Genomic DNA, 57,054 nt, shown 5'->3' on the forward strand with positions numbered 1-57,054 from the left:
CCCAGCTAGACGACTGGGTTGATAGGCCGGAGATGGAAGCACCGTGAGGTGTGGAGTTGACCGGTACTAATAGGCCGAGTGGCTTGACACACACTCTTATTGTTCGCGTTCACTATGCGGTTCCCGGGACACGGCCGGGAACACTGACCCCGAGACCGGTCTCATTTGATCGTTTCGGTGGTTATGGCGAAGGGGAAACACCCGGTCCCATTCCGAACCCGGTAGTTAAGCCCTTCAGCGCCGATGGTACTGCACTGGAGACGGTGTGGGAGAGTAGGACGCCGCCGGACACTTACATAGATCAGGAAAGCCCGCCAGGTTTCTGGCGGGCTTTCCTGCGTTTAGCGGCCGGTCGGGCCGTCCCGATCGCTCGGAAGAAGCACGGCCTTCAGCAGGCCGCGCAGCGCCGTGTGGTCCGGCTGGTGGCGAAGCGGGAAGTACTGGGCGGACACCAGGTCGAATGCGCCGGCTGGAGGGGGCGTGACGGTCACGTCGGCTCAAGCCGATGCCACACGGCCGGTGACGTCCGTGGCCGCGGTGGCGGCGCGTTCCAGACTGGTCCGGAATACGCCTCGTCCTCGGTGACCACGACCTGGTCCTCACGGCCGGCGAGGTCGCCGAGTCCGACACCCACCTCCCGCACCGGTTCGGCAACGCCGACGCGCGGCCGGTGGAGTTCCTGAGCATCCTCGGTCCCCGGGGGGAACGGGTCCACATCAGAGCCCGCTACCGGCCCGCCAGACCCCCTGGGACGCCTGCGCCGTGAAGATGCGCCGTCTCGGACGGGGAGATCCCGCCCAGGACGGCTCCGACCGGCTCAGGGGTGGGGACGGAGGGTGTCGATCGCCGTGCGCAGCTCCTCGACGCGCTGTTCGAGCGCGGCGACCGCCTTGGCGGCCTCCTCGTCCTGCGCCGCCCACTGGGTGAGCGCGCCGACCTGCTCCTCGACCGCGGCGACGCGCCGGCCGAGCTCGGCCGTGAACTCTTCCGAGGGCGCCGCCGCGAACTGCGTGCGCAGCAGCTCCGACTGCTCACGGAGCTGCTGGTTCTTCCGGTACAGCTCGACGAAGACCGAGACCTTCGTGCGCAGCACCCAGGGGTCGAACGGCTTGGAGATGTAGTCCACGGCGCCGGCGGCGTATCCCCGGAAGGCGTAGTCCGGATCGGCGTCCGCGGCGGTCAGGAAGATGATCGGCACTTCGCGGGTCTTCCGGCGCCGTTTGATCGCGCGGGCGATCTCGAAGCCGTCCATCCCGGGCATGACGATATCGAGAAGGATCACCGCGAAGTCGTTCGTCAGCAAGGCTCGCAGAGCCTCTTCCCCCGAACGCGCGCGGATCATGTTCTGGTCCAGTGAACTGAGGATCGCCTCCAGTGCTACGAGGTTCTCCTCACGGTCATCGACCAGAAGAATGTTCGCCTTCTCGGCCACAGTCAGCCCTCCATCACGTGCGTGGCCGGTTGAGCCACGCCCTCATGATGTCAAGAAGGTGGTCGGCGTCGACAGGCTTGGGTACGTAGTCCGACGCACCGGACTCGATGCTCTTCTCCCGGTCGCCCTTCATGGCCTTGGCCGTCAGGGCGATGATCGGCAGGTCGGCGAACTGCGGCATCCGCCGGATGGCCTCCGTCGTGGCGTAGCCGTCCAGCTCCGGCATCATCACGTCCATGAGGACGAGATCGACGTCCTCGTTGCGGTCGAGCGTGTCGATGCCCTCCCGGCCGTTCTCGGCGTACAGGACCTCGATGCCGTACTGCTCCAGCACGCAGGTCAACGCGAAGATGTTGCGGACGTCGTCGTCGACGATGAGGATCTTGCGGCCGGTCAGCACCTCGTCGTCGATGGGCGAGGACTCGTACTCCTCGTCCTGCTCGAGGACCTCGAACGACGGCGCCTCGACGGGCGGGGGCGGCAGCGGCCGCCGCCGTTCCTTGCGTACGGGCGCGGCCGTGTCGGCGGCGTTCTCGAGGTAGCGGGCCGGCAGGTAGAAGGTGAACGTACTGCCCTCACCCGGGCGGCTGGCGACGTGGATCTCCCCGCCGAGCAGCTGGGCGATGTCGCGGCTGATGGACAGGCCCAGGCCGGTCCCGCCGTACCGGCGGCTCGTCGTGCCGTCGGCCTGCTGGAACGCCTCGAAGATGGCCCGCAGGTTGTGCTCGTCGATGCCGATGCCCGTGTCGCTGACGGCGAACCCGATGACCTCGGGGGCGCGGGCGAGGACCGGGTCGATGAACTCCACCCCGTTCGCCCGCCGGATGGTCAGCCGCACCTCGCCGGTGGCGGTGAACTTCACCGCGTTCGACAACAGGTTCCGCAGCACCTGCTGGATCCGCTGCTCGTCGGTGTAGAGGTGCTCGGGCAGGCCGGGCTCGGCGTACACGTCGAAGCTGAGGCCCTTGTCGGCGGCCAGCGGCCGGAAGTTCGCGTCGACGAAGTCGACGAGCTCGCCGAGCGACACCCGCTGCGGGACCAGCTCCATCTTGCCCGCCTCGACCTTCGACAGGTCGAGGATGTCGTTGATGAGGCGCAGCAGGTCGCTGCCCGACTCGTGAATCGTCTTGATCAGCTCGACCTGCTTGGGCGTCAGGTTCTTGTCCGGGTTGCCGGCCAGGAGCTTGGCGAGCACGAGCAGGCTGTTGAGCGGAGTGCGCAGCTCGTGCGACATGTTCGTCAGGAACTCGGACTTGTACCGCGAGGACTGGGCGAGCTGTTCGGCGCGCTCCTCGAGCGTGCGGCGGGCCTGCTCGATCTGGAAGTTCTGCATCTCGATCGCGCGGTTCTGCTTCGCCAGCAGCGCCGCCTTCTCTTCCAGCTCGGCGTTGGAGCGCTGCAGCTCCTCCTGCTGGCGCTGCAGCTCGCTGGAACGGTCCTGTAGCTCCGCCGTGAGCCGCTGGGACTCGCCCAGCAGCGCCTCCGTACGGGAGTTTGCCGTGATCGTGTTGATCGTGACGCCGATCGTCTCCACGAACTGGTCGAAGAACGCCAGGTGCACCTCGCTGAACGGGCTGAACGAGGCCAGCTCGATCGCACCGAGGACGCGGCTCTCGAACAGGATCGGCAGCACGATCAGGTTGACCGGCGACGCCTGCCCCAGGCCCGTGCCGACGGTGACGTAACCGGCCGGCAGGTCGTGCACGAAGATCGCCTTGTGCTCCATGGCGGCCTGGCCGACGAGGCCGTCGCCCAGGCGGAACCGCACCTTCTCGATCTTGTCCTGGCTGAGGCCGTACCCCGTCTTCAGCACGAGCTCGGGCGCGCCGTCTTCGGCCTCCTCGGCGAGGTAGAACGCACCGTACTGGGCGGAGGACAGCGGCGTGACCTCGCTCATGATCAGCCGGGCGACCTCCATCAGGTCGCGGTGGCCCTGCATCAGTCCGGCGATCCGGGCGAGGTTGGTCTTCAGCCAGTCCTGCTGCTGGTTGGCGCGGGTGGTCTCGCGGAGGTTCGCCACCATGAGGTTGACGTTGTCCTTGAGCTCGGCGACCTCGCCGCGGGCCTCGACCGAGACGGACCCGGTGAGGTCGCCGCGGGCGACCGCGCTCGCCACGGACGCGATCGCGCGCACCTGGCGGGTCAGGTTGCTCGCCAGCTCGTTCACGCTCTCGGTCAGGCGCTTCCACGTGCCCGAGACGCCCTCGACCTCGGCCTGCCCGCCGAGCCGCCCCTCGCTGCCGACCTCGCGCGCCACCCGGGTCACCTCGCCGGCGAACGACGAGAGCTGGTCGACCATCGTGTTGATCGTCGTCTTCAGCTCCAGGATCTCGCCCTGGGCGTCGACGTCGATCTTCTTGGACAGGTCGCCGTTGGCGACCGCCGTGGTGACCTGGGCGATGTTGCGGACCTGGCTGGTCAGGTTGTCCGCCATGGAGTTGACGTTGTCGGTGAGGTCCTTCCAGACGCCGCTCACGCCGCCGACCTTGGCGCGCCCGCCGAGGCGGCCCTCCGTACCGACCTCGCGGGCCACCCGCGTGACCTCGTCGGCGAACGAGGACAGCTGGCCGACCATCGTGTTGAGGGTGTCCTTGAGCTGGAGGATCTCGCCCTGCGCGTCGACCGTGATCTTCTTGGTCAGGTCCCCGCCGGCGACGGAGGTGGCGACCTGGGCGATGTTGCGGACCTGGCTGGTCAGGTTGCCGGCCATGGAGTTGACGTTGTCGGTGAGGTCCTTCCAGACGCCGCTGACGCCGCTGACGCGGGCCTGGCCGCCGAGGCGGCCCTCCGTACCGACCTCGCGGGCCACGCGGGTCACCTCGTTCGCGAAGGCCGACAGCTGGTCGACCATCGTGTTGAGGGTGTCCTTGAGCTGGAGGATCTCGCCCTGCGCGTCGACCGTGATCTTCTTGGACAGGTCACCGTTGGCGACGGAGGTGGCGACCTGGGCGATGTTGCGGACCTGGGCGGTGAGGTTCCCCGCCATGGAGTTGACGTTGTCGGTGAGGTCCTTCCAGACGCCGCTGACGCCGCTGACGCGGGCCTGGCCGCCCAGCCGGCCCTCCGTGCCCACCTCGCGGGCCACGCGCGTGACCTCGTCGGCGAACGAGGAGAGCTGGTCGACCATCGTGTTGACGGTCTCCTTCAGCTCCAGCAACTCACCGGTCGCCTCGACCGTCACCTTCCGGGTCAGGTCGCCCCGCGCGACCGCCGTCGTCACGAGGGCGATGTCGCGGACCTGACCGGTCAGCCGGCTCGCCATCGCGTTGACCGCGCCGGTGACGTCCCGCCAGCGGCCGGACATCTCGCGCGGCGTCGCCTGCCCGCCGAGCCGGCCCTCCGCGCCGACCTCCCGGGCGAGCTGCGTCACCTCCGCGGCGAACTCGTCGAGGTGCTCGACCATGCGGTTGACGCCCGAACCCATCCGCAGCAGCTCGCCGCGCCAGGGCCGCGTGCCCGTGTCGAGCTCGATGCGCTGGCTCAGATCGCCGTCGGCCACCGCGTCGACGACGCGCGCCATCGCGGTCGTGGACTGCACGAGCGTGTCGATCAGCGCGTTGGCCGCGGCGTTGCCCGTTGCCCAGGTGCCCTCGCCGCCCGCTCTCAGCCGCTCGTCGATCCGTCCTTCGTGGCGAACCTCACGTTGAACCCGTACGAGCTCGCCGGTGAGATGAGAAGCGCGCTCCTGAGCCTCGTTGAAGGCTCCGGCGATCTCGCCGAGTATGCCGTCACGCGAAGGATCGAGCCGCACGTCGAAGTCGCCGTCGCGCAGCGCGCACAACGCGTCGAGCATCGACCGTAGATCGGTCTCCGCGTACCTGGCGCGGGTCGGCGAATGGGACGTGCTCCGAGGCATTGATTCCTCCTAGCCTTCCACGCGTCGTGGCCGGGGGTCTGTACAGTCCACCCAGTGCATCTGCCACGATGGCAGCGTCCTGCATCCCCGAGACGAATCCAAGTGGCCGTGGAGAGCAACCAAAAGACGTACACGACCTTTCCGCCGGAGGTCGCTTCTGTCGCGGCCGCACGGCGCTTCGTGGGGGAGACTCTTAGGGGCTGGGGCGTCGATGACGTGGACGACGCCATGCTACTCACCAGCGAACTCGTTACGAACGCAATCGTCCACGCCGGTACCGAGGTCGTGGTGGTCTGCGAGCTCATCGGCGGCCAGGTCAGAGTGGAGGTCCACGACCGGCACCAGGCCCGGCGCGTGCCCGTGCCCGGCGATCAGGTGAGCGGCCGTGGCCTGCTGTTCCCCGAGACGCTCGCGACCTCCTGGGGCGTGACGTACGGCTCCGGCGGCAAGCACGTCTGGTTCACCGTCCCCGGCACCGGCGCCGCGGAGCAGACGCCGCACCCCATGCCCCCCGAGGAGCTCGTCACCGCGCCGCAGGCCGCCCGCCCTACCGTCGACCAGCTCGCCCAGCGCGCGGCACAGGCCGCGCAGGACGCCATGGGCGCCGACTGCGTGTACGTCCTGCTCGCCGACGACGACGCCGAGCTGAGCCTGCGGGCGACGGCCGGCGTACGCCCCGAGGGCGCGGCGCTGGAGATCGGCCTGGAGGGCGCGCCGGTCGGCGGCCGGGGCGTGTACGCGGACCTGGGCGGCAGCCCGTACAACCTGCCGGCGCTCCAGGCCGCCGGGATACGCTCGCTCGTCACCGCGCCGTTCACCGTCGACGGGCGGGCGATCGGGCTGCTGATCGCCGCCTCGCGCGACGCCGGGCACTTCACCGAGGAGGACGTCGAACGCCTCCAGCGGATCGCCGACCGCCAGGCGCCCCCGCTCGAGCGCGCCCGCCTCATGGAGCTCGAACGCGCCCGCCGGGGCTGGCTGGGCTTCCTCGCCGAGGCGAGCAGCATGCTCGCCGGCACGCTCGACCAGCAGATGACGATGGCGCTGGTCGCCCAGCTCATCGTCCCCCGCCTGGCCACCTGGGCCGCGGTGTTCACCGTCCGCGACACGGGTCTGGCGCTGCCCGCGTACGCCTGGCACGCCGACGAGACGATGGTCGCCGACCTGCGTACGCTGCTCGACCTGCTGCCGCCCGCGCCGCCGCCCGCCGAGCCCGGCCCCTGGGAGGGCTTCACGCCGGCGCCGTCCGGCGACCTGCCCCCGACCGCGCACCGGGTGACCGGCGACGTCGCCCACGTCTTCCCGCTGCTGGCGCGGGGCCGCAGCATCGGAACGCTCGTCGTCGGCGGCCCGAAGGGCGCGCGCTTCACCCGCGACGCGCTCGAACTCACCGAGGACCTCGCGGGCCGGGCCGCCCTCGCCATCGACAACGCCCGCCTGTACGAGGAGCAGGCGGCCATGAGCCGCACCCTCCAGCGCAGCCTCCTGCCACCCGGCATCCCCACGATCCCCAACCTGGACGTCGCGGTCGTGTACGACCCGGCCGGCGAGCACAGCGAGGTCGGCGGCGACTTCTACGACGTGTTCAACGTCGGCACGCGCTGGCGGTTCGCCATCGGCGACGTGTGCGGCACCGGCCCCGAGGCCGCCGCGGTCACCGGGCTCGCCCGGCAGGGCCTGCGGATCCTCGGCCGGGAGGGGCACTCGATCCCCGAGGTGCTCGAACGCCTCAACGCGCTGATCCTGGAGGAGGCGACCCGCGCCCCGTTCCTCACCCTCCTGCACGGCGAGCTGGAGCCGCTCGGCGACGGCCGGTTCCGTGTGACGTACGCCACGGCCGGCCACCCGCCGCCGCTGTTCCTGAACCCGAGCGGCATCGTCAAGGGCGAGGACCACTCCGACCTGATGCTCGGCGTCTTCCCCGAGGCGACGTTCGAGGTGAAGACCACGATCCTTAAACCCGGGCACGTCCTGCTCGGCTTCACCGACGGCGTGACCGAGCGACGCAACGGCGACCGGTTGCTGGGCGACGACGGCGGCCTCGAACGCATCCTCGCGGGCTGCGTCGACCTGAACGCCGGCGCGGTCGCGGCCAAGGTCATGCGCGCCGTCCGGGGCTTCTCCCCGGAGCCCTCCCACGACGACACCGCCCTGATCGTCCTCCGCGTCGAGGAGTGACCTGCGCCGACCGGCAGAACACGCCGACCACGGACGGCCCGTACGGCCGCGGAGCGAAGCCACCAGCCGTCCCGCAGGCACCGGCCGGTTCAACGGCTGTCCGCAGGCACCAGCCGGTTCAGCGGCGCTTCCCGTCGGCACCCACCGTCCCGTCGGCACCCACCGTCCCGTCTGCGATCGCCGGCGCGCTGCCCGCCCTGAGCAGGCGACCGTGTCGTCCGGGGTCAGCCCGAGCAGCGGACGGCCGAAGGTGTGGTCGATGGACAGCAGATCCGACTCGGCAACGGATCATCACGCCCGGTCCCGGCTCCGCTTCAGGCCCCAGCGGTCCCGTCGGCATCGGCCTCCACCGCACCGGCCTCGTCAGCACCGGCGGTCTCGTCTGTCCCGTGAGCACCGGCAGCGCTCGCCGGGCGGGCGGACGGCCGGCGTCGGTGGGGGGCGGCGGCCTCGTACCCGCCGAGGTGCGCGTCGAGGTCGAGGCGGTCGCGCATCGCCTCAACACGACCCGCGGTGGCAGCGCCGATCCGGGGCGTTCAGGCGCACGACCTCCCAGCGGCCGGGGCCGTTCGCGGGTCAGTGCCGGCGCAGACCTTCGCGGATGGCGGTCTCGACGGGGGAGTACGCGCCGTCGGCGCGCTCCAGCTCATTGGGTACGGCCGGGTGCAGCGGCGGCTGCGCCATGAAGCGGGGCCGTTTCCCGTGATGCGGCTGGGCGGCGTGGACGAGGAACGGGTGGCACAGGTAGACGTCGCCGGGCCGCCCCGTCGCGTACGCGAGGGGCCGGTGCGCGGACGCCGCCTCGACCTCGGCCGCGACCGCGAACATGGACACGCCCTCCTCGCCGTACGGCTCAAGGATCGGCGGGACGTCCAGGTGCGAGCCGACGCGGACGCGGGTGGGCGCATCCTGCTCCCCGACCTCGCTGAACAGGAACAGCATGAGCAGCGCGCGGTCCTTCGACCGCACGTTCACGTGATTCCAGGTGACCCCGTCCAGCGAGTAGCTCGACTCGATGTGCCACCCGGCGTCGTCCGGCTCGTCCTCGTGCGGGAACCGCAGCGGGAACGTCCCCAGCGACCGGCGCGGCACCCAGCGTCCCGGCCCGACGAGCCGGTCGAACGCGTCGCGCAGGACGGGGGTGTTCGCCGCCTCGACGAACGGCTCGGCGGCCATGCCCCCGACCCGGTACACCGGCTCGGCCCAGGTCGCGGGGTCATCCGGGGCATAGCCCGTCTCCGCCCAGAGCAGCTCCGCACACGCCCGCGCCGTACCCTCCGGAACCGCCTGCTCGATCTTCACGAGCCCGTCCCGCAGGAACGTTTCGACCATCGCATCACTCACGACCCGCCATTTTCCGCAACGAAGATCCGGAAAGCACCCGGTTTTCCTGGTGGCGCCCGGACACACGTAGATCCCTGGCGATCGCAGCGCTCTAGCGTCACCGGACGCCAGGGATCAGCGACGTGCCGGGCACGCCGGCATCCCGATCTCGGGTCATGCGATCTCTGCGATGTGGCGGAGGAGACAGCCGGGGCGAGGGCAGGGGCGGGGCCAGCCGGCCCAGCCGTTCCTGCGCAGGACGAGGGCGACCTGGGCGGCGACGTGGCACGGGCGCTCGGTGACGTCGCGCCATCCGTAGCGCAGCGGATCACGACCCTCGACGACGGCCGCGTTGTCCCGGCTCATGTCCCGGAACCTCGTCTCGTGCCGGTGAATCCGGCCGTCCAGGTGGACGACCGTCGCGTGCCCGCCGTAGTCGACGTCGTCGTAGATCGTTCCTTCCCCGAGGCTCCGCCTGATCTGTCGGCTGCCCGCGGGCAGTCCATGCGCGCGCTCGACCTCTCGGTAGTACCGAAGCTCGAACAGGTTGTGCGCGCCGTCGTCGGCGTCCTCCAGGGCGTACTGGAGCTCGCGCCGGTGCCGGACCTTCCTCCGCGCCCGTAACGCCGCCGCCAGCCGCTCTGGCGTGGTGAGCCGGCTGCCGCAGGCCCGGCTCAGCCAGTCGATGGCCGTATCGAGGTCCGGAGCGGTCTGAGTGAGGTCCAGAACGGTGTCCTCGACGCGCGTGCGCGGCGGCGATTGGGCGGGATGCCGCCGGTCGGCGAGATGCGCCGAGAAGTGCACGCGAATCCCCGGCGCCGCCACCGGACGACGCCGCCCGTCCGGAACCGTCACATGGATGACCGCGGAGGGCCGATCGGCCAGACCGTACAGCTCGGCGGCGGTCTCATGGCTGAGGACGGCATCGGGGGAGTGCCGCACCCCGGGTTTGAGACGCGGCCTGCGGCTGCACGCCAGGACCGCCGCCCACAGCTCGGCCGCCCGCGCGAGGTCGCCGTTGACCGTCGCGCACACCCCTGGATACCGGACCGCCCACCGGCGGGCCTGGATGAGGGTGCGCACCGCGCTATCCGGCGTCCCGTGCTCGCGGAGCTGCCACCGCGCCACCACCCCGGCCTGCGCCCGGATGAGCAGGACGAGGTCGGGATCCATAGGCGGACGACGTTTCGGCATGCCCACTACGTTGGCGGCCTCGCGAGCCGTCCACGAGCCCCGAAGGTGGTTCTGTGGACGACGGCCTGCCCGCAGGCACGACCCTCTGGCGATCGCTGCGTTCTATCGGCTGCGATCGCCAGGGATCAGACTTCGTCGCCCGCTGCTACGCGTCGATCGTGGGATCGCAGTGAAGATCCGCTACTTCTACGCAGTTGCCGTTCTGGTAGGTGTGAGAGCTCGTGCGCCACTCCGCGCGAGACAGGTCGGGGGTCATCTCGCGCCTCCCTCCACCGTCAGGTCAGGTTCTTAAGTGCTGATTCGATCATAATCCGGCTGCGATCGGTGTTCTCGGCCTCGGCCATGAGGTGATCGAAGGAGTTGGCGTACGGGAGGACCTCCATGGGATCGGCGACGTAGAGGTTCCCGCCGATCGTCTCCACGTTCACCACATCCAAGTCCGTGTGCTGGTGGAAGCCCAGGATGCTGAACGACCCGACCATCCCGGGATGGGCGCCCCGGCGGTAGGGGATCACTTGGACCGAGGTCTTCGGGTGTTCGGAGACGTCCAGTAGGTGGTGCAGTTGGGCACGCATGACCTCGGATCCGCCTACGGACCGTTGGATGACGGACTCGTCGATCACCACCCAGAGTTGGGGTCGATCCGCCTTGTCCAGGATCTTCTGTCGGATCATTCGTACTTCGACGCGACGAGAGGTCTCCTCATCGTCGAGATCTTGAGGTCCGCCCTGGATCAGGGCGTGGGCATAGTCGGCCGTTTGCAGCAGCCCTGGCACGGACGCGAGGTCGAAGTTGCGTACGGACGTGGCCTCTGATTCGAGGCCAATGTAGATCTCGTACTGGTGAGGGACGACGTCTCGGTAGGCGTACCACCATCCCCGCTTGCGGGCGTCCTTGGCGAGTTGCACGAGGCCGTCCCGTCGGCCGGGTTCGGTGACGCCGTACAGCTCGACCATCAGGCGGACGTCGTTCGGGTGCGGGGTCGTGCGCCCGGTCTCGATGCGGAAGACCTTCGTCTGATGCCAGTCCAGGCGTTCGGCCACCTGCTCCTGAGTGAGCTGTGCGGCTTCGCGGAGGCGCTTCAATTCGGCGATGAGTTGGCGGCCCCGAATGCTCGGGCTGTGACCTGCGGGCATGAATTGTTCCTCCGGTCATGATCCTTTGACGGTCTCCGTTGTGCAGGGCTGCACGGTGGTGCTATCCATTGGAGTGCTCTGTAACAGTGTGTCATTAGTCGATCTCTCTACGTGATGGAACGAAGGGACCGGGGGATGCGCGATGACGGCTGACGCGACGCGTTATCGGCCGCTGACCGCACTTGCCTGGCACCTCGCCGCGCTGAGACGCACGTCGCTGATCGTCGTACCGAGCCATGGAGAGCCGGTCCTGTACCTGCCGAGACGGGATGGAACCAAGCTCGGCATCGCGGCGGGGCAGCGGGACGACGGCGCGTGGGACTTCCTCTGGGGCCGCACGGGCAGGGCAGGAGCCGAGCCCGTCATCGCGGCCGCCCACCTGATCGCCAAGGCGGCCGCGTGATGGCCCCCGGCATGCTGGGGAGCGATCACCATTCAGGGCCGTCCCGAAGAGGTCGCCACGGCGCGCTGGTTCGTCGCCCGCGTCCTGCGGGAGCATCCGCACGCTGACACGGCGGTCCTGCTGACCAGCGAGGCGGTGACCAACGCCGTCGTCCACACCGCCTCCGGCGATGGCGGAACCGTCTCGGTCAGGCTGACCGAGGGCTCAGGCGGCCTGCGTGTCGAAATCGCCGACGACGGCGGGCCGACGATTCCAACCCCACGCTTGGCCGACCAGTTCTCCGAGGGCAGCCGGGGCCTGTTCCTGATCGCGGAACTCGCCGTCCGAAGCGGCTACACGCCGACCGGTCGTGGCGGCATGTACTGGTTCGAGCTCTGAGTGATTCCAGCCTGATCCCTGGCGATCGCTGCGTTCTATCGGCTGCGATCGCCAGGGATCAGGCTCGTCGCCCGCTGGTCGGGAGTTACGCCTCTCCTGTCGTCTGATCCCCCCTGGCGATCGCTGTGCTCTGGGCGCACCGTTGGCCAGGAGTCTGTGGTCAGGCCTCGAAGAGGTGCTCCGTCTCGGCGTTCAGGAGGTCGAGCAGGCGGGCGGTGAAGTAGACCGTTCCCAGGCCGACGATCCGCTCGCCCAGAGAGGCGAGGCGCTCTCGGGTCAGCTGCGTGTCGTCCATGACCGTCCAATGGGCCGGCAGCGGGTGGGTGAATCGCAGGTGCCGGTACTCCGGCAGCCGTACGTAGGTCACGGGGAGGTCGGCCAGCTCGGCGATGACGCCGGCGACGTCCTTGTGGTCGGGCAGGCAGACGAGGACGTGGTCGACGTCGCCCCAGCGCGCGTACGCCTCGGCCAGCGCCGTGGCCGCGCCCGGCCGGTCGATCGCCGAGTCGATCAGGATCATCGTGCCGGGCAGTCGGTGCCAGGACAGGCGGCCGGGGAGCCGTACGGAGGACAGCACCCGGCGCAGCCGGTCGGGCGACGGCTGCGGGCGTCCCACCGCGTCGAGCAGGCGCTCAGCGGCGGCGCAGCCGAGTTCCGCGTTCCGCCGCCCGTACGCGGCCGGCAGGATCGCCTGAGGCAGATCGCTCGGGCCGATCACCTCCGGTTTCACCCGGTCGTGGGTGCGGGCGGCGACGGTCGCGGCGATCGCCTCGGTGACGGGCGGGCTCTGGGGGAGGGAGACGACGGCGGAGGTGGTCGCGGCCGTGACACCCGCCTTGTTCGCCGCGATCTCGGCGGGAGAGTCGCCGAGGACGCCGACGTGCTCGGCGAAGACCTCGGTCATGGCGACGACGTCCGGGGCGAACAGGCTTACCTCGTCGGAGACGCCGCCCATGCCGGCCTCGAGGACGATGACGTCGGCGCTGACGGCTCGCGCGTGCAGCACACCCGCGATCGTGAACAGGCCGCTCGGCGACAGGTAGCCCGCGCCGCTCCGCCGTTCGGGCAGGCGCCGGGCCGCGTCGCGGAGGCGCTCGCCGAGCCGGGCCAGGTCGGCGTCGGAGATCGCGGCGCCGTCGACGCGGATGCGTTCGCGCTCCCGGCGCAGGGCCGGGCTGGTGACCGTGACGACGCGGCACCCGGCCGCGGCGAGGGCGGCGGAAGCGTAGGTGGCGGCCGTGCCCTTGCCCTTCGAGCCGACCACGGTCAGTACCGGCGTCCCGGCGGTGCCGGCGTCCAGCGCCTGCACGAGGAGGCCCGCGCGCTCGACGCTCCGTCCGGCACCGGGGCCGCGCCGGTCCCACTCCGCGAAGAACGCGTCGCTCCCATCGGTCACCCTCCGACCATAGCGACGAGCGGAGGCTTGATCATTTGGCGGCTCGGAAGGCCGATGAGGCCACCGCGCCGGCCGGCGGGCACAACGCTCGGTGGAAGCCCGCTCTGCCGGGTGAATCGTCCCGACAGCGGGCCCGCTTCCAGCGGCTTCACCGAGCGCTACGCCCGCCTCGTCGCCGGCCACACCATCGGTGACAAGACGCCGGCTCGGGACCAGGGGGCGGGGCGCCGCATGCCGGGATCAAGGCGGCCGCCTGTCGGCGCGCTCGCGCGGACGGGGCTGGGGATCATGCCGGTCTGACTCAAGGGCGGCGCGTTAGTAGGCTGCTGGGGTGAGTGCGACCAGGTATGAGGAGGCCGTCAAGGGCATCAGGGCCCGGGGGGTCGAATGGGACATCGATCCCACGTTGGACCGGATGCGTGATCTGGCGGACGTTCTCGGGTCGCCGCAGCGGGCGTACCCCGTCATCCACGTCACCGGGACGAACGGCAAGTCCAGCACGGCCCGGATGATCGAGACGCTGTTGCGGGAGCGGGGGCTGCGGGTCGGCCTGTACACCAGTCCCGAGCTGCACTCGATGCGCGAGCGGATCGCGATCGACGGGGCGCCGGTGAGCGAGGAGCGGTTCGCCGACCTGTACGCGGACGTCCTGCCGTTCATCGAGCTGACCGACGCCAAGCACGACGTGAAGGTGTCGTTCTTCGAGACGCTGACCGCGATGGCGTTCGCCGCGTTCGCCGACGCGCCGGTCGACGTCGCCGTCGTCGAGGTGGGCATGGGCGGCACCTGGGACGCGACCAACATCGCCGATGGGGCGGTGGCGGTGATCACACCGATCGGTCTCGATCACACCCGCTGGCTCGGGTCCACGGTGGAGGAGATCGCGACGGAGAAGGCCGGGATCATCAAGCCCGACGCGATCGCCGTGCTCGCCCAGCAGCCGGTCGAGGCGGCGCAGGTGCTGGTGCGGCGCGCCACCGAGGTCGGGGCGACCGTCGCCCGCGAGGGGCTGGAGTTCGGCGTCCTGGGCCGCGAGATGGCGGTGGGCGGGCAGCTCGTGCGGCTGCAGGGGCTGCACGGCGTGTACGACGAGGTGTTCCTGCCGTTCTTCGGCGCGCACCAGGCGGGCAACGCGGCGTGCGCGCTGGCCGCGGTGGAGGCGTTCGCGCGGGGCCGCGCGACCGGTGAGTCGGAGACCGACAGCGACCAGCTCGACCCCGAGCTCGTGCGCCAGGCGTTCGTCAACGCGACGTCGCCGGGACGGCTGGAGGTCGTACGGACGGGACCGACCGTGCTGGTCGACGCCGCGCACAACCCGGCCGGCATGGCGGCCACCGTCGAGGCTCTGACGGAGGAGTTCGGGTTCACCCGGTTGGTCGGCGTGCTGGCGGTGATGGCCGACAAGGACGTGACCGGGCTGCTCGAGGAGCTCGAGCCGGTGCTGGAGGAGGTCATCGTCGCCCGCAACTCCTCCGCCCGGTCGATGCCGGCCCAGGAGCTGGCGGACCTGGCGCAGGACGTCTTCGGCGAGGATCGGGTGCGCCTGGTGTCCCGGCTGGACGACGCGATCGACCAGGCCATCGCGCTGGCCGACGAGTCCGGGGAGTTCGCGGGCGCCGGTGTGCTGATCACCGGGTCGGTCACGACGGCGGGCGACGCCCGCGTACTGCTGCGGGTGGGCGAGTGACCCGCCGTACGGGTGCGGGGAAGAGGGAGGCCGGCCGGTGAGGAGACTGTGCGCCGTCATGCTCACGCTGCAGGCGGTGGTGACCTTGCTGGCGATCCCCGTGGCGATCTCGGTCGCGCACACGGACGCGACGAGAGCCGGGATCGTGGGAGGCGCCCTGGCCCTCGCGGGACTGCTGATCGCCGGGCTGCTGCGGTACCGCTGGGCCTACGTCGCGGGCAGTGTGCTGCAGATTCTGGTCATTGCGACGGGATTCGTAGTTCCGGTGATGTTTTTCCTCGGTGTCATATTCGGCGCTCTCTGGGCGGCGTCGATTTGGGTCGGTCGCCGGGTGGAAGGCGCACAACCGCGCTAATCTCGCGGGTGGCCTTTCCAATCGTCCCGTATCGCTAATCTTTACAAATGCCAAAAAGTCGACATTTGGCGTAAAGTGCTCCTTTGGCGGGCGGGACCGATGATCTCCTGAGGAGATTCCGGATGTCCACGCCCCCCGGAAAGATGTCCACGTCCCCCGGAAGACGGGACGCCGCCGGATTCGCCGTGCTGCTGACCGTCGTCGCCACGGCGGTCCCCGCGGCGGTCGTCGCGCTGCCCGACACGGCGTCGTACGTGATGCCGCAGGCGCTCCGCGACCTCGGCCTGTCCGACGGCCAGGCGGCCGGGCTGGTCCGTGCCTGCGGCCTGGCGCTGCCCGCCCTCCTTCTCGCGACCCCGCCCGCGGCCGCGCTGGTCCGCCGCGTGCCCGCCTGGCTCGTGCTGTTCGCGGGGCTCGCCGTCCTGCTCGGCGCCCAGGCGCTCTCGGTGCACGCGACGTCCGTCCCGGAGGTCGCCGCCGTACGGCTGGCCGAGGGCGCCGGTGGCGGAGTCGTCTTACCGGCCACCCTGGCGCTGGCCCGGGAGCAGCGGCGGCGCCGCACGGCGTCCTCCGTCTGGGCCGGCGTCCTCGTCGCGGCGCTCCTGCTGGCCACGCCGCTCGCGCTCGCCGCGACGGCCGGCTCGGACCCCGACGGGGTGGAGTGGCGGGCGATCCTGCGCCCGTACTGGTGGCTGAGCGCGATCGCCCTGGTCGGCACCGCCCTGCTCGGGCTGCTGAGGAAGGGTTCGGACGCCCGCGCCGTCCCGCCGCCCGCCTCGCGCGCGGAGCGTGTGCAACTGCTGCTGCCGGTCGTTCCCGCGGCCGGGTTCGCGTTCCTGGCGGTGGTCACGACGTACGACTGGTCGCCGGGGGCGCAGTTGCTGCTGGCGGCCTGCGGGATCGCCGGGCTGCTCGGGCTCGCCGTGGTCGGCTCTCGCGACGCGACCACCGGCAGCCCGCTCGGGTACGCCGTCGTCATGCTGGCCGCGGGCCTGCTGACCATGCCGGTGACCGGGCCGCTCGCCGGGCTGGTCGGCGGCCGGGCCGTGCCGCTGACGGCCTTCCTGGCGGGCGCGGCGGGGGCGCTGGCCGCCGCCCTCCTGGCGGGTTCGCTCGGCCGGGGCGCGGGCCGCGGCGCGGTGTTGTGCGGGTACGGCCTGGGCATCGTCGCGATCTTTCTCCTGCTGACCATGGGGGCGGCGGCGAGCCTGTGGACGCTGCTGACCGCGCTGTGCGCGCTCGGCGCGGGAACGGGCCTGGCGGTCGGGGCCGCGCTGCGCCACACCGAGGCGGGCCCGGCCCTGTTCGGCCTGTCGCTGTGCTTCCCGGCGGTGCTCGGTGGCCACCTCGTCGTCGGGCCGCTGCAGATCGCGAAGGTCGGCGCCGTCACCCGGGCGGGCGGCGGTCCGATGGCGGCGCTGTACGCCCTGACCGCGGCGTACCGGCTGTGGCTCGTGGCGGCGGGCGTCATCGTGGTGGTCCTCGCGGCCGTGACCGCGTGGGTGAGCCGGACCCGCGCGGGACGCTCCCCGGTCGGCCCCGCGGACTCGGACGGAGCGGCGCTGCCGGCCGGGTAAGATCGCACCGATATGCGGCAGCCCGGCCGTGGCGACCTGCGCGGATACGGCCAGGGCCCCGGCCGGCCGGTGGCCTCCCGCCGCGACGGGCGGGCCGTGGCCCACGCTGAAGATCGCACCCGGTAGACCAAGGAGAATCACCCGTGTCCGAACGCACTCTTGTCCTCGTCAAGCCCGACGGCGTGCGCCGCGGCCTCGTCGGGGACGTCATCGCGCGCATCGAGCGCAAGGGCCTCAAGCTCGCCGCCCTGGAGCTCCGTACGCTGGAGCGCGAGGTCGCCGAGACGCACTACGAGGAGCACCGGGAGAAGCCGTTCTTCGGCTCGCTGGTGGAGTTCATCACGGGCGGTCCGCTCGTCGCGATCGTGGTCGAGGGGCCGCGCGCGATCGAGGCGTTCCGCGCCCTGGCCGGCGCCACCGACCCGGTCGTCGCCGCGCCCGGAACGATCCGTGGGGACCACGCGTTGGAGATCCAGGAGAACGTCGTGCACGGCTCCGACTCGCCCGCGTCCGCCGAGCGCGAGATCAAGCTGTTCTTCCCCGACCTTTTCTGAACATTGGTCGCATAACCGCGCGGGCCGGGTACCTACGGCCCGCGCGTTTGTTTTCCCAGGCCCGACACCCGGTACGGACCTGACCCGGAGCACGACGCGCGGGATCGGGTCTGCGTCAACCGGGATCTCTCGCGTTACCATGAGAATGCGTTCCGCACGCCCGCCAATCCGGAAGGGCTCCCTTTCTTCATGGGTAACAAGCTGTCGTTCCTGGGCCGTGACATGGCAGTCGATCTGGGCACGGCGAACACCTTGGTCTATGTGCGCGGTCGGGGCATCGTTCTGAACGAGCCGTCGGTCGTCGCGATCAACACCAACACGGGCAAGATCGTGGCGGTGGGCATCGAGGCCAAGCGGATGATCGGCCGTACCCCGGGCAACATCGTCGCGGTCCGTCCGCTCAAGGACGGCGTGATCGCCGACTTCGACGTCACTGAACGCATGCTGCGGTACTTCATCCAGAAGGTCCATAAACGCCGACATTTCGCCAAGCCGCGGATCGTCGTGGCCGTGCCCAGCGGGATCACGGGCGTCGAGCAGCGCGCCGTGAAGGAGGCCGGCTACCAGGCCGGCGCCCGGCGGGTGTACATCATCGAGGAGCCCATGGCCGCCGCGATCGGCGCCGGCCTGCCCGTGCACGAGCCGACGGGCAACATGGTCGTCGACATCGGGGGCGGCACCACCGAGGTCGCGATCATCTCGCTCGGCGGGATCGTGACGAGCCAGTCGATCCGGGTGGGCGGCGACGAGCTCGACCAGGCGATCATCTCCTACGCGAAGAAGGAGTACTCCCTGATGCTCGGGGAGCGCACCGCGGAGGAGATCAAGATGGCGATCGGGTCGGCGTACCCGTTCGACGACGAGCCGCACGCCGAGATCCGCGGCCGCGACCTCGTCAGCGGCCTGCCGAAGACGATCGTCATCTCCGCCGAGGAGATCCGCCGCGCCATCGAGGAGCCGGTCAACTCGGTCGTGGACGCGGTGAAGACCACACTCGACAAGTGCCCGCCCGAGCTGTCCGGCGACATCATGGACCGCGGCATCGCGCTCACCGGCGGCGGCGCCCTGCTGAAGAACATCGACGAACGGCTCCGGGAAGAGACCGGCATGCCGATCCACATGGTCGACAACCCGCTCGACTCGGTCGTCCTCGGCTCCGGTAAGTGTGTCGAGGACTTCGAGGCGCTGCGCCAGGTCCTCGTGCCCGAACCACGACGTTAGGGAACCGGCCGGTGAACGACACCCGGCGAACGCGCGCCGTCCTCGGGATCCTGCTGCTGATCTCCCTGGCCATGATCACCGTCGACTACCGCGGGGGCGAAGACTCACCGCTGCGCGGGCTGCGTTCCTTCGGCGAGGCGATCTTCGGGCCGATCGAGGACGGGTCGGCGGCCGTCATCACGCCGGTCGGGCACGCGCTGGACACGATCATCGGCAGCCCGGACGCCCACCGGCGCATCAACCGGCTCGAACGCGAGAACCAGCGGCTGCGCCAGCAACTGCGCGCCACGCAGATCGACAAGAACCGTGCGGAGCAGCTCCACCAGTTGCTCGGCACCGCCGGTCTCGGCGGCTACCGGATCGTCGCCGCGCAGGTCATCTCGGCCGGAGAGGGCGTCGAGGAGACCGTCACCATCGACGCCGGCAGCGGCGACGGCGTCCGTGCCGACATGACGGTGATCACCGGAGACGGCCTCGTCGGACGGATCACCCGTGTCGGACCGACCACCTCGACGGTGCTGCTGGCCACCGACGCTGCCTCCTCGGTCGGCGGGCGGCTCGAGGGCTCGGGGGAGATCGGCGTCGTGCGCGGGACCGGCCGGCGCAGCGGCTCCCCGCTCACCTTCGAGCTCCTGGACTCCACCGTGGAGATCAAACCGGGCCAGCGCATCGTCTCGTTCGGCTCGCAGGGCAACCGGCCGTACGTCCCGGGGGTCCCGATCGGCACCGTCATCCGCATCGAGCGGACACCGGGATCGCTGACCCGGACCGCCGTCGTCCGCCCGTTCACGCACTTCACCGGCCTCGACGTCGTGGGCGTGGTCGTGGCGCCGCCGAAGAAGAACCCGCGCGACGCCGTCCTGCCCCCGGCCCCGCCCAAGCCGCCGCCCAGTCCGTCCCCGTCCCCGTCCAACCCGGGACCGGCCGCCTCGGCCGCGCCGCGACGCGAGTCCTCGCCCCCGCAGGCGATGCCGAGCGCGGAGGAGTCCGCGTCCGCCGGGCCGTCCAGAGCGCGCAGGTCGGCCACGTCGACCGAGGCACCGAGATCGCGCAGCACGCTGACGTCCACCGAAGAACCGAGGCAGCGCAGGCCGCGCAGGCCGCGCACGCCGCACGCGTCGGGAGACTGAACCATGTCACGCAACGTCCTGGCCGCGATCGCCGTCACCGCCGCGCTCCTGCTGCAGGTGACGGTCGTCAACCGGCTGCCGCTGCCCGGCTCGGTCAGCCCCAACCTCGTGCTCCTGGCCGTGGTGGCGCTGGCACTGGTCAACGGCTCGATGACCGGCCTGGTCACCGGGTTCTTCGCCGGGCTGGCCAGCGACATCGTGCCGCCCGCCGACCACACCATCGGACGCTACGCCTTCGTGTACTGCCTGATCGGTTACGTCTGCGGGCTGGCCGCCGACGAGCTCGAGCGCTCGCCCGTGCTGCCGTTCGTCGCGGTGGCCGCCGGCGCGCTCGCCGGGTCGGTGCTGTACGCGATGGTCGGCATGCTGCTCGGCGACCCCCGCACGCGCTGGCCGGTGGTGTCCCACCAACTGCCGATCCAGGTGCTCTACGACGTGATCGCCAGCCCGTTCGTGGTCTGGGCCGTGCTGCGGCTGACCCGGCGGGCCGAACGCCAGCACGACCCGGGGGGACTCGACGCGGTTCCCGGGTTCTATCGGGCGCGCTAGACGGAGGAGGGGATCGTGGGTCCGCGCTCGCACGTGCGGCTCGTCGTCCTGCACGTGCTCGTCATGTCGCTGCTGCTGTCGCTCGGCGGGCGGCTGTGGTACCTGCAGGTCATGAACGGCGCGCACTACAAGAAGGTCGCCGCCGACAACCGAATCCGCGACATCGTGGTGCCCGCCGTCCGGGGCCAGATCCTCGACGACGTCGGGCGGCCGCTCGTACGGAACCGGACCGCCCTGGTCGTCTCGGTCGACCGGACGGCGCTGATGCGCCAGCGCGACGGCGGCAAGGCGGTGCTGCAGCGCCTGGCGGCCCTGCTCGGCACCCCGTACGACCAGGTCGCCCTGAAGATCCGGCTGTGCGGCCCGGGGATCAAGCGGCCCTGCTGGCCGGGCTCGCCGTACCAGCCGATCCCCATCGACGACCGCGTCGACTCCCGCAAGGCCCTGCAGATCATGGAGCGCCAGGAGGACTTCCCCGGCGTGACCGCCCAGCTCGAACCGGTGCGCGACTACCCGCGCACCGAGGGGGCCACCGCCGCGCAGGCGCTCGGTTACCTCCAGCCGATCACCCAGGAGGAGCTGAACAGCCGCAAGGGCCTGAAGGTCACCGGGTTCAGCGGGGTCGACCTGATCGGCCGCGACGGGCTCGAGGCCATCTACGACAGCGACCTGCGCGGCGTCCCGGGTGACCGGCGGCTCCTCGTCGACAACCGCGGCCGCGTGACCGGGACCGCCTCCGAACAGCCGCCGGTCGGCGGCGGCACCCTCGTCACCAGCATCGACGCCAGGGTGCAGGGGATCGTCGAGAAGGCGCTCGGCCAGGCCATGAAGGACGCCCGCCACCGCGGCACCCCGGCCGACTCGGCGGCGAGCGTGGTCATGGACGTCCGCACCGGGCGGATCATCGCGCTCGCCAGCTTCCCGACCTACGACCCGTCCGTGTGGACCGGCGGCATCTCCCAGGACGAGTACGACGCGCTGCTCAGCAAGCAGCACGGCGAGCCGCTGATCTCCCGGGCGACGGACGGTCAGTTCGCCCCCGGATCGACGTTCAAGATCTCCTCGCTGCCGGCGGCCGTCAAGGACGGGTACTCCCTGCACGGCATCTACCCCTGCCCGTCGTCGTACATGGTCGGGGCCCGGGCGTTCAGCAACTTCGAGGGCGAGTCGGGCGGCGACATCGACCTGCACCGGGCCCTGGTCATGTCCTGCGACACGATCTTCTACAAGTTCGCGTACGAGGAATGGCTGCGCGACGGCGGCATGCATCCGGTGAAGAACCCCAAGGACCCGATGGAGAAGATGGCCAGGGCGTACGGCTTCGGCAAGCGCACCGGCATCGACCTGCCCGGGGAGGCGCCCGGCCGGATCCCGGACCGCGGCTGGAAGCTCTCCTACTGGAACGACACCAAGAAGACGGACTGCAAACGGGCCAAGACCGGCTACCCGGAGATCGCCAAGTCCGACCCGGCCCGCGCGGCGTACCTCAAGGCGATCTCCTCGGAGAACTGCGTCGACGGATACGTCTTCCGCGCCGGTGACGCCGCCAACTTCTCGGTCGGCCAGGGCGACGTGCTCGTCACTCCGCTGCAACTGGCCCGCGCGTACGCCGCGCTCGCCAACGGCGGCACGCTGTGGAGCCCGCGGGTCGGCAAGGCGGTCATCGCCCCGGACGGGTCGGTGGCCCGCCGCATCGACCCGGTGAAGACGGGACATCTGCCCGTGCCGTCCAAGGTGCTCTCCTTCATCAGGAGCGCGCTCGCGGACGTGCCGAAGCAGGGGACGGCCGCCGGCGCCTTCGGCGGCTTCCCCTTCGACAGGCTGGCCGTCGCCGGCAAGACCGGCACCGCCGAGGTGTACGGCAAGAAGGACACGTCGTGGTTCGCGTCCTTCGCCCCGGCGAACAAGCCGCGCTACGTCGTCGTCGCCATGGTCACCCAGGCGGGCACCGGCGCCACCACGGCGGCGCCGGCGGTCCGCCAGATCTGGGAGGGCATGTACGGCCTCACCGGGAAGCCCGCGGCGCTGCCCGACGGCAACGTCCCGGACCGGCTGCCGACCCTCGCGCCCGACGGCACGGTGAACGCCCCGCCCGGATTCGCCGTGACCTCGGCGGACAAGCAGCCCGCGACCGAGACACGCCGGCGGAGGCCACGATGACCGGGCGGCGACATGATCAGTGAGTACGGCGGGGCGCTCGGCCGGCGGCGCTCCCTCCCCGCCCGGCTGCTGGCCTCGCCCGCGCGGCGACTCGACTGGATCCTCCTCCTCGCCGTGCTCGCGCTGTCCGTCATCGGCGCGCTCCTCGTGTACTCCGCGACCCGCGCCGACGGCTCCGAGGCCTTCCTGAAGAAGCACCTCCTCAACCTGGCGATCGGGCTGGTCCTCGGCGGGGTGACGACGGCCCTGGACTACCGGCTGCTGCGCGCGTACGCGCCGATCGTCTACGGCGCGGCCTGCCTCGGCCTGGCCGTCGTCCTCACGCCGATCGGCGCCACCGTGAACGGCTCGCACTCGTGGATCGTGGTCGGCGGCGGGTTCCAGATCCAGCCGTCGGAGTTCGCCAAGGTCGGCATGGTCGTGCTGCTGGCGATGATCCTGGGCGAGCCGCGCGACGGAGAGATCGGACCGGGCCGGCGCGACATCCTGCTCGCTCTGACGCTGGCCGCGCTGCCCGCCGGGCTGGTGATGCTCCAGCCGGACCTCGGCACCACCCTGGTGTTCGCCACCGTGATCATCGGTGTGCTGGCGATGTCCGGGGCGCCGAAACGGTGGGTCGGCGGGCTGGTCGGGGCCGCGATGTCTCTCGCGCTGACGGTCTGGTCGCTGCATCTGCTCAAGCCCTACCAGGTCCACCGGTTCACCGCCTTCGCCGACCCGTCGGCCGACCCGCAGGGCGCCGGGTACAACGCCCAGCAGGCCCGCATCGCCGTCGGCTCCGGCGGCGTCTTCGGCAACGGCCTGTTCCACGGCGAGCAGACCAACGGCCACTTCGTCCCCGAGCAGCACACCGACTTCATCTTCACCGTCGCGGGGGAGGAGCTCGGGTTCGTCGGCGCGGCGCTGATCATCGCGCTGCTGGGCGTGGTGCTGTGGCGCGGACTGCGCATCGCCCGTGAGGCCGCCGACCTGTTCGGCGGGCTGGTGGCGACCGGCGTCGTGTGCTGGCTGGCGTTCCAGACGTTCGAGAACATCGGCATGACCGTCGGCATCATGCCGATCACCGGCCTGCCCCTGCCCTTCGTGTCGTACGGCGGCTCGGCCTCCTTCGCCAACTTCGTCGGCGTCGGCCTCCTCCAGACCGTCCACCTCCGCCACAACCCGTACGACTGAGCGGCGGGCGAGCGGTCTGCCGGAGGGGCTCGCGCCGGTAGGGTGGGGGGAATCCCATATTCGTTTTCGGAGGCTTCCGTCATGGCCGTCGAGTCGCTGTTCACCCGGTTGGAGCCGCTGCTCCCTAAGGTGCAAAAGCCGATTCAGTACGTCGGCGGGGAGCTGAACTCCTCCGTCAAGGACTGGGACTCCTGCGACGTGCGCTGGGCGCTGATGTACCCGGACGCGTACGAGGTGGGCCAGCCCAACCAGGGCGTGCAGATTCTTTACGAGGTGCTGAACGAGCGCGACGGGGTGCTGGCCGAGCGCACCTACAGCGTGTGGCCGGATCTCGAGGCGCTGATGCGCGAGCACGGCGTCCCGCAGTTCACGGTGGACGCGCACCGGCCGGTCGGCGCGTTCGACGTGCTGGGAGTGAGCTTCTCCACCGAGCTCGGGTACACCAACATGCTCACCGCCCTGGACCTGGCCGGGATCCCGCTGCGCGCGACGGAGCGGTCCGACGAGCACCCGATCGTGCTGGCCGGCGGGCACGCGGCGTTCAACCCGGAGCCGATCGCCGACTTCCTCGACGCCGCCGTGCTGGGCGACGGCGAGGAGATCGTTCTGGCGGTCACCGAGGTGATCCGCGAGTGGAAGGCCGAGGGGCGGCCCGGTGGCCGGGACGAGCTGCTGATGCGGCTCGCGAAGTCCGGCGGCGTCTACGTCCCGAAGTTCTACGACGTCGGCTACCTGCCGGACGGCCGGATCCAGCGCGTCGCGCCCAATCGTCCCGGCGTGCCGTGGCGGGTCGCCAAGCACACGGTCATGGACCTCGACCAGTGGCCGTACCCGAAGAAGCCCCTCGTTCCGCTGGCCGAGACCGTGCACGAGCGGTACAGCGTCGAGATCTTCCGTGGCTGCACGCGCGGCTGCCGGTTCTGCCAGGCGGGCATGATCACCCGGCCGGTGCGCGAGCGGTCCATCACGACGATCGGCGCGATGGTCGACACCGGGCTGAAGGAGTCCGGCTTCCAGGAGGTCGGCCTGCTGAGCCTGTCCAGCGCCGACCACTCCGAGATCGCCGACATCGCCAAGGGCCTCGGCGACCGGTACGAGGGCACCAACACGTCGCTGTCGCTGCCGTCGACCCGCGTCGACGCCTTCAACATCACCCTCGCCAACGAGTTCTCCCGCAACGGGCGCCGGTCCGGGCTGACGTTCGCCCCGGAGGGCGGGTCGGAGCGGATGCGCAAGGTCATCAACAAGATGGTCAGCGAGGACGACCTGATCCGCACCGTCACGACGGCGTACGAGAACGGCTGGCGGCAGGTGAAGCTCTACTTCATGTGCGGGCTGCCCACCGAGGAGGACGAGGACGTCCTCGCGATCGCCGACATGGCCAAGCGCGTCATCCAGGCGGGCCGGCAGGCCACCGGCCGCCGCGACATCCGCTGCACCGTCTCCATCGGCGGGTTCGTGCCCAAGCCGCACACGCCGTTCCAGTGGGCGGCCCAGTGCGACCACGAGACCGTCGACCGGCGCCTGCGGGCGCTGAAGGACGCGCTGCGGCGCGACAAGGAGTACGGCCGCGCCATCGGCCTGCGCTACCACGACGGCCAGCCATCGATCATCGAGGGGCTGCTGTCCCGCGGTGACCGCCGCGTAGGCAAGATCATCCAGGCGGTCTGGGAGGACGGCGGCCGGTTCGACGGGTGGAGTGAGCACTTCTCGTACGAGCGCTGGACGGCCTGCGCGGACAAGGCGCTCGCCGACGACGCGGTCGACCTCGACTGGTACACCGTCCGGGAGCGCGACGAGGTCGAGGTGCTGCCCTGGGACCACCTCGACGCCGGTCTCGACCGCGAGTGGCTGTGGCAGGACTGGCAGGACGCGCTCGACGAGACCGAGGTCGAGGACTGCCGCTGGACGCCGTGCTACGACTGCGGCGTCTGCCCGACCATGGACACCGAGATCCAGATCGGCCCGACCGGCAAGAAGCTCCTTCCCCTGACGGTCGTCTGAGACCGCGAGCGCGTCCGGGCGTCGTTCAGGATTCGGCGGCCCGGGGTCTGGTGGTCTGCTCGATCCGGCGGATGCGCCCGTCGGGTGCCAGCCTGCCGAACATGAAGATCTCCGCCTCGAAGGTCTTTCCCCGGCGCAGTGTCGTCCGCAGGGTGTACCGGGCGGCGATCCGGTCGCCGGAGACGAGGGCGTCGTGGACGTCGACCTCGAGCGACGGCGTCTCGGCTCCGCCGACGTTCCTGCGCGCCGGGCGCGCGTGGTCGATCATCCGCTGCCGGTCGAGCACCGAATCCTCGGCGACGTACTCGAACTCGGGCACGAAGTAACGGTCGAGGATCTCACCGGGGTCCCGGTCGGACAGGCCCAGGTCGGTGATGTAGTCGGTCAGGAACTCGATGACGTCGCCGTCGGTGGTGAAGCCCATGACATCCCCTCGCGTAGGAGTACATCGTACGCTTACGGGCGTCACCCTACTCTCGTCGTCGCGGAGGCGCGGGAGCTCGTCGGGTCCGGGCGGCGACAAGCGTGCCGCGACCATAAAAAGATCCGGCGGGCCCGAGGGGGCCCGCCGGATCGCGCGGGGTCGGCGTCCGCCGTGGCCGGCGGAACGCGCTCGATGGTCACCGTCATCCCACCGACGGCTCCAGGCGGGGATCGACGCGGTCGGCCGTGCGGCGGAGCAGGCCGGCGAGGGCGGTGCGGACGACCGGCGTGCGGGGCTCGTCGGGCACGTAGGGGATCTTGGGGGCGTCGGGCAGCGCCGAGCGCGCCTCGGCGCGCATCGTGTCGTGCGCCGCGATGAACGTGACGACCTGCAGCGGAGTCATGCTGTCTCCTTCCGAGACATCTTTATCGATTCAGTTACCTCCTCAAGAGTACGTCGTGTCCTCTTCTTAATCAATTCAGAACTAAGGTGACGTCTCGTGCAACGCGTCACACTGCAGACGATCGCCGATCGGGTCGGCGTCTCACGTACGACCGTGTCCAACGCCTTCTCCCGGCCCGACCAGCTCAACGAGGAGCTGCGCCGGCGGATCCTCGAGGTGGCGGGAGAGCTCGGCTATCCCGGCCCGCACCCGGCGGCCCGTACGCTCCGGCGGGGCCGGGCCGGCGTGATCGGGGTGATCTTCACCGAGGAGCTGTCGTACGCCTTCGCCGACTCCTACGCGGTCGGCTTCCTGCGCGGCCTGGCCACGGTGGCCGAGCAGTCCGGCACCGGCCTCCACCTCATCGGCTGGCCGTCCCCGGCCGTCGCCGAGGAGGTGATCGCGGACGCCGTGGTGGACGGCTTCTGCCTGTTCTCCCCCGAGGGACACCCGCTCGTCGAGACGGTGCTGCGCCGCCGCCTGCCCGTCGTCACCGTCGACTATCCGTACGTCGAGGGCGTGCCGTTCGTGGGGATCGAGGACCGGGCCGCCGCGCGCGCCGCCGCCGAGCACGTCCTCGGCCTCGGGCACCGGCGCGTCGCCGTGCTGGGCGTGCAGCCCGCTCCGGGCCGGACCGACCGCGACTGGCTGGACCTGGACCGTCCGGGGGACCTGCGGTTCGGGGCGGGGCGTGCCCGGCTCGCCGGCTACCACGACGCCTGCGTGGGGGCGGGGCTGGAGTGGAAGGACGTCGTCCTCGACCGGACGGCGAACGACCGGGAGCTCGCCCGGCAGGCCGCCGTCCGGATCCTCGACCGGAGCCCACGGCCGACCGCGATCCTGGCGCCGACGGACGAGGTGGCGTTCGCGGTCCTGGACGTCGCGACGCATTTGGGGATCGAGGTTCCCGGGGAGCTGTCGGTCGTCGGCTTCGACGACGTGCCCGCCGCCGCCCCGGCCGGGCTGACCACCGTGCGCCAGCCGATCACCGAGAAGGGCACCACGGCGGGGCGGCTGCTCCTCGAGCCCGCCCGTGAGCCCGCCCCCTGCGTGCTCATGCCGACCGAGCTCGTCGTCCGCCGTACGACCGCGCCACCGGCCGACGTCGGCGTGTGACGGAACGAAAACTGTGTAACGGAACGAACGGCGTGTGACAGAACGAAACGAGAACGAACGCTCGTGCGTCGTACAGACGTGAACGAAGCGCCAGGCTGCATCACCGTCCCCATCATGATCATCGTGGTGCCGATCCGGCTGCTCTGGGAGCTGGTCGCCCTGATCGGGCGGCTCGTCGGCAGGTACGTCCTCCGGCCGATCGGCTGGCTCGTGTACCAGGTCGTGATCCGGCCCGTCGCGTGGCTGATCCGCGTGCTGGTCGTTCTCCCGCTGCGCTGGGTGGCCGAGACGATCCTGGTGCCGCTCGGCCGGTTGGTGTACCGCTGTCTCCTGCGGCCGGTCGGACGGGCCCTGGTCTGGTGTCTGGCGATGCTCCTCGTGCCCTTCGCGTACGCGGCGCACTGGATCGGCCGTGGCCTCGCCGCGCTGTGGCGCGCCGTCTGGCCGCTGTTGGCCGCCTTGGGGCGCGCCATCGCGTACTTCTGGCGGCTCGCCGGGATCGTGCTCTTCCACCTCCTCGTACGGCCCGTACGGTGGATCTGGCGGACGTTCGTGCTGCCGGTCCTCCGCGTCGTCGCCTGGGTATGGCGCGTCACCGTGCTGACAACTGCCAGATGGGTGCGCGTCAACGTCCTGAAACCCGCCGGAGCGGCCGTTCGTTCGGTCTTCCGGGCACTGGGGCTGGATACGCGGCGCCCGTGACCCCGTACTCTTAGAGGACAGAGACTTTTGGATTGGCACGAGTAGGAAGGACCGAAACCCTGGCACCCATGCCGGAGGGCCCGGCGCCGGCCCCCGTGACCCAACGCCTGCGCGTGCGGTACGCCAAGCGCGGCAGGATGCGGTTCACCAGCCACCGTGACATCTCCCGGGCCGTGGAACGCGCCGTACGGCGTGCCGGGATCCCGGTGGCCTTCAGCGCCGGATTTTCTCCGCACCCGAAGATCTCCTACACGGGTGCGGCGGCAACCGGGGTGGCCAGTGAGGCGGAGTATCTCGAGATCGGGCTCACCACCCATCGCGATCCAGACCAGGTGCGGGCCGCCCTCGACACAGTTCTGCCCGACGGACTCGACGTCGTCGAGGTCGTCGAGGCGGGAGCCGGGGCTCTGGCGGACCGCCTGGAGGCATCGCGGTGGCTCGTGCGCCTGGACGGCGTCGCCCCCGACGTCGCCGACGCGGCCGTCCGTGCGTTCATGGCGGCCGGTGAGATCGAGGTCGAGCGCCTCACGAAGAAGGGACGCCGGCGTTTCGACGCTCGCGCCGCGGTAATCGCGTGCGAGGTCGACCGGCGCGCCACCCAGGACACGGATGTCGAATGTGCCATACTTCGAATGGTTGTTCGGCACACGACGCCCGCTGTTCGACCGGACGACGTCCTCACCGGCCTTCGTCAGGTGGCCGACCTCGCGCCGCCGTCACCGCCCATGGTGACGCGGCTGGCGCAGGGACCACTCGACGATTCCACCGGTGAGCTCACCGACCCGCTGGCCTCCGACCGGCAGACCGCACCGGCAGGCGATGACGCCGCCGCGAGCGCGGACGCCGTACGAGCCACGGCGCCGGACGCCGTCGGCGCCCAGTCGTAAACGGATCCGTGCGGCGCATGGATTCTCGGGGACGGCAGGGCGCACCCCTGATGACTTTGTCGGCACGACCCGCCAGGGCCATGCCGGCGACAACGACAAACGGAGAGCTCCTGTGCGGCGCACCCTTCGCGGGTCGCGCCCGGGAGCCTGACGGGAGACAGCCCGCATGCTTGACAAGGATTACGGTGACGCCACCGGCGGCACCGGGGACAACAACATCGAAACCAACGAACAGCCCAAGAAGACCACCCGCCCGCGGCGCGCGAGCCGCCCGGCGGGCCCTCCGCCCGAGTTCGACGAGGAGACCAGCCCGCGGCCGGTGACCAGGCCCGCGTCGGCGGTGTCCGCGGAGCCGGCCACGGCCGCCGCTTCGCCGCCGGCGGAGAAGAGCGACGCGGCGACCGGCGCGCGGAGCGAGGGCGGCCCCAGCGCCAAGGACGAGGGCGCCGCGAGCGCGAAGGGCGAGGAGGCCCCGAGCGCCGCCGGCACGGCCAAGCCCGCGCGTACCCGCCGGACCCGCAAGACCTCCACCGCGCCCGAGCCGGAGCCCGCATCCGAGTCGCAGTCCGCGCCGGAGCCGTTCGCGGCCGCCGCGTCGGAGCCGGCCGGGGCGGCGACCAGGCCCGCCGGGCCGCCGCCGGCCGTTCCCGAGGCCGCGTTCCAGCCGCCGATGGTCGTCTTCCAGCCGCCGCAGCTGCCCGAGGAGGAGGCGGCGCCGCGGTCGCGGGCCCGCGCCGAGGCGCAGCCGAAGGCCGAGGCGAAGGCCAAGCCCAAGACAGACGTCAAGGAGAAGGTCGAGACCCCGCCGGCCCCCGAGGAGCCGGAGGACGAGCAGGGCGAGGACGAGGACGGTTCGGACCGTTCCGGGCGTCGGCGCCGCCGTCGTGGCGGCCGGGGCCGGGGCAAGGCGCGTGACGGCCAGGAGGCCGAGGAGACCGACCGGACCGAGGACGAGGCCGAGCAGGGGCAGGCCGAGGAGGAGCCGGAGCAGGACGCGGCCGACGACGAGCAGGCCGACGGCGGCTCCACCCGCCGCCGGCGCCGTCGGCGTCGCCGCAGCCTCGGGGCCGACGGCGAGGAGATCTCGCCGGACGACCCGCCGAACACGGTCGTCCACGTCCGTGAGCCGCGTGTCGTCGAGGACGAGGTGCAGGCCGTCAAGGGCTCGACCCGGCTGGAGGCCAAGAAGCAGCGCCGCCGCGAGGGCCGCGAGCAGGGCCGCCGTCGCCCGCCGATCGTGACCGAGTCGGAGTTCCTGGCCCGGCGCGAGTCGGTCGAGCGCGTCATGGTGATCCGCTCGGAGGGCGACCGCACCCAGATCGGCGTGCTGGAGGACAAGGTCCTGGTCGAGCACTACGTCGACCGGTCCAGCCACCAGTCCTACATCGGCAACGTCTACCTCGGGAAGGTGCAGAACGTCCTGCCGTCGATGGAGGCGGCGTTCGTCGACGTCGGCAAGGGGCGCAACGCCGTCCTGTACGCCGGCGAGGTCAACTGGGACATCGCGGGCCTGGAGGGCCAGCCGCGCCGCATCGAGTCGGCGCTGAAGTCCGGCCAGTCGGTGCTGGTGCAGGTCACGAAGGACCCCGTCGGCCACAAGGGCGCCCGGCTGACCAGCCAGATCTCGCTGCCCGGCCGCTACCTGGTGTACGTCCCGGACGGCTCGATGACCGGCATCAGCCGCAAGCTGCCCGACAAGGAGCGCTCGCGGCTCAAGCAGATCCTCAAGAAGGTCATGCCCGAGAACGCCGGTGTGATCGTGCGCACCGCCGCGGAGGGCGCCACCGAGGATGAGCTGTCCCGCGACGTCTCCCGCCTGTCCGCCCAGTGGGAGAACATCAAGCGCCAGTCCAAGACCGCGTCCGCGCCGGCGATGCTGTACGGCGAGCCGGACCTGACCATCCGCGTGGTCCGCGACATCTTCAACGAGGACTTCACCAGGCTCGTCGTGCAGGGCGACGACGCGTGGGACATGGTCCAGGAGTACGTCGGCTACGTCGCCCCGCACCTGGCCGACCGGCTGCAGAAGTGGACCGACGACGAGGACGTCTTCACCTCGTACCGGATCGACGAGCAGATGGCCAAGGCGCTCGACCGCAAGGTCTGGCTGCCCAGCGGCGGCTCGCTGGTGATCGACCGGACCGAGGCGATGACCGTCGTCGACGTCAACACCGGCAAGTTCACCGGGCAGGGCGGCAACCTCGAGGAGACGGTCACCCGCAACAACCTCGAGGCCGCCGAGGAGATCGTGCACCAGCTGCGGCTGCGCGACATCGGCGGGATCATCGTCGTCGACTTCATCGACATGGTGCTCGAGAGCAACCGCGAGCTGGTGCTGCGCCGGATGCTCGAGTGCCTGTCGCGGGACCGTACCAAGCACCAGGTCGCCGAGGTGACCTCGCTCGGCCTCGTCCAGATGACCCGCAAGCGGGTCGGCGGGGGGCTCCTGGAGTCGTTCTCCGAGCCGTGCGACTGCTGCAACGGCCGGGGCATCCACGTCACCCTCTCGCCGGTCGAGCCGAAGGCGGAGAAGGCGGCGACGCCCAGTCGCCGCAAGAAGCGCAAGGGCGAGGTCGAGAAGGCCGTCGAGGACAAGCTGGCGCGCGCCGAGCGTCGCGCCGCCCGTGCGGACGCCGCCAAGGCCGCGGCCGAGGCCGAGACGAAGGCGGGCGAGGAGCCCGAGGTCACGGCGGCGGGAGCCGAGGCGCCCGCGGAGGCCGTGTCCGGCCCGGTGGCGGGCGAGGGGGCGGCCGACGACGTACGGCCCGCCGAGGCCCTCGAGACGGCCGAGGAGGCCGGGCAGGAGACCGCCGACGCCGAGCCCTCGGCCAACGGCCGTCGTCGGCGCACGCGGCGCTCTCCGCGGGCCCGGTCCGAGGCCACCGCGGAGTGACGTGCGGTTCCCGGCCGTCCCCTCCGGACGGCCGGGTGCCCGCCGGTTCGACCTTCGGTAGGGGAATCCGGTACTCTAGGTGTCCGGCGCTTTCCCGCGCCGTTGTTAGCGCGCCTGAGGCCCCCGGTTTCGGTGGGTGCGGGCAGCAGCTTCCGAAATGAGCTTGTTCGATTAGTCGTGCCCGAGGCACGCAAAGGAAAGGTTCCGCGGTGTACGCGATCGTCCGTTGCGGCGGCAGGCAGGAGAAGGTGGCCGTCGACGATGTGCTCACCGTCGACAAGGTGGCCGGTGAGGTCGGCTCGACGGTGACGCTCCCGGCCGTGCTCGTCGTTGACGGCGACAACGTCGTCAGCGCGCCCGGCGAGGTGGCCAAGTACGAGGTCACCGCCGAGATCCTTGGTGCGACCAAGGGCCCGAAGATCAACATCATGCACTACCGGAACAAGACCGGGTACAAGCGGCGGATGGGTCACCGTCAGCCGTACACCCAGGTCAAGGTCACCGGTATCAAGGCCGGAAAGTAGGTCGCAGACATGGCACACAAGAAGGGCGCGTCCTCCAGCCGTAACGGTCGTGACTCCAACGCCCAGCGGCTCGGCGTCAAGCGCTTCGGCGGCCAGCTCGTGAACGCCGGCGAGATCATCGTCCGGCAGCGTGGCACCCACTTCCACCCGGGTCCGGGCGTGGGCCGCGGCGGCGACGACACGCTGTTCGCGCTGGTCGCGGGTTCGGTGGAGTTCGGCCGCTACCGCGGTCGTCGCGCCGTGAGCATCGTTCCGCCGGCGGAGTAGGTCCGCCGACGCGACAGGTTTTCAGACGAGGGCGGGCCGTTGATCGGCCCGCCCTCGTCTTTTTTCTGGATGAAGGGTGAGGACATGCCGGACGAGATGCCACAGGCGCCGGCGCGGCGCGGTAACGCCGGGCCGCCAGGGGCGCAGTTCATCGACCGGGTCGTCCTGCACGTCCAGGCCGGCAACGGGGGACACGGCTGCGCCTCCGTGCACCGGGAGAAGTTCAAGCCGCTCGGCGGACCGGACGGCGGCAACGGCGGACGTGGCGGCGACGTCATCCTGGAGGTCGATCCCAACGCCGCCAGCCTCCTCGACTACCACCACCGGCCCAGCCGCAAGGCGACCGGCGGCAAGCAGGGCCAGGGGTCGCACAAGAACGGCGCGAACGGCACGGACCTCGTGCTTCCCGTCCCGAACGGCACGGTCGTCAAGACCCGTGACGGTGAGGTCCTGGCCGACCTCGTCGGGTCCGGCACCCGGTTCGTCATCGCCAAGGGCGGCCACGGCGGTCTGGGCAACGCCGCCCTGGCCAGCGCCCGGCGCAAGGCGCCCGGGTTCGCCCTGCTCGGCGAGCCGGGCGACGAGCTCGACGTCGTGCTGGAGCTGAAGACGGTCGCGGACGTCGCGCTGGTCGGGTTCCCGAGCGCGGGCAAGTCCTCGCTGATCGCGGCGCTCTCCGCGGCGAAACCGAAGATCGCCGACTACCCGTTCACCACCCTCACCCCGAACCTCGGCGTGGTCAGCGCCGGCGAGGTCGTCTACACGGTCGCCGACGTGCCGGGCCTGATCGAGGGCGCCAGCCAGGGCCGGGGCCTGGGCCTGCAGTTCCTGCGCCACATCGAGCGGGCCTCCACGCTCGTCCACGTCGTCGACTGCGCGACCCTCGAGCCGGGCCGCGACCCGCTGTCGGACTTCGAGGTGATCGAGGCGGAGCTCGCGGCGTACGACGCCCTGGGCGACGAGCCGCTGTCGGACCGCCTCCGTCTGGTCGTGCTCAACAAGGTCGACGTGCCGGACGCCCGCGACCTGGCCGAGCTGGTCCGCCCGGAGTTCGAGAAGCGCGGGCTGAAGGTCTTCGAGGTGTCCGCCGCCACCCACGAGGGCCTGCGCGAGCTGAGCTTCGCGATGGCCGAGATGGTGGCCGCCCACCGCGCCGCGCAGCCGGTGGAGGAGCCCACCCGGCTGGTCATCCGGCCCGCGCCCGTCGGCGGCGCCGACTTCGAGGTGCGCGCCATGCCCGACGGCGCCTACCTCGTCACCGGCGAGAAGCCGGTGCGCTGGCTACGGCAGACCGACTTCAGCAACGACGAGGCGGTCGGCTACCTCGCCGACCGGCTCGCCCGGCTCGGCGTCGAGGAGCGCCTGGCCGCGGCGGGCGCCGAGCCCGGCGCCACGGTGTACATCGGCTCCGAGGACGAGTCGATCGTCTTCGACTGGGAGCCCGAGGTGCTGGCCGGTTCCGAGAACGTCCTCGGCCGTCGCGGCACCGACCTGCGCCTGGAGGGCCGCTGATGATGGTGGATCGGGGGGGTCGCCGTGCGTGAGGCGGTCGTGCGCGCGCGCCGGATCGTGGTGAAGGCGGGGTCGTCCTCGCTGACCACTCCGGACGGGTCGATCGACGCCGCCCGGATCGACGCGCTCGTCGACGTGCTGGCCGGCTGGCGCGGCACCGACGGCCGGCCGGGCGCGGCGAAGGGCCGCGAGGTCGTGTTCGTCTCCTCGGGTGCGATCGCCGCCGGGCTCGGCCCGCTCGGCCTGCCCTCCCGGCCCCGCGACCTGGCGCTGCAGCAGGCGGTGGCCAGCGTGGGGCAGGGGCTGCTGGTGGCCCGCTACACCGCGTCCTTCGCACGCTACGGCCTGGGCGTCGGGCAGGTGCTGCTGACCGCCGACGACATGATGCGCCGCTCGCATCACCGCAACGCCCAGCGCACCCTCGAACAGCTCCTCACCTTCGGCGTCGTGCCGATCGTCAACGAGAACGACACGGTCGCCACCGACGAGATCCGGTTCGGCGACAACGATCGGCTCGCCGCCCTCGTCGCGCACCTCATCCGCGCGGACGCGCTGATCCTGCTGTCCGATGTGGACGCCCTCTACACCGGCGACCCGCGAGAGCCGGGCGCGCGGCGGATTCAGGACGTCCGGGAGCCCGCCGACCTGGACGGCGTGCGCCTCGGCGGCTCGGGCCGGGTCGGCACCGGCGGCATGGTCACCAAGGTGGAGGCGGCCCGCATCGCCGGCGTCCCGGTCGTCCTGACGAACGCCGACTCGGCCGGACCCGCGCTCGCGGGCGAGAACGTCGGAACGTACTTCCACCCGGCCGGCGCCCAGCCGTCGACCCGGCGCCTGTGGCTGGCGCACGCGACGACCGGGCAGGGCCGGGTGCGCCTGGACCCGGGAGCGGTCGAGGCCGTGGTCCGGCACCGCAAGTCGCTGCTGCCCGCCGGCGTGACCGGGGTGGAGGGCGACTTCAGCGCGGGCGACCCCGTGGACCTGTGCGACGACGAGGGCCGGGTCGTCGCGCGCGGGCTGGTCAACTACGACGCGGCGGAGATCCCGGACCTGATGGGCAGGTCGACGCGCTGGCTGGCGCGGGAGCTCGGCCCGGAGTACGAACGCGAGATCATTCACCGGGACGGCCTGGTCGTCCTGGTCGGCGAGCAGGCAGCGAGCGCCCGGCACTGAGACCGCGCGGGCCAGGAGGAGGACAGATGGGCAGTCAGGAGCAGGTTCTCGAGGTGGCGCGGCGCGCCAGGCAGGCCGCCGCCGAGCTGGCCCCGCTGCCGCGCGCCGTCAAGGACGCCGCGCTGCACGCCATCGCGGACGCCCTCGTGGCCCGCTCCGGGGAGATCGTCGAGGCGAACGCCGGCGACGTCGCCCGCGCCCGCGAGGCCGGCACCTCCGAGTACATGATCGACCGGCTGAGCCTGACCGACGACCGGGTCGCCGCGATCGCCGCCGCGGTCCGTCACGTCGCGTCCCTGCCGGATCCGGTGGGGGAGTCCGTCCGCGGCTACACGCTGCCCAACGGGCTGGAGCTGCGGCAGGTCCGGGTCCCGCTCGGCGTTGTCGGCATCATCTACGAGGGCCGCCCGAACGTCACGGTCGACGCCGCCGCGCTGACCCTCAAGAGCGGCAACGCGGTCCTGCTGCGCGGATCCTCCTCCGCGTACGACTCCAACACCGCGCTGGTCGAGGTCATGCGCGGGGCGCTGGCCGACGTCGCGGGCGGGGTGCCGGCCGACGCGATCCAGCTCGTGCCCGGCCGCGACCGCGACTCCGTCAAGCACCTGATGCGGGCCCGCGGCCTGGTCGACGTGCTGATTCCGCGCGGCGGCGCCTCGCTGATCAACTCGGTGGTCGAGGAGTCGACGGTCCCGGTCATCGAGACGGGGACCGGCAACTGCCACGTGTACGTCGACGCGGCCGCCGACCTGGACATGGCCGTGGACATCCTCGTCAACGCCAAGACGCAGCGTCCGTCGGTGTGCAACGCCGCCGAGACGGTCCTCGTGCACCGCGACATCGCGGACGCGTTCCTGCCGCGCGCGCTGCGGGCCCTGGGAGAGAAGGGCGTCACCGTGCACGGCGACGCGGCGGTCCGCGCGCACGCGGGGGAGGGGGCGACCGTCGTCGAGGCGACCGAGGAGGACTGGGGCACCGAGTACCTCTCCCTCGACCTCGCCGCCGCCGTCGTCGACTCGCTCGACGCCGCCGTCGCGCACATCCGGCGGTACGGCTCGGCGCACACCGAGGCGATCGTGACGACCTCCCAGTCCGCCGCCCGGCGCTTCACGGCGCTCGTCGACTCCGCCGCCGTCATGGTCAACGCCTCGACGCGGTTCACCGACGGCGAGGAGTTCGGGTTCGGCGCGGAGATCGGCATCTCCACCCAGAAGCTCCACGCCCGCGGCCCCATGGGCCTGCCCGAGCTGACCTCCACCAAGTACGTCGTCACCGGCGAGGGCCACCTCAAGGGCGTCTGACCGCCAAGGGCGCTCAGCCGAGCGGCGCGGAAGGGGCTTTCGGCGAGCTGCGAGGACTACGGTGTCAGCACGATCCTGCCGAACACCTCGCCGGCGTCCATCTTCTGGTGCGCCAGTACGGCCTGCTCCAACGGCAGCACCTCGTGCACCACCGTGTGCAGTTCGCCGCGGCTCGCAGCGGCGAACTGCACGGTTCGCACGGCACGTCGCTCGGCTTCGGCCACCGTGGCGGCGCTGAAGGTGGCGAACGACAGCGACCTCTGGAAGTCCGCCATCATCTTCGTGCCGAAGTCCGCCGGCGGTTGGCCGCCGACCGCGCCGACGGCCACCATGCGACCGTTCGGGTTGAGCCTGGCGAAGAAGGAAGGCATGTCCGCACCGGCGACGATGTCGATGATGACGTCATAGCCCGCGGGCGCGTCCTCGCCTCCCTCGCCGGAGCGATCCAGCACGTGGGTCGCGCCGAGCCTGCGCAGGCGATCGCCGCGCTCGGCCGAGCTCGTCGTGACCGCCACCGCGCCGGCACCACGACGAGCCGCGAGCTGGACCGTCATGATCCCGATGCTGCCCGCCGCACCGCGCACCAGCACCGACTCGCCAGGAGCGAAGTGAGCGTGGGAAAGGCCGAAATGGGCCACCACGCCAGAGCTCCCGAGCGTCACCGCGTCGACGGTGGACAGGCTCGCGGGGAGGGGAAGGATCTCCTCGACCGGGGTGATCGCCTGTTCGACGTAGCCGCCGCCCACACCGGTGAACGCCCACACGCGCCGCCCGATCCAGGACGCGTCGACGCCGTCACCGACCGCGGTCACGGTGCCCGCCACCTCGCCGCCGGGGACATGACCCTCCTTGAACCCGTAGGCGGCGAGAGCACCGCTTCGGATCACGGCATCGACGCCGCCGACGCCGATCGCCTCAACGGCGATCAGTACCTGTCCGTCGGCGGGAGCCGGGGCAGGGAGATCGATGACCGCCAGGCCTTCGGGATCACCGAATGCCTGGATCGCTACTGCCTTCAATGTCTTCTCCATGTTCTGGGCTCGATCGGTACCGCTCCGGGCGCGATGCGTCCGGACGCGACGGACGCTAGTGGACGCCCCCGTCCGGTTGGCTAAAGTGAGACCGGTGACCGCCCCTTTGCCTCACTCCCTGCGGTCCGACGCCCTGGACAACCGCGAACGCGTCCTCGACGCGGCCCGTGCGCTGTTCGCCGCGGAAGGCCTGAACGTGTCGATGCGGGAGATCGCCCGGCGCGCCGGAGTCGGCCCTGCCACCCTGTACCGCCGCTTCCCGACCAAACAGATGCTGGTCACCGAAGTGTTCACGGAGGAGATGCGCGCGTGCCATGCCATCGTCGAGGAGGGGCGTGCCGATCCGGATCCGTGGCGCGGCTTCTGCCTCGTGATCGAGAGACTGTGTGAGCTGCACGCCAGTAACCGAGGCTTCACCGAAGCCTTCATGTCGACCTTCCCCGACGCGATGGATTTCGCCGCGGGCCGTGAACACGCGCTGAACTCGATCGCCGAACTGGCCCACCGTGCCAAGGACACCGGCCATCTACGCCACGACTTCGTACTGGACGACCTGATCCTCATGCTCATGGCCAACAGGGGCGTCCGTGCGACGTCGATGGCCACTCAGGTCACGGCCTCGCGGCGCTTCGCCGCGCTCATGATCCGGGCATTCCGCGCCCTCCCGGAGGGCTCACCGCTACTGCCGGCGGCACGATCGGCACCCGCGGAGCCACGCGAGAACGTCTGAGACCGCTCAGCCGCGCCCGTCGGGTGCTCGTCTCGTGCAGGCCTCAGGCTCCGGTCACCATGTCGCGTACGCCGCCGGCCGCGGCGTACAGGAGTTCGCGGACCACCTCCACCGAGTACGTCGTCACCGGCAAGGGCCACCTCCAGTGACCGGGGCTGGAAGACTCAGTGACGTGGGCGCAGTCCGTTCAGTGCCGTCTCGACGATGCTGTCGGCGTATTCGGGAGTGAGCGAAACGAAAGCAGAAGGATCCGCACCTTTGCGTCCCCCGCGACGAGTTCTTCCCGCACCTGGTTCATCACCGGAGCCAGTCGCGGCCTCGGCCGCGCGTTCGCCCTCCTTCGACATCTCCCAGCGGCGGATGCGCACCTGGGCGGCCTGGGAGCAGGTCAGCCGCGCCGCCCCGCCCCCGGAACGACCGGCTGACCCGCGCACCGGCGTCGACAGGGCCTTTCCGGGCGCTCGAGCGAGCGGCGCGGCGGCGGTACGGAGATCAGTTCGCCGCCGCTGCCGCCCGCAGGTCTCCTGCCGGGGCCGACGCGTCGCGGAGGCCGCCGGCGGCGGCGTACAGCAGTTCGCGGACGGCGTCCTCGCGGTCGGCCCGCCAGACGAGGCGCAGCGCGATGTCCGGCGTCACGACCGGATGGCCGACGAGGGCGCCCGAGCGGAGATCCTCGGCGACGGCGAACTCCGGCAGCAGGGCCGCGCCGAGGCCCCGGCGCACCCAGCCGTGGATGACGGTGACCGAGGCCAGTTCCGTGCGCTCGCGGTCGGTGCCCAGCACCCGGTCGGCGATGATGCGGAACGAGCAGCCCGGCGGCGTGACGAGCAGGCGGTCCCGGGCGGTCCCGGGCGCGGTGACGAACGCCAGCGGCACGTCCTCCACGTCGAGGAAGGCCAGCCGCGACGGCGCGTCGAACCCGAGGCCGCCCACCGCCGGGCCGCTGTCCAGGAGCAGCCCGGCGTCGAGTGAGCCGGCCTCGACGCCGGCGAGGACGTCCCGGCGGTTCAGCGGTGCCACCTCGATACCGAGGTCCGGGCGGCGCGCCGAGAGCCGCTCGACGATGTCGGGGACCAGCGTGGCGGCGAGCGTCTCCAGGGCCCCGAGCCGTACGACCGGCGGTCGGCCGGTCACCTCGCGGCGCGCCTGATCGGCCTGGTCGAGCAGCCGCCGGGCCCAGGGCACCATCCGCCGCCCGGCCTCCGTGAGACGCATGCCATCGGGCGTCCGATCGAACAGCGCGACACCGAGCGACCGCTCCAGCGCCCGTACCTGCTCCGAGACGGAGGACGGCGCCAGGTCCACGGCGATCGCCGCGTCGGTGACCGTGCCCTCGGCGGCGACGGCGAGGAACGTGCGCAACTGCCGGAACTCCACGCTGACCTGGCCTTTCGGTTCTACCGAACGGGGCGTTCGCCGCCGCCGGTGGAGGGGAACGGGTGGGTGCCGCGACTGTGGGCGCATCCCATTCTCCTGGAGTCGCGCGTGTCCACCCAAACCCTTCCGATCTCCTCCCGGGCGAGCCGGCTGTTCGGTCTCTCGCTCGGCTACTTCCTCGTGCTGCTGGACACCACCGTCCTGACCGTCGCCCTGCCCGATCTGCGCGCCTCGCTCGGCGGCGGGGTCGCCGGGCTGCAGTGGGCGGTCACCGGTTACACGGTGACCTTCGCCGCGCTGCTGCCGACCGCCGGCGCGGTGTCGGACCGGTTCGGCGCGCACCGGGTCTTCGCCGCCGGCGTCGCCGCCTTCGGGCTGGTGTCCCTGCTCAGCGCGGCGGCGCCGAACCTGTCCGTCCTCGTCGTCCTGCGCGCCGTGCTCGGCGCGGCGGGTGCGCTGTGCCTGCCGAGCTCGCTTGCGATCATCACCCGGCTGTACCCCGTTCCGGCCGAGCGCGGCCGTGCCCTCGGCGCCTGGGCGGCCATCACCGGCTGCGCGCTGGCGGCCGGTCCGGTCGCGGGCGGGCTGCTGGTGTCGGTCGGCGGCTGGCGGGCGGTGTTCCTCGTGAACGTCCCGGTGGCGCTGCTCAGCCTCCTGCTCGTCCGCGACATCCGGGTGCCCGCGACCGGACGGGACATCGACTGGTGGGCCCAACTGATGGCCTGCGCCTTCCTCGCCGTGCTCACCGACGCCATCGTCGACCGGCGCATCGTCTCGGCGATCGCGGCGGCCGTCCTCGCCGTGGTCATGGTCGTCGTGGAGCGGCGCAGCGCGTCCCCGGCCGTCCCCGGCGCGGTGATCGCCGAGCCGGGCGTGCGCCGGGGCCTGATCGCCGGCGCGGCGGTCAACTTCGCGCTGTCGGGCGGCCTGTTCGTACTGACCCTGTCGCTCCAGCGTCACCTGGGACCGGTGGCCACCGGCCTGGCGTTCCTGCCGCTGACGCTGCCGACCGCGTTCAACCCGCTGGTCACCGGCCGGCTGGTCGCGCGGTACGGGCCGCGCCCGCCGGTCCTGGCCGGACTGACCCTGCTCACCCTCGGCTGCCTCGCCGCGACCCCGGTGCCGTGGCTCGGCATGCTCCTGATCGGCTTCGGCGTCTCCTTCTCCCTGCCCGCCCTGGTCACGGGCGTTGTGCAGGCGGCGCCGGAGGGCGCGGCCGGCGTCGCGAGCGGCCTGCTGAACGCGGTCCGCCAGGTCGGCGCCACGCTGGGCGTCGCGGTGATGGGCGGCCTCGCGGCCGGTACGGCCTTCACCGTCGCCGCGGCCCTCTGCCTGCTGGCAGCCCTCACCCTGGCCCTCGGCCGCCGCCCCTCCTGAACCGCGAGGAACCCACGACTCGTGCGTCGTGGGTTCTTTCGTCCGACCGATCAGATGTCTTGGAGCCTGACTTCAACGCAGTTGCTCGTACCCTCGTTCCCGCTGCGGGAGGACTTCTGCCAGCCATCATCCGTGATGAGCTTCTGCATCACAGCTCCTTCATCAGCTTCTCGATCACTGCAAGTGATGCGCATTCCGGCAACGCTGATTGGCTGATTCGATCGTATCTGTCCCAATACTCCCGAACTTCAGATGGAGACTCTACAAGACGCCCTCTTCCAGAGGCTTCGGTGTGCGCCACGTCTCCGGTCTCTCCGAAGAGGAGGGTGAAGCTCCCGCTGAATCCTGCGTGTGCCCCAGCGCTCCGGGGCACCACCCGGATGCCCACGTTGGGGCGCTGCGCCAGGTCGAGGAGGTGTGCGAGCTGGTCGCGCATGAGCTCTTGTCCGCCAACGGGCCAGTCAAGCGCGTTCTGGGAGATCAGCGCCCAGATGGTCGGCGCCGACCGCTTGCTGAGGATGACCTGCCTGGCCATCCTCCTGGACACCTGCTCTTCGGCGTCATGGGTGCCTAGCGCCCTAATCAGGGCGGCGGCGTACTCGGGGAGTTGGAAGAGCCCTGGCACCGCCAGGGCTTCGTAGGTCTTGATCGTGTCCGCTGCCGCCTCATGATTCAGGTACGCCTTGAACCACTCGCGGTCCTGGTTCGCCTGCCTCCTGGCCTGCTTGAGCAGCCAGGTGAAATGCTGGCCAAGCTCCCAGTGGGCATCTAGCTTCTCCGCATCCTCCTCCTTGATTCTCCGGCGCCCGGTCATGATGTTGGAGACATTCGAGTAGCTGCGACCGAGCAGTCTCGCAAGATGTTTATAGGACATGTTGGACTTCTTGGCGTGGAACTGCAGGTCGATCGTAATCTTGTCCCACGGATCAGAGTCCGGATCCAGCTTGATCCCCTCAGTCATCGTGCCCCCGAATCTCTCCAGCTTCTCCGGGAGAGATTACGCCTCTCCCGTACGCCGGTCCAGAATTCTTATCAACGCCTAGTCCGGAAGGCAAAGAACAATGCGGAATGGACCAAATGGCCTGAAATATGGCAGATGGGAGTGGGTGGGTCATGGATGCGATGGCAAGCCCGATTGAGACGGTGATGGACGGCGGTGATCGGAAGACCGTCGTGACCCTCCGGCCGGTGCCTCAGGCCGCCGACATCGCCCGCACCTTCATCGAGCACCGCATGCTCGTGATGAGGCGGCCTGACCTGGTGGACGACGCGACTCTGATCGCCTCGGAATTCATCACCAACGCCTACGTCCACGTCCCGGCGGCGGAGTTCTTCAAGCTCATGCTCTGCTGGAACGCTGGCAGCCCGCTCATCGAGGTCTGGGACCCATCCTGGACGCTGCCCAAACCCAGAACCCTCGCCGAAGGCGACGAATTCCTCCTCTCCACGAGCGGAAAGGGGCTCTTCATCGTCTCCCGGCTCGCCCAGAGCCGGGGATCGAGGCGAATACCGAAGGCGAAAGGCGGCGGAAAGATCGTCTGGGCGCGTCTCCCTCCAGAATGAGCCGACCGCCGTTGATCCCTGGCATTCACTGCGCCGTAGCAGCCGCAATGGCCAGGGATCACGCCGGAGTGAGGGAAAGGAGAAGTTTTGATCGGCGTCTCATGGGCTTGAGCTCTGTCGTGGTTCAGCGCCGCCAGGTCGCCTTCCAGCTCGTTCGACGGCCACCTCACGGGTCTGCCGATGGGGCAGCGCTTGCACGGCGCTCTGGGCGATGAGTACTTCGCCCTCGCCCTGACGAGCGTCAACGGGCACACGGCCGAGATGCGCCCGGACGAGAAGGCGAGGTTCGGTTTCGCCATCGACGACACCGCGCTGGAGCCGCCCGAGCAGGGAAGCGTCGAAGCCGCCTTCGCCGAGGCCGGCCTCGGGCTCAGCATCGCCGATCTCCGCCGGGCACGCCCGGATGCCCCCGGAGGCGCCGGCCCCGACCGCGTCCGGCTCCAGAGCGCCTACCTGCACACCCCGGTCATCGACGCGTTCGACGCCGTCCTCAACACCTCGACCTCTACCGTGATCGACGACGTGCGACGGGAGGCGAGCCGTACGGTCGGCTGAACGCCGCCGGTCGTGTAACACGGAGGCCGCGGGGCGATCGTGGCCGGAGCCTCGGAACGATCGGTCACATTGACGTCGGCGTTGCCCCGCCAATACCGGCGAACCGGTCATCGCTCCGTCAACGACGACGGCGCCGTGACCACCAAGACGGCGAAGTGACCGTGAGGCCGGTTGCAGGGGGTACCGGGAGGCGTGGCGGGAGCGGCGACGTGGAGCGCGATCCAGCCGATGGCGAGTCGCAAGGGGGCATGGAAAGTGCGCCAGAACCGAAGTCGCTCGCGTGAGTAGACGGCGCTGAACGAAATGAGCAGAGCCGGTCAGCATGCGCGCTGACCGGCTCTGGAAGTCATCTGTCCGCGGTAGTCGCCGCCTCAGTTACTTGGAGCACGGGACCCCAGGGCTGTGGGTCCCCCCACAGTTGCCACACGTCGGCTTCTTCCCGTCTCCGTGCTTCTTCTTGGACACGTCAGTCCTCCTCTTAGTTGAGGTGATGGCTCGTGCTCTTTGCCGAGCCACAGGTGACGGACCAGGCCGTCGAATTTGATGGTGCATCACTACTGACCTGTCGCAACGTGTCGTGAATCACCTGTCTCAGAAAACCGTGCCGAAGGTCTGCGTGCCCGTTCCGGTGCCGGGCAGTGGCCATCGGGGCGACATGGAGGTCGGCGAGTGCGGCCACCCGCTCTCGGCGTGGTCGCCGCCGACGGTCCAGGCGAATACCGAGGATGAGAGGGGCGGGAATATGGTCCTGGCTCGTTCCTTCGGCACCGGTGCGATCGTCAGCGGCAAGGCGTGCTGGGCACGACGAAGTTCCGGAACGTCCAGCGGGGCGGCACGGCCGAGTTCGTCGTGAACGATCATGGGGTGAGCGCCGCCGGTTGGGAAATGCGGAGGCCGCGGGACGGTCGTCCCGCGGCCTCTTCGTGGTCAGGGCCGGTTCGTGGCTGGTCCGGTCAGTTGATGGTCAGGTCGGCGGACTTGTCGCCGGCGACGATCTTGTACTGGCCCGGGAGCACCGCGCGGGTGCTGGAGCCGTTGATGTCGCCCTGCGTCACCGCGAGCCGGGAGCGCGGGAAGGACAGCGACACGGTGGTCGACTGGCCCGCCTTGAGCGGCACCCGGGTGAAGGCGGCGAGACGGTTCGGCGGGGTCAGGATCTGGCCGACCGGCAGCTGGGCGAAGACCGGCACGACGAAGTCGCCGTCGCGGGAGCCGGTGTTGGCGACCTTCACCGACACCTTCACCGTGCTGCCGCCGGAGACCGAGACGCCCTGCACCGCGTACGTCGTGTACGACAGGCCCGCGCCAAAGGCGAACAGCGGGTCGTAGCCGGAGCTCGTGCCGCTGTTGGTGCCGCCCAGCTGCTGGTAGAACATCGGCTCGTCGCCGGTGGTCTTCGGCCAGGAGACGGGCAGCCGGCCGCTCGGGTTGGCCTTGCCGAACAGGACGTTCGCCACGGCCGTGCCGCCCTCGCTGCCGGGCAGCCAGGACATGAGCAGCTGCTTGGCGTCGGCCGCGTTGTCGAGCACCAGCGGCCGGTCGGCGACGACCACCACGATCACCGGCTTGCCGGTGGCCTGCAGCCGGTCGACGAGGTTCTGCTGGTCGGCGGACAGCTCGGGCAGTTCCTGGTCGTTGACGCCCTCGGCGCCGGGCTTGTCGCCCACCACCACGATGGCCGCGTCGGCGCTCTTGGTCTGGTCGACCGCGTCGTCGGCGTTCGGCACGAGCTTGGCGTGGTCACCGACGACGTTCTTGATGCCCTGGTAGATCGTGACACCCGGGTCGTTGACACCGGCGGGGATGCCCTGCCACTGGATCGTCCAGCCGCCGTTCTGGTTCGGGATCGAGTCGGCGCTCGGGCCGGTCACGACGACCTTGCCGATGCCCGTGGAGAGCGGCAGCACGTTGCCGTCGTTCTTCAGCAGGGTCTGCGACTCGGTCGCGGCCTTGACGGCGAGGTCCTTGTCCGCGCCGAGCACGGCCGCGTTGGCCTTGGACGCGTCGACGTACGGGTGCTCGAACAGGCCGAGCTTGAACTTCAGCGTCAGGATCCGGGAGACCGCCTCGTCGAGGCGGCGCTTGCTGACCTTGCCGGTCTTCACGTCCTCCAGAAGGCCCTGGACGAACCCGTCGACCTCACCGGGCGGCAGCATGCCCATGTCGACGCCGGCGTTGACCGCGATGGCCACCGCGCCCGCGTACGTGTCGGTCAGGTGGTACGACGTGCGCAGCGCGTCGACGTCGTTCCAGTCGCTGACCACCACGCCCTTGAACCCCCACTGGCGGCGCAGCAGGTCGGTGAGCAGGTAGTGCGAGGCGTGCGCCGGGATGCCGTTGATCGACCCGGAGTTCACCATGACGGTGTCCGCTCCCGCGTCCACGGCCGCCTTGTACGACGGCAGGAACGTGTCCTGGAGGTAGCGCGGGTCGATGTGGGACTCGGTCCGGTCGTGGCCGTTGAACGGCGCGGAGTATCCGGCGAAGTGCTTCACCGTCGCGCTGACCTGTCCGGACTTCTCCAGGCCCTTGACGTTGGCGGCGCCGAGTTCACCGGCGAGGTAGGGGTCCTCGGAGTAGGTCTCGTAGTAGCGGCCCCAGCGGGTGTCGCGCGAGATGTCCTGGACCGGCGCGAAGTCCCACTGCGGCCCGGTCGCCTTCACGGCGCGGGCCGTGGACTCGCCCATCGCCTCGGAGAGCTGCGGGTCCCAGGTCGCGCCGACCCCGATCTGCTGCGGGAACTTGGTCGCGCCGAGGACGTTGTTGTGCCCGTGCACGGCGTCCACGCCGTACACGATCGGGATGTGCAGCCGGGAATGGTCGATCGCGTACTTCTGGACCGCGTTCACCATGTCGGCCCAGTCCTTGGGGGTGTTGTTGACCGGGGTCTCGCCACCCCCGGACAGCACCGAGCCGACCTTCAGGTCGCCGAGGACGTGCTGCATGCAGGACTCGACGAGGGCGCCGCCCGACCACTGGCAGTCACCCTGCATGTTGACGACGGCGGGCTGGGCGAGCTGGCCGACCTTCTCCTCGGTGGTCATGCGCTTGAGGAGGTCGGCGACGCGGGAGGAGGTGGAGGCGTGCGGGTCGAGGTAGCGGACCTGGGCGCTGGCGCCCGTCGCGGTCAGGGCCAGCCCTGACGCGGTGATCGCTACGGCCGTCCCGATGCGGGCGGCCTTGATCCGGAGTCTCATGAAGCGTGCTCCAGGCGGAGGTCAGGAGGAACGAAGCCCTGTGATCAAAGACCGAACCCAGGACTTAAATCAAGACCTAAACACAAATTTGGCCGAAGTCTGCCATCAGCGTTCAGGACTTAAACGATCTCCCAAGCGTTCATGACCAGCGCCAACGCGCCCAGGACCTCCGACCGGTCGCCGAGCACCCCGGGCACGATCGACACGAGCGCCGCGGCGCTGGCGACGGCCGAGCGCCGGACGGCCTCCACCATCGGCCCGATCAGGAGGTCGCCCGCCCGCGCCAGGTCGCCGCCGACCACGACCAGGCGGGGATTGAGCAGGTTGCACAGGCTCGCCACGCCCGCCCCGGTGTACCGCCCGGCGTCACCGACCGCGCGCCGGCACGGGGCGTCCCCGGCCAGCGCCAGCTCCACGATCCGCGCCGTCGTCAGGCCGTCGCCGTGAGTCGGCCGCAGCAGATCGGCGAGGTAGCGGCCGCCGGCGTACGTCTCCAGGCAACCGCGGTTGCCGCACCGGCACATCGGGCCGTTCTCGTTCAGCGTGATGTGGCCGATCTCGCCGGCCGTACCACCCGGCCCGTGGTAGACGCGGCCGCCGATCACGATGCCCGCCCCCACCCCGGAGGCGATCTTGATGTACGCGGCGTCGGCGTGGCCGCGCGCCGCTCCCCAGGTGACCTCGGCCAATGCGCCGAGGTTCGCGTCGTTGTCCACGTGGACCGGGCGGCCGAGACGGCGCCGGGCCTCCTCGGCCGCCTCGATGCCCGCCCAGCCCGGCAGGATCGTGCTCGACCCGAGCGTGCCGCTCGCCGCGTCGATCGGCCCGGGCACGCCGAGCCCGATGCCAAGAACGTCCGCCCTCGTCGCGCCGACGGTGGCCAGCAGCCCGTCCATCAGGCGCTCGGCCGCCCCGAGCCCGTCGGCGGCCGAGGCCCCGACGTCCAAGGGCATCGCCTGCTCGGCGACGACCTCGCGGGCCAGGTTGCCGATCGCCACGCGCAGGTGCGAGTGGCCGAAGTCGACTCCGACGGCCAGCCCTGCGGTGGGCGCCAGCGACACCGCGCGGGCCCGGCGGCCGCCCGCCGACGTGGGCGTCGTGGTCAGTACGCCCCCCGCCGCCAGCTCGCGCACGATGTTGGAGACGGTCGCCCGTGACAGGCCCGTGCTCCGGGCGATCTCGGCCTGGGTCGGCGCTCCGGCCTCGCGCACGGCCTGGATCACCCGACGCTGGTTCGCCTCCCGGAGCGACGACTGCGATCCCGGCGTCGCGGATGAGCCTGGCGTCGGCATGGGGTCCCTCTCGCGTGTTCAAGAAGTGAACCCAAGGTTACGCGGAAACCCGCCGCCGCTCGCGCCGAAGGCCGGGTGCGGCCTGGCCGAAGACCCCGTTCGGGCGGGGGCTCAGTTCTCCCGGTCGTCGCCGCCGCGGGCGAACCGGCCGAACAGCCGCTCCCCGGCGTTGACGGCGCCCTCGGCGGCTCCCTTGACGGCGCCGATGAACGGGTCCGAGCTGCGGTTCCAGGACTCCCGGTAGGCCTTCGCCGCGTTCTTGATCTCTTCGGAGATCGAGGCGCTGCCGTCGTCCGCGCGGCGCTCGTAGTCCCCGCCGAGGATCCGGGTGTACTCGCCGCCACGGGCCCAGTGCTCCAGCTCGGCGAACCGGATCACGGCGTACGGGTGCGAGCGGTTCAGCAGGTTGAGGAACTTCAGCAGCCCGTCGCGCACGTCACCGGCCGCGTCGTACTCCCGCGCCTGCTCCAGGAACGCCTCGCCGTCCATCTCCGACAGGCGCGCGCCGCCCGCCAGCTTCATCAGCGCCCGCTTGGCGGCCTCGACGTCCTGGCCCGCCAGCAGGCCGGCCCGGTCCGCCGACAGCTCCGACTTGCGCTGCCACTCGTTGAGCCCCATCAGGATCGTCGCGATCGCGATGTTCCCGAGCGGCAGCCACGCGATCCGGGCTCCGAGGTTGGTCAGGATCATGGCCATCGTCCGGTACACCGCGTGCCCGGACAGGACGTGCCCGACCTCGTGGCCGATGACGAACCGCAGCTCCTCGTCGTCGAGGAGGTCGAGCAGGCCGGTGTTGAGGACGATGAACGGGGTGTCGACGCCGATCGTCATGGCGTTCGGCGTCGGGTCCTGCGTGACGTACACCTCGGGGACCTGCGGCAGGTCGAGGATGTAGGCGTTGTCCCGCACGATGTCGTGGATGTGGCGGTACTGCCTCTCGCCCGCGCGCACGGTGCCACCGAGGAACATCAGACGGATCGCGCGCTCGCTGAACAGTCCGGCGAGGCGCCGCAGCACCGTGTCGAAGCCGCTGAGCGATCGGAGGGCGACGAGCGCCGACCGGTCCGCGGGATGCTCATAGGCGCGGGAACTGATCCCGGGAAAGCGGGTGCGAGAACGGTCGGGAGTATTACTCGTCATATTCGGCATGTTATGTCTGACGGCCCGTCAGAGCGCGGAGTTCCCTCGGCGCGATCCGGCCAGGTCCGTACCCGTGACCCCGGAGAAACCTCCCGCGGACGGGCTCTTGCGCGGCGGGGTGCGGCGGCGGTCTACTCCCTCCATGGCGGAGGCGTACGGGCCGGGGCCCGCGGAGACGATGTCGCGCGACGAGCTGACCGCGGTCCGGCAACGCCGGTTCCGCGACCTGGTCGACCGCCTGATCGCGGCCGACGGCCTCCAGGGCCGACGGCTGCGGGACGCCGGGATCGCCGGCGGCCACGACGTCACGCTCGACGATCTGCGCCGGCTGCCCTTCACCACCAAGCAGGACCTCTGGGACGCCTATCCGTACGGCATGCTCGCCGTGCCGATGGAGGAGGTCGCCGCCGTCCACGGGTCCAGCGGCACCGGCGGACGACCCACCCTCGTCGCGTACACCCGGCGTGACCTGGCGCTCTGGTCGCAGATGTGCGCGCGGTCGCTGGCCTGCGCGGGCGCGAGGCCCGGCAGCGTGGTGCACAACGCGTACGGATACGGGCTGTTCACCGGCGGCCTCGGCATCCATCAGGGCGCGCTCGCCCTCGGCGTCACCGTCGTGCCGATGTCGGGCGGCATGACCGAACGCCAGCTCCGGCTGCTCGCCGACCTGCGCCCCGACATCCTGACCTGCACGCCGTCGTACGCGGTGCGGCTGGGAGAGGCGGCGCGCGCGGCCGGGATCGAGCTGCGCCTGAAGGCGGGCCTGTTCGGAGCCGAGCCCTGGTCGGAGGGGCTGCGGTCGACGATCGAGGAGCTGCTCGGCCTCGCCGCCCTGGACATCTACGGCCTGTCGGAGATCATCGGGCCGGGCGTGGCGACCGAGTGCCTCGAGCGTTCCGGGCTGCACGTGAACGAGGACCACTTCCTCGTGGAGGCGGTCGACGCCTCCGGCGAGCCGGTCCCCGACGGCACGCCGGGCGAGCTGGTGTTCAGCACGCCGAAGGAGGCCATGCCGCTGCTGCGATACCGCACCGGCGACGTGGCGTCGCTGTCCCACGAGCCCTGCCCGTGCGGCCGCACGCTGGTTCGGATGAGCAAGGTGCTGGGCCGCCGCGACGACATGCTCGTGATCCGGGGAGTGAACGTCTTCCCGCGTCAGATCGAGTCCGTCGTCGTGCGGCACGCCTCCCCGCACTACCAGGTGGTCGTCGACCGCCGCACCGCGATGCCGCGGCTCGTCGTGGCCTGCGAGGGCGCCGGGCCGGGACTGACATCGGCGCTCTCGGCGGAGCTGGGCCTGTCGTGCGACGTACGGGATCTGCCGGTCGGCACGATTCCGCGTGTCGAGGCCGGTAAGGCGGTCCGGGTGGTGACCTGGGAATCGGGAGAACCGCCGCTTCCCGGCCTCGATTAATGGTTCCGGACGGTGACCGAATTGCTGTCGGGCAGCAGGAAATCAACCGGAGAAATGGTCGATATCGATGGCCCGCATCGACCGACCGGTAAGGCGAGACCATGACCAGTGGGCAGGACGGCGGGCCCGAGTTCCCGGGCCGGGGCTGGGAAACCCCGGCCCTACCCGTACGGGGGACCGCCGCACCAGGGCGACTACAAGCGGGCCACGGGCAGCCTCGCCGGCCGGCTCGCCAAGGACACGTCGCCGGGCAGGACCGGCACCGCGTACGCCGACGCCAAGGTCACCATCTATCTCAAGGACGGCGACTCCCGGAGGTCGCTCGTCTTCGTCGGCATGGCCGCGGACGATGTCCCGGAGTCGGCGACGGAGCTGCGCTCCCGGTCGCCCTCGGAAGCGGTCGACGCCACGTTCATGGGTATGGGAATCACCGATACGAGCGACTTTCCGGCCGGGTCCCTCGGCGGCATCCTGCGCTGCGGCAGGACGCCGACGGGAGGCGGCGCCCCCTGCACGTGGGCCGACGGATCGGTCCTCGGCATGGCGCTGACGCCGCTGAGCTCGGACGTCGTCTCGCTCGGGGCGACGACGCTCGCCCTCCGGAACGCCGCGGAGCACTGATCCCCGCCCGCGAAGGAGGGGCGTGGTGAAACGCCCGACACCCGTGCTCACTAAGGTCGGCGCATGAGCGAGCGCAGCGAGCGATCGGGAGCGCAGTGCCTCCGGTCTCTCCTCCGACGAAGGAGGGCGCGTGACTGAGCGCAGCGAGCGAATCGTGACGACTGCACCGGAGCGCCGCCGGGTCGGGATCATGGGTGGCACGTTCGACCCCATCCACCACGGTCACCTGGTGGCCGCGAGCGAGGTCGCCCATCTGTTCCGGCTGGACGAGGTCATTTTCGTGCCGACCGGCCAGCCGTGGATGAAGGAGGGTCGCAAGACCTCGGCCGCGGAGGACCGTTATCTGATGACGGTCATCGCGACCGCCTCGAACCCGCGCTTCTCGGTCAGCCGTGTCGACATCGAGCGACCCGGGCTCACCTATACGATCGACACCCTGCGGGAGATGCGCGAAATATACGGGCCGGACGTTGAGTTGTACTTCATCACGGGCGCCGACGCACTGGCCCAGATGTTGACGTGGCGTGACACGGATGAGCTGTTCAGGCTCGCGCATTTCATAGGGTGTACCCGTCCCGGCCACCACCTCGCCGATCCCGGCCTTCCCAGGGGTGGTGTCAGCCTGGTCGAGGTGCCCGCACTGGCGATCTCCTCGACCGAGTGCCGTGAGCGGGTACGAGCCGGAGAACCGGTCTGGTACCTCGTCCCAGACGGAATCGTGCAGTACATAAACAAACGGGGGCTTTATCGTGACGGTTGACGGTAACGCCCCACGAGGAGGAAAACGACCACACCGTGACCGCATCCGAGAGGGCCAACCAGCTGGTCCAGATCGCCGCCGAGGCCGCGGCCGAGAAGCTGGCTGACAACATCATCGCCTACGACGTGAGCGACCAGCTCGTCATCACGGACGCGTTCGTCCTGTGCTCGGCGGCCAATGACCGCCAGGTGCGCTCCATCGTCGACGAGATCGAGAAGAGGCTGCGCGAGGACGCCGGCGCCAAGCCCATCCGCCGCGAGGGGGAGCGCGAAGGGCGCTGGGTGCTCCTCGACTACGCCGACATCATCGTGCACGTCCAGCACGAGGAGGACCGCGTCTACTACGCGCTCGAGCGCCTGTGGAAGGACTGCCCGCCGGTGCCGCTGCCCGAGGACATCAACGCCCATTCGGAGCAGCGCGTACGGGCCGGTGACGGTAAGTGACCGAGGCGCGCAAGATCGTGCTGTGGCGGCACGGTCAGACGGCCTGGAACGTCGAACGCCGCTTCCAGGGATCCACCGACATCCCGCTCGACGACACGGGACGCGAACAGGCCGACCGGGCGGCGCGGCTCCTCGCCGCGCTCCGCCCGACCGCCATCATCTCCTCCCCGCTGCAGCGCGCCGCCGACACGGCCCAGGCGCTCAGCGCGGTCACCGGCCTGCCCGTCACCTCCGACCGCGACCTCATCGAACGCGGCGGAGGGGCCTGGGAGGGCCTGACCAACGCCGAGATCCGGGCGAAGTACCCCACCGAGCACGCTCTCTGGCAGCCGCCCGGCGGCGAGACCACCGAGCAGGTGTCCAAGCGGGTCACGGCCGCCTTCGAGCGGGGTCTGTCCGGAGTCCCGGCGGGCGGCCTGCTCGTCGTCGCCTCCCACGGCGCCGCACTGCGGCTCGGCATGCTCCGCTGGCTCGGTTTCCCCGAGGAGCTCTGGGGGCGATTCGGCGGCCTGTCCAACTGCTGCTGGTCCGTCCTCGAAGAGGGCCGCAGCGGCTGGCGCCTCGCCGAGCACAACGCCGGCACTTTGCCGGAACCCGTGCTCAGCGACGACCGTGCCGCCGAGGGCGATTCCTGAGGTCGCAGCAGGCGTTCCACCAGGTCAGGACCGTGCCGGGCATTCGATTACAGGTCTGGTCGCGGATTCCTATAGACTGGCGCAGCACCGAGAAGGGGAAACCCCGATCGGAAAGCGCGGGGCTATGGCGCAGTTGGTAGCGCGCCTCCATGGCATGGAGGAGGTCTGGGGTTCGAATCCCCATAGCTCCACTCGGGCCGAGGGCCGGTGTGGTCGGAAGCAATTGCTTCCTCCCCGTCGGCCCTCGTTATTTCTTTCGGGGGGGCGACCCCCCGAGCCCCCCGGGTGGGGGGCTTTGCCCCCCACGCCCCCCAGCCGGTGGTCGCTGTTGGTTTCTTGGTGGGGGCTTCGCCCCCTACACCCCCCTGCGGGTGGCTTCGCCCCCCACGGGCCCTCTGTCCATGGCCCCTCTGCGGTGCCCTCTCTGCGGGTGGTCGTTCGGCGACCGCTGGTGTCGGCCGTCGGGCATGGTGTTTCGCGTGATGACTGGTGATCGGGGCGTATAGGGCGCGGCGGACGCCAGTGATCACCAGCCGTGGAGGGTGAGGGGCGTGCCGGTGAGGTAGGCGTTGATGCCGGCGGCCGGGTAGGCGATGGTGTTGGTCGGCAGTACGGCCGGGTCGCACCACAGGAGCCTGCCGCATTTGTGGGGTTCGGCGTTGTACGGCTCGCCCTCCCACCGGACGGTGGTGAAGAACATGCCGACCCGGGCTAGGTCGGGGCGTTGGCGGTGGTGGACGACGGTGGCCAGCCGGAGGTCCGCCGGGTCGATCCGGACGCCGATCTCTTCGCGGGCTTCGCGGACAGCGCCTTCGGTGACGGGCTCGCCTTCGTCGAGGTGGCCGCTGGGCAGGTGGAGCATGCCGTCGCAGTAGCCGGTGCCCTGGCGTTCCAGGAGGAGGATCTCTTCGCCGCGTTCGAGGATGACGTGGACGTCGATGATCGACCGGTATCGCTCTGGCATGCGTCCTCCCGAGGAGTTGGGTCGCGATCATTCTCGGGGCGTTGACAGGTCGGGGTCTCCACAGATCCGCGTGCGTCGCGTATTGTTCGAATGAATCGAATGGAAACTTTCCTAAAAGATCGATGAGCTTCCCACCCGGTCCCCGCCGGGACGACGGCCGAGAGCCGTACGTCAACCCCCGAAGGAGAAGCGACATGCGATGGAAGACGACCATGCCCGGCCGCAGGCGCGGGCTCGTCGCCGCGATCGCCGCGGTGGCGGCGGCGCTCGAAACGGCCACGGCCGTCGCCGGAGTCGGCACCGCGGCCACGACCCCGGCGGCGCTCGGCGGCAACTGGTACGGCGCCGCGCCGTACGTGATGCCGTTCGACAACGACCCGCCGGACCTGGGCCCGGTGATGAGTGCGACAGGGCAGAAGACCTTCCAGCTCGCCTTCATCCTCGCGCCGAGCGGCGGAGGCTGCCGGCCGACCTGGGACGGCACCCAGGACGTCTCCTCCGACACCCAGGCCGCGTCGGTCATCGCCGGTATCCGCGCGGCCGGCGGCGACGTGACGGTGTCGGCCGGCGGTTACAACGGCACCAAGCTCGGCCAGGCCTGCGGCGATCCGTCGTCGACCGCCGCCGCGTACCAGCAGGTGATCGGCAAGTACGCGCTCAAGGCGATCGACCTCGACCTTGAGGAACCGGAGTACGAGAACTCGGCGGCGATCCACAACGAGATCGGCGCGGCGAAGATCCTGCAGCAGAACAATCCTGGCCTCTACGTCTCGATCACGACGGCCGGCACGACCGGCGGCGAGGGCACGGGCTGGTTCGGCAAGCAGCTCCTGGCCGAGGCGAAGAGCCAGGGGTTCACCCCCGCCAATTACGCGATCATGCCGTTCGACGGAGGCTTCGGCGGGTCCGCGGCGCAGATCAGCGCGCTGGAGGGCTTCCACACCACGCTGATGAGCACCTTCGGCTGGGACGCCACCACCGCGTACGCGCACGAGGGCGTGTCGATGATGAACGGCCGGTCCGACAGCGGCGAGATCTTCACCCAGTCCGACTTCCAGGCCGTGCTCGACTACGTCACCTCGCACAAGCTGTCGCGGTACACCTTCTGGTCGGTCAACAGGGACCGGCAGTGCAGCCCGCCGGACAACAACGGGCGTACCTCGGGAACCTGCTCCAGCGTGGCGCAGTCGGCCTGGGACTTCACTCGCTACACGGCGAAGTTCGGCGCCTCGCCGACGGTGCCCATCCCGACGCCGACCCCGCCGGCACCCGGCTCCTGCTCGGCGCCGGCCTGGAGCGCGTCGGCGGTCTACACGGGCGGGAACCTGGTCACGTACGCGTCGCATACGTGGCAGGCCCGGTGGTGGACCCAGGGGGAGACTCCCGGAAAGGCCGACGTGTGGGCCGACCAGGGTCCGTGCGGCTGACCCCGCCCGAGGCCGCGCGGCCGATCGGCTGAGGGCCGCGCGGCCGATCGGAGGCCGGGCAGGGCGGCGTGCCCCTACTACGGGGCACCCGCGTCGGGACGACGTCGCGCCGTGGGGCGTCGTCCCGACGCGAGCGGACTCTGATTCGCGGCGGGGGGAGTCGGCGGCCGCCAGTGATCACCAGCCGTGAGGCCGCCTGGCATAACGTAAGAAACGGAATCGTCATGGTGACAAGATGACGGTTCCATTCGCTTTCGTGGCGGCCAGAGGATTGGCGACAGCGTCGGCGGTGGCCGGGGGCGCCGCTCAGTGCCTTTTCCTAAGGTGGTCGCCAGTGAGTGAAACGTCTCCGGAACCGGAAGACCGGACGACCCTTCAGCGCAACGCGGTCGGCCTTCTCGGCGCGGTCATCATGTCCGCCGCCCTGATGGGGCCCGCGGTGTCCGTCTACTTCAATCCCCAGCTCGTCGCGGGCTTCGCCGGCGCCGCCACCCCGCTGGTCATGGTGATCTCCATGATCGGCGTACTGATCACGGCGAGCGGCATCATGCAGATGGCCCGCGAGCTGCCGAGCGCGGGCGCCTTCTACACCTACGTCTCCCGAGGGATCGGCGCGCGCAGCGGTTTCGTCACCGGCGGGCTGATGTTCGTGGCGTACGCCCTGCTGGTGCCGGCGGAGTTGGCGCTGATCGGCGTCTTCACCCATGACCTGCTGGCGTCGTACGGCATCCACGTGCACTGGGCGCTGGTCTCCCTCGCCTTCACGGTGCTGATGCTGGTGCTCTCGCTGCGCGGCATCCGCGGCTCGCTGCGAACGGCGCTGACCCTCTTCAGCGCCGAGGTCTTGGTGATCACGGTGTTGAGCGTCATCGTCCTGGTGAAGGGGGGCGCGCACGGGCTGTCGCTCGCGCCGCTGAACCCGGCGTCGTCGCCGAGGGGCCCGTCCGGCCTGGCGCTCGGCATGGTCTACGGCGTGCTGTCGTTCGTGGGCTTCGAGGCGGCCACCACCCTGGGCGAGGAGGTCCGCGAACCCAGGCGCAACGTTCCGTGGGGCATCGCGCTGTCGACGCTGTTCGTCGGGGTGATCTACCTCTTCTGCACCTACAGCGAGATGATCGGCTTCGGTACCGGGAGCGCGGGCAGGCTCGCGGCCGACCAGGCGCCGTTCAACACCCTTGCCGCCACGTACGCGCCGTGGATGAAGCTCCTCGTCGGGCTGGCCGGGATCTCGAGCATCTTCGCCGTGATCATGAATTCGAACAACGGCATCGTCCGGATCATCTTCGCGATGGGCCGGGAGGGCATGTTGCCCCGGCAGCTCGCCCACGTCGACCCCAAGCACCGCTCGCCGAGCAGGGCGATCTGGACGGTGGCGGTGTTCGCGACGTTCGTCACGTTCGTCGTTGGTTTCGCGACCGGCCCGTTCAACGCCTACGCCTACCTGGGCGCGCTGCTCACGCTGGCCATCGTGCCGGTGTACATGCTGACCAACATCGCGTGCGTGCGGTTCTTCCTGCGGGAACGGCGGAAGACCTTCAGCGTGGTACGGCACGTGGTGCTGCCGGTGCTCGGCATCCTGCT

Annotated in this window: 51 protein-coding genes, 1 tRNA gene, 2 rRNA genes and 1 pseudogene (1 of these 55 only partly in view); 37 read left to right on the top strand and 18 right to left on the bottom strand. The window is 70.8% G+C overall.

Annotated features, from left to right (window positions below; all coding sequences use genetic code 11):
* Together AB0L00_RS11315 and rrf are read left to right on the top strand one after the other, a co-directional pair.
* Positions 1 to 91, top strand: a 23S ribosomal RNA gene (locus AB0L00_RS11315); the annotation flags it as partial.
* Positions 92 to 173: 82 nt separating this feature from the next.
* Positions 174 to 290 (top strand): 5S ribosomal RNA (gene rrf / locus AB0L00_RS11320).
* Positions 291 to 341: 51 nt separating this feature from the next.
* Here rrf and AB0L00_RS11325 read toward each other — a convergent pair.
* Entirely contained in the window at positions 342 to 491 is a 150-nt protein-coding gene (locus tag AB0L00_RS11325) for a hypothetical protein (protein WP_364431657.1), read from the bottom strand.
* Between the two features lie 74 nt (positions 492 to 565).
* Between AB0L00_RS11325 and AB0L00_RS11330 the strand changes: the two are divergent.
* Positions 566 to 766 (top strand): annotated as a pseudogene (locus AB0L00_RS11330) (XRE family transcriptional regulator); the annotation flags it as partial.
* A 51-nt stretch (positions 767 to 817) separates the two neighbouring features.
* Here the strand turns inward: AB0L00_RS11330 and AB0L00_RS11335 are convergent.
* Both AB0L00_RS11335 and AB0L00_RS11340 read right to left on the bottom strand, forming a co-directional pair.
* Complete coding sequence (locus AB0L00_RS11335; RefSeq protein WP_364431660.1) at positions 818 to 1,432, bottom strand: response regulator; 615 nt, start codon at positions 1,430 to 1,432, stop codon at positions 818 to 820.
* Positions 1,433 to 1,445: 13 nt separating this feature from the next.
* Positions 1,446 to 5,288: a HAMP domain-containing protein gene (locus tag AB0L00_RS11340; RefSeq protein ID WP_364431662.1), complete on the bottom strand. Its 3,843-nt coding sequence runs from the start codon at positions 5,286 to 5,288 to the stop codon at positions 1,446 to 1,448.
* A 108-nt stretch (positions 5,289 to 5,396) separates the two neighbouring features.
* On the opposite strand from AB0L00_RS11340, the gene AB0L00_RS11345 reads away from it, so the two are divergent.
* Entirely contained in the window at positions 5,397 to 7,466 is a 2,070-nt protein-coding gene (locus tag AB0L00_RS11345) for a SpoIIE family protein phosphatase (protein WP_364431665.1), read from the top strand.
* 576 nt (positions 7,467 to 8,042) lie between these two features.
* Here the strand turns inward: AB0L00_RS11345 and AB0L00_RS11350 are convergent.
* From AB0L00_RS11350 to AB0L00_RS11365, 4 genes are all read right to left on the bottom strand, one after another.
* On the bottom strand, positions 8,043 to 8,810 hold the full coding sequence (locus AB0L00_RS11350; protein WP_364431668.1) for a phytanoyl-CoA dioxygenase family protein: 768 nt from the start codon (positions 8,808 to 8,810) through the stop codon (positions 8,043 to 8,045).
* Between the two features lie 153 nt (positions 8,811 to 8,963).
* Positions 8,964 to 9,983, bottom strand: a complete 1,020-nt coding sequence (locus AB0L00_RS11355; protein ID WP_364431671.1) for a hypothetical protein — start codon at positions 9,981 to 9,983, stop codon at positions 8,964 to 8,966.
* 145 nt (positions 9,984 to 10,128) lie between these two features.
* Positions 10,129 to 10,239 (bottom strand): DUF397 domain-containing protein, encoded by a 111-nt coding sequence (locus AB0L00_RS11360; RefSeq protein WP_364405406.1) that lies wholly within the window; start codon positions 10,237 to 10,239, stop codon positions 10,129 to 10,131.
* Positions 10,240 to 10,258: 19 nt separating this feature from the next.
* Positions 10,259 to 11,119: a helix-turn-helix transcriptional regulator gene (locus tag AB0L00_RS11365; protein ID WP_364431673.1), complete on the bottom strand. Its 861-nt coding sequence runs from the start codon at positions 11,117 to 11,119 to the stop codon at positions 10,259 to 10,261.
* A 142-nt stretch (positions 11,120 to 11,261) separates the two neighbouring features.
* On the opposite strand from AB0L00_RS11365, the gene AB0L00_RS11370 reads away from it, so the two are divergent.
* Both AB0L00_RS11370 and AB0L00_RS11375 read left to right on the top strand, forming a co-directional pair.
* Complete coding sequence (locus AB0L00_RS11370; RefSeq protein ID WP_364431676.1) at positions 11,262 to 11,522, top strand: hypothetical protein; 261 nt, start codon at positions 11,262 to 11,264, stop codon at positions 11,520 to 11,522.
* 30 nt (positions 11,523 to 11,552) lie between these two features.
* Complete coding sequence (locus tag AB0L00_RS11375) at positions 11,553 to 11,900, top strand: ATP-binding protein (RefSeq protein WP_364433213.1); 348 nt, start codon at positions 11,553 to 11,555, stop codon at positions 11,898 to 11,900.
* Between the two features lie 160 nt (positions 11,901 to 12,060).
* On the opposite strand, the gene AB0L00_RS11380 is transcribed toward AB0L00_RS11375, so the two are convergent.
* Positions 12,061 to 13,296: a hypothetical protein gene (locus tag AB0L00_RS11380; protein ID WP_364431679.1), complete on the bottom strand. Its 1,236-nt coding sequence runs from the start codon at positions 13,294 to 13,296 to the stop codon at positions 12,061 to 12,063.
* Between the two features lie 415 nt (positions 13,297 to 13,711).
* On the opposite strand from AB0L00_RS11380, the gene AB0L00_RS11385 reads away from it, so the two are divergent.
* From AB0L00_RS11385 to AB0L00_RS11430, 10 genes are all read left to right on the top strand, one after another.
* A complete protein-coding gene (locus AB0L00_RS11385) occupies positions 13,712 to 14,983 on the top strand; it encodes a cyanophycin synthetase (protein ID WP_364433216.1) in 1,272 nt (423 codons plus the stop codon).
* A gap of 37 nt (positions 14,984 to 15,020) precedes the next feature.
* The gene (locus AB0L00_RS11390; protein ID WP_345353712.1) at positions 15,021 to 15,338 is read left to right on the top strand and encodes a DUF4233 domain-containing protein; all 318 of its coding nucleotides are present in this window, start codon (positions 15,021 to 15,023) and stop codon (positions 15,336 to 15,338) included.
* Between the two features lie 122 nt (positions 15,339 to 15,460).
* A complete protein-coding gene (locus AB0L00_RS11395) occupies positions 15,461 to 16,915 on the top strand; it encodes a hypothetical protein (RefSeq protein ID WP_364431682.1) in 1,455 nt (484 codons plus the stop codon).
* A gap of 143 nt (positions 16,916 to 17,058) precedes the next feature.
* Entirely contained in the window at positions 17,059 to 17,469 is a 411-nt protein-coding gene (gene ndk / locus AB0L00_RS11400) for a nucleoside-diphosphate kinase (protein ID WP_345353714.1), read from the top strand.
* Positions 17,470 to 17,658: 189 nt separating this feature from the next.
* The gene (locus AB0L00_RS11405) at positions 17,659 to 18,690 is read left to right on the top strand and encodes a rod shape-determining protein (RefSeq protein ID WP_364405421.1); all 1,032 of its coding nucleotides are present in this window, start codon (positions 17,659 to 17,661) and stop codon (positions 18,688 to 18,690) included.
* An 11-nt stretch (positions 18,691 to 18,701) separates the two neighbouring features.
* Positions 18,702 to 19,820, top strand: a complete 1,119-nt coding sequence (gene mreC, locus AB0L00_RS11410; protein ID WP_364431684.1) for a rod shape-determining protein MreC — start codon at positions 18,702 to 18,704, stop codon at positions 19,818 to 19,820.
* Between the two features lie 3 nt (positions 19,821 to 19,823).
* Entirely contained in the window at positions 19,824 to 20,369 is a 546-nt protein-coding gene (gene mreD / locus AB0L00_RS11415; RefSeq protein ID WP_345353716.1) for a rod shape-determining protein MreD, read from the top strand.
* 15 nt (positions 20,370 to 20,384) lie between these two features.
* On the top strand, positions 20,385 to 22,529 hold the full coding sequence (gene mrdA / locus AB0L00_RS11420) for a penicillin-binding protein 2 (RefSeq protein ID WP_364431687.1): 2,145 nt from the start codon (positions 20,385 to 20,387) through the stop codon (positions 22,527 to 22,529).
* 12 nt (positions 22,530 to 22,541) lie between these two features.
* On the top strand, positions 22,542 to 23,702 hold the full coding sequence (gene rodA / locus AB0L00_RS11425) for a rod shape-determining protein RodA (protein WP_364431689.1): 1,161 nt from the start codon (positions 22,542 to 22,544) through the stop codon (positions 23,700 to 23,702).
* Positions 23,703 to 23,783: 81 nt separating this feature from the next.
* Entirely contained in the window at positions 23,784 to 25,706 is a 1,923-nt protein-coding gene (locus tag AB0L00_RS11430; protein ID WP_364431691.1) for a TIGR03960 family B12-binding radical SAM protein, read from the top strand.
* 25 nt (positions 25,707 to 25,731) lie between these two features.
* On the opposite strand, the gene AB0L00_RS11435 is transcribed toward AB0L00_RS11430, so the two are convergent.
* A complete protein-coding gene (locus AB0L00_RS11435; protein ID WP_364431693.1) occupies positions 25,732 to 26,130 on the bottom strand; it encodes a nuclear transport factor 2 family protein in 399 nt (132 codons plus the stop codon).
* Positions 26,131 to 26,332: 202 nt separating this feature from the next.
* On the bottom strand, positions 26,333 to 26,533 hold the full coding sequence (locus AB0L00_RS11440; protein ID WP_345353721.1) for a hypothetical protein: 201 nt from the start codon (positions 26,531 to 26,533) through the stop codon (positions 26,333 to 26,335).
* Positions 26,534 to 26,629: 96 nt separating this feature from the next.
* Here AB0L00_RS11440 and AB0L00_RS11445 point away from each other — a divergent pair, with 96 nt between their 5' ends.
* The 9 genes from AB0L00_RS11445 (at position 26,630) to AB0L00_RS11485 (ending at position 36,947) form a co-directional block, all read left to right on the top strand.
* The gene (locus AB0L00_RS11445) at positions 26,630 to 27,688 is read left to right on the top strand and encodes a LacI family DNA-binding transcriptional regulator (protein WP_364431695.1); all 1,059 of its coding nucleotides are present in this window, start codon (positions 26,630 to 26,632) and stop codon (positions 27,686 to 27,688) included.
* 114 nt (positions 27,689 to 27,802) lie between these two features.
* The gene (locus AB0L00_RS11450) at positions 27,803 to 28,390 is read left to right on the top strand and encodes a hypothetical protein (RefSeq protein ID WP_364431698.1); all 588 of its coding nucleotides are present in this window, start codon (positions 27,803 to 27,805) and stop codon (positions 28,388 to 28,390) included.
* Between the two features lie 68 nt (positions 28,391 to 28,458).
* Positions 28,459 to 29,277 (top strand): TIGR03936 family radical SAM-associated protein, encoded by an 819-nt coding sequence (locus AB0L00_RS11455; protein ID WP_364431701.1) that lies wholly within the window; start codon positions 28,459 to 28,461, stop codon positions 29,275 to 29,277.
* A gap of 166 nt (positions 29,278 to 29,443) precedes the next feature.
* The gene (locus AB0L00_RS11460; protein ID WP_364431704.1) at positions 29,444 to 32,170 is read left to right on the top strand and encodes an Rne/Rng family ribonuclease; all 2,727 of its coding nucleotides are present in this window, start codon (positions 29,444 to 29,446) and stop codon (positions 32,168 to 32,170) included.
* Between the two features lie 209 nt (positions 32,171 to 32,379).
* On the top strand, positions 32,380 to 32,694 hold the full coding sequence (gene rplU, locus AB0L00_RS11465) for a 50S ribosomal protein L21 (RefSeq protein WP_252778779.1): 315 nt from the start codon (positions 32,380 to 32,382) through the stop codon (positions 32,692 to 32,694).
* A gap of 9 nt (positions 32,695 to 32,703) precedes the next feature.
* On the top strand, positions 32,704 to 32,961 hold the full coding sequence (rpmA, locus tag AB0L00_RS11470) for a 50S ribosomal protein L27 (RefSeq protein WP_345353726.1): 258 nt from the start codon (positions 32,704 to 32,706) through the stop codon (positions 32,959 to 32,961).
* Positions 32,962 to 33,057: 96 nt separating this feature from the next.
* Complete coding sequence (gene obgE, locus AB0L00_RS11475; RefSeq protein ID WP_364433219.1) at positions 33,058 to 34,473, top strand: GTPase ObgE; 1,416 nt, start codon at positions 33,058 to 33,060, stop codon at positions 34,471 to 34,473.
* Positions 34,474 to 34,497: 24 nt separating this feature from the next.
* The gene (gene proB / locus AB0L00_RS11480; protein ID WP_364431707.1) at positions 34,498 to 35,646 is read left to right on the top strand and encodes a glutamate 5-kinase; all 1,149 of its coding nucleotides are present in this window, start codon (positions 34,498 to 34,500) and stop codon (positions 35,644 to 35,646) included.
* A 26-nt stretch (positions 35,647 to 35,672) separates the two neighbouring features.
* The gene (locus tag AB0L00_RS11485) at positions 35,673 to 36,947 is read left to right on the top strand and encodes a glutamate-5-semialdehyde dehydrogenase (RefSeq protein WP_364431710.1); all 1,275 of its coding nucleotides are present in this window, start codon (positions 35,673 to 35,675) and stop codon (positions 36,945 to 36,947) included.
* A gap of 56 nt (positions 36,948 to 37,003) precedes the next feature.
* Here AB0L00_RS11485 and AB0L00_RS11490 read toward each other — a convergent pair whose 3' ends face one another.
* Positions 37,004 to 37,966: a zinc-dependent alcohol dehydrogenase family protein gene (locus AB0L00_RS11490; RefSeq protein ID WP_364431713.1), complete on the bottom strand. Its 963-nt coding sequence runs from the start codon at positions 37,964 to 37,966 to the stop codon at positions 37,004 to 37,006.
* 70 nt (positions 37,967 to 38,036) lie between these two features.
* Between AB0L00_RS11490 and AB0L00_RS11495 the strand changes: the two genes are divergently transcribed.
* Positions 38,037 to 38,708, top strand: coding sequence for a helix-turn-helix domain-containing protein (locus tag AB0L00_RS11495; protein ID WP_364431716.1), 672 nt, complete (start codon positions 38,037 to 38,039; stop codon positions 38,706 to 38,708).
* Between the two features lie 492 nt (positions 38,709 to 39,200).
* On the opposite strand, the gene AB0L00_RS11500 is transcribed toward AB0L00_RS11495, so the two are convergent.
* The gene (locus tag AB0L00_RS11500; protein ID WP_364431719.1) at positions 39,201 to 40,085 is read right to left on the bottom strand and encodes a LysR family transcriptional regulator; all 885 of its coding nucleotides are present in this window, start codon (positions 40,083 to 40,085) and stop codon (positions 39,201 to 39,203) included.
* A gap of 108 nt (positions 40,086 to 40,193) precedes the next feature.
* Here AB0L00_RS11500 and AB0L00_RS11505 point away from each other — a divergent pair, with 108 nt between their 5' ends.
* Positions 40,194 to 41,462 carry an MFS transporter gene (locus tag AB0L00_RS11505; protein WP_364431722.1) on the top strand — a complete coding sequence of 423 codons (1,269 nt, stop codon included), beginning with the start codon at positions 40,194 to 40,196 and terminating at the stop codon, positions 41,460 to 41,462.
* A 50-nt stretch (positions 41,463 to 41,512) separates the two neighbouring features.
* Here the strand turns inward: AB0L00_RS11505 and AB0L00_RS11510 are convergent, their stop codons facing one another.
* Both AB0L00_RS11510 and AB0L00_RS11515 read right to left on the bottom strand, forming a co-directional pair.
* Positions 41,513 to 41,656 carry a DUF397 domain-containing protein gene (locus AB0L00_RS11510; RefSeq protein ID WP_364431725.1) on the bottom strand — a complete coding sequence of 48 codons (144 nt, stop codon included), beginning with the start codon at positions 41,654 to 41,656 and terminating at the stop codon, positions 41,513 to 41,515.
* Complete coding sequence (locus tag AB0L00_RS11515; RefSeq protein ID WP_364431728.1) at positions 41,611 to 42,423, bottom strand: helix-turn-helix transcriptional regulator; 813 nt, start codon at positions 42,421 to 42,423, stop codon at positions 41,611 to 41,613. Before AB0L00_RS11515 ends, AB0L00_RS11510 begins: the two co-directional genes overlap by 46 nt.
* Before the next feature lie 161 nt (positions 42,424 to 42,584).
* Between AB0L00_RS11515 and AB0L00_RS11520 the strand changes: the two genes are divergently transcribed.
* A complete protein-coding gene (locus AB0L00_RS11520; protein WP_364431731.1) occupies positions 42,585 to 43,025 on the top strand; it encodes an ATP-binding protein in 441 nt (146 codons plus the stop codon).
* Positions 43,026 to 43,205: 180 nt separating this feature from the next.
* Positions 43,206 to 43,580, top strand: a complete 375-nt coding sequence (locus AB0L00_RS11525; RefSeq protein ID WP_364431734.1) for an erythromycin esterase family protein — start codon at positions 43,206 to 43,208, stop codon at positions 43,578 to 43,580.
* A gap of 953 nt (positions 43,581 to 44,533) precedes the next feature.
* Here AB0L00_RS11525 and AB0L00_RS11530 read toward each other — a convergent pair.
* The 3 genes from AB0L00_RS11530 to AB0L00_RS11540 all read right to left on the bottom strand — a co-directional run bounded on the left by AB0L00_RS11530 (position 44,534) and on the right by AB0L00_RS11540 (position 49,209).
* Positions 44,534 to 46,777, bottom strand: a complete 2,244-nt coding sequence (locus tag AB0L00_RS11530) for a glycoside hydrolase family 3 N-terminal domain-containing protein (RefSeq protein ID WP_364431737.1) — start codon at positions 46,775 to 46,777, stop codon at positions 44,534 to 44,536.
* 119 nt (positions 46,778 to 46,896) lie between these two features.
* Entirely contained in the window at positions 46,897 to 48,069 is a 1,173-nt protein-coding gene (locus AB0L00_RS11535; RefSeq protein ID WP_364431740.1) for an ROK family transcriptional regulator, read from the bottom strand.
* A 111-nt stretch (positions 48,070 to 48,180) separates the two neighbouring features.
* Positions 48,181 to 49,209 (bottom strand): M48 family metallopeptidase, encoded by a 1,029-nt coding sequence (locus tag AB0L00_RS11540; RefSeq protein WP_364431743.1) that lies wholly within the window; start codon positions 49,207 to 49,209, stop codon positions 48,181 to 48,183.
* A gap of 142 nt (positions 49,210 to 49,351) precedes the next feature.
* Between AB0L00_RS11540 and AB0L00_RS11545 the strand changes: the two genes are divergently transcribed.
* The 6 genes from AB0L00_RS11545 (at position 49,352) to AB0L00_RS11570 (ending at position 53,273) form a co-directional block, all read left to right on the top strand.
* Positions 49,352 to 50,623, top strand: a complete 1,272-nt coding sequence (locus tag AB0L00_RS11545) for a phenylacetate--CoA ligase (RefSeq protein WP_364431746.1) — start codon at positions 49,352 to 49,354, stop codon at positions 50,621 to 50,623.
* Between the two features lie 108 nt (positions 50,624 to 50,731).
* The gene (locus tag AB0L00_RS11550) at positions 50,732 to 51,244 is read left to right on the top strand and encodes a hypothetical protein (RefSeq protein WP_364431749.1); all 513 of its coding nucleotides are present in this window, start codon (positions 50,732 to 50,734) and stop codon (positions 51,242 to 51,244) included.
* Between the two features lie 130 nt (positions 51,245 to 51,374).
* Positions 51,375 to 52,004: a nicotinate-nucleotide adenylyltransferase gene (gene nadD, locus AB0L00_RS11555; protein ID WP_364431752.1), complete on the top strand. Its 630-nt coding sequence runs from the start codon at positions 51,375 to 51,377 to the stop codon at positions 52,002 to 52,004.
* Positions 52,005 to 52,039: 35 nt separating this feature from the next.
* Positions 52,040 to 52,447, top strand: a complete 408-nt coding sequence (rsfS, locus tag AB0L00_RS11560; protein WP_345353748.1) for a ribosome silencing factor — start codon at positions 52,040 to 52,042, stop codon at positions 52,445 to 52,447.
* Entirely contained in the window at positions 52,444 to 53,082 is a 639-nt protein-coding gene (locus AB0L00_RS11565; RefSeq protein WP_364431755.1) for a histidine phosphatase family protein, read from the top strand. Before rsfS ends, AB0L00_RS11565 begins: the two co-directional genes overlap by 4 nt.
* Before the next feature lie 118 nt (positions 53,083 to 53,200).
* Positions 53,201 to 53,273, top strand: a tRNA-Ala gene (locus AB0L00_RS11570).
* Positions 53,274 to 53,608: 335 nt separating this feature from the next.
* Here the strand turns inward: AB0L00_RS11570 and AB0L00_RS11575 are convergent.
* Entirely contained in the window at positions 53,609 to 54,046 is a 438-nt protein-coding gene (locus AB0L00_RS11575) for an NUDIX domain-containing protein (protein ID WP_364431758.1), read from the bottom strand.
* A gap of 194 nt (positions 54,047 to 54,240) precedes the next feature.
* On the opposite strand from AB0L00_RS11575, the gene AB0L00_RS11580 reads away from it, so the two are divergent.
* Both AB0L00_RS11580 and AB0L00_RS11585 read left to right on the top strand, forming a co-directional pair.
* Entirely contained in the window at positions 54,241 to 55,473 is a 1,233-nt protein-coding gene (locus tag AB0L00_RS11580; protein ID WP_364431760.1) for a carbohydrate-binding protein, read from the top strand.
* Positions 55,474 to 55,807: 334 nt separating this feature from the next.
* Positions 55,808 to 57,054, top strand: the 5' portion of a protein-coding gene (locus tag AB0L00_RS11585; protein ID WP_364431762.1) for an APC family permease. Its footprint extends 202 nt past the window's final position; 1,247 of the gene's 1,449 nt are visible here — the first part of the coding sequence; it begins with the start codon at positions 55,808 to 55,810; the stop codon falls past the right edge of the window.

The organism is Actinoallomurus sp. NPDC052308, assembly GCF_040679195.1.
GTDB classification, from domain to species: Bacteria; Actinomycetota; Actinomycetes; order Streptosporangiales; family Streptosporangiaceae; genus Actinoallomurus; species Actinoallomurus liliacearum.

Coding starts and splice junctions, on each gene's coding strand:
- AB0L00_RS11340 (WP_364431662.1), bottom strand. CDS start 5,288: ATGCCTCGGAGCACGTCCCATTCGCCGACCCGCGCCAGGTACGCGGAG.
- AB0L00_RS11355 (WP_364431671.1), bottom strand. CDS start 9,983: ATGCCGAAACGTCGTCCGCCTATGGATCCCGACCTCGTCCTGCTCATC.
- AB0L00_RS11360 (WP_364405406.1), bottom strand. CDS start 10,239: ATGACCCCCGACCTGTCTCGCGCGGAGTGGCGCACGAGCTCTCACACC.
- AB0L00_RS11365 (WP_364431673.1), bottom strand. CDS start 11,119: ATGCCCGCAGGTCACAGCCCGAGCATTCGGGGCCGCCAACTCATCGCC.
- AB0L00_RS11370 (WP_364431676.1), top strand. CDS start 11,262: ATGACGGCTGACGCGACGCGTTATCGGCCGCTGACCGCACTTGCCTGG.
- AB0L00_RS11385 (WP_364433216.1), top strand. CDS start 13,712: ATGCGTGATCTGGCGGACGTTCTCGGGTCGCCGCAGCGGGCGTACCCC.
- AB0L00_RS11395 (WP_364431682.1), top strand. CDS start 15,461: ATGTCCACGCCCCCCGGAAAGATGTCCACGTCCCCCGGAAGACGGGAC.
- AB0L00_RS11405 (WP_364405421.1), top strand. CDS start 17,659: ATGGGTAACAAGCTGTCGTTCCTGGGCCGTGACATGGCAGTCGATCTG.
- mreD (WP_345353716.1), top strand. CDS start 19,824: ATGTCACGCAACGTCCTGGCCGCGATCGCCGTCACCGCCGCGCTCCTG.
- rodA (WP_364431689.1), top strand. CDS start 22,542: ATGATCAGTGAGTACGGCGGGGCGCTCGGCCGGCGGCGCTCCCTCCCC.
- AB0L00_RS11430 (WP_364431691.1), top strand. CDS start 23,784: ATGGCCGTCGAGTCGCTGTTCACCCGGTTGGAGCCGCTGCTCCCTAAG.
- AB0L00_RS11435 (WP_364431693.1), bottom strand. CDS start 26,130: ATGGGCTTCACCACCGACGGCGACGTCATCGAGTTCCTGACCGACTAC.
- AB0L00_RS11440 (WP_345353721.1), bottom strand. CDS start 26,533: ATGACTCCGCTGCAGGTCGTCACGTTCATCGCGGCGCACGACACGATG.
- AB0L00_RS11450 (WP_364431698.1), top strand. CDS start 27,803: ATGATCATCGTGGTGCCGATCCGGCTGCTCTGGGAGCTGGTCGCCCTG.
- AB0L00_RS11455 (WP_364431701.1), top strand. CDS start 28,459: ATGCCGGAGGGCCCGGCGCCGGCCCCCGTGACCCAACGCCTGCGCGTG.
- AB0L00_RS11460 (WP_364431704.1), top strand. CDS start 29,444: ATGCTTGACAAGGATTACGGTGACGCCACCGGCGGCACCGGGGACAAC.
- rpmA (WP_345353726.1), top strand. CDS start 32,704: ATGGCACACAAGAAGGGCGCGTCCTCCAGCCGTAACGGTCGTGACTCC.
- obgE (WP_364433219.1), top strand. CDS start 33,058: ATGCCACAGGCGCCGGCGCGGCGCGGTAACGCCGGGCCGCCAGGGGCG.
- AB0L00_RS11485 (WP_364431710.1), top strand. CDS start 35,673: ATGGGCAGTCAGGAGCAGGTTCTCGAGGTGGCGCGGCGCGCCAGGCAG.
- AB0L00_RS11510 (WP_364431725.1), bottom strand. CDS start 41,656: ATGCGCATCACTTGCAGTGATCGAGAAGCTGATGAAGGAGCTGTGATG.
- AB0L00_RS11515 (WP_364431728.1), bottom strand. CDS start 42,423: ATGACTGAGGGGATCAAGCTGGATCCGGACTCTGATCCGTGGGACAAG.
- AB0L00_RS11520 (WP_364431731.1), top strand. CDS start 42,585: ATGGCAAGCCCGATTGAGACGGTGATGGACGGCGGTGATCGGAAGACC.
- AB0L00_RS11525 (WP_364431734.1), top strand. CDS start 43,206: ATGGGGCAGCGCTTGCACGGCGCTCTGGGCGATGAGTACTTCGCCCTC.
- AB0L00_RS11530 (WP_364431737.1), bottom strand. CDS start 46,777: ATGAGACTCCGGATCAAGGCCGCCCGCATCGGGACGGCCGTAGCGATC.
- AB0L00_RS11535 (WP_364431740.1), bottom strand. CDS start 48,069: ATGCCGACGCCAGGCTCATCCGCGACGCCGGGATCGCAGTCGTCGCTC.
- AB0L00_RS11540 (WP_364431743.1), bottom strand. CDS start 49,209: ATGACGAGTAATACTCCCGACCGTTCTCGCACCCGCTTTCCCGGGATC.
- AB0L00_RS11545 (WP_364431746.1), top strand. CDS start 49,352: ATGGCGGAGGCGTACGGGCCGGGGCCCGCGGAGACGATGTCGCGCGAC.
- AB0L00_RS11575 (WP_364431758.1), bottom strand. CDS start 54,046: ATGCCAGAGCGATACCGGTCGATCATCGACGTCCACGTCATCCTCGAA.
- AB0L00_RS11580 (WP_364431760.1), top strand. CDS start 54,241: ATGCGATGGAAGACGACCATGCCCGGCCGCAGGCGCGGGCTCGTCGCC.